The sequence below is a fragment of the Arenimonas metalli CF5-1 genome (assembly GCF_000747155.1).
Taxonomy (GTDB): Bacteria; Pseudomonadota; Gammaproteobacteria; order Xanthomonadales; family Xanthomonadaceae; genus Arenimonas; species Arenimonas metalli.
This window is the reverse complement of record NZ_AVCK01000003.1, coordinates 1-54,407: the sequence shown is the minus strand read 5'-3', so window position 1 is coordinate 54,407 and position 54,407 is coordinate 1. Positions and strand designations below refer to the sequence as shown.

Sequence of the window (54,407 nt, the reverse complement as noted above, 5' to 3'; positions counted from 1 at the left end):
CACCGAGGGCGCGCCGAGGCCGTCGCGGGCGGCGGTGAAATCAATGATCTGTTTTTCCAGCACCGCGGCCTCGGCGCCGTCGGGGCGCACGCGCTGGCCCGGGCGCAGCTGGCGATAGCCGTCGATGGCGCGGTCATAGCCGGACAGGCCTTCGCGATACTGCGCGTCGGTGAGCGTGCCGATCTTGCGCTGGTGCAGCAGCACGCGGCGCTGCAGCTCGGCGTCGGCGCGGGCGGCTTCGAGGGCGATGCGCTGCGCTTCGATCGCGGCGGCGCCGTCGGCCTCGGCGACGCGGATATTGACCGGACGCGGCAGCGTGTCGCGCACGACCACGCGCGAGGCGGCGGGCTGGGCGAGCGCGGGCGCGGCGGCCAGGCAAGCCAGGGCGGCGAGGGGCAGGAAGGGGCGCATGCGGGGGCCTCCATCGGGAACCACTCCTGCCAACGCGATCACTGCTTGAAACAGGCCTTCCGGGCCGGCCGCCGCGGTGGCGGCAGTTAGCAATGCTTACCCGGTCAGCCGGCAACCGACTGATTCGGAAAGAACTTCGATTCTGGCGCCGCGTCCCGGCTTTTCCCGCATGGCCTGTGCAGGGCCCGCGACTCGTAACTCCGGGTACGACGGCGCGGGGGATGGGCATGCGGTTCGAGGTTTTCGGCGCGGCGCTGGCCGGTATCGATGCGGTGCAACAGGCGCGGTTCGTGCTGGTGGCCGGTGCGGCGCCGCGCGCGCTGCAGGCGCTGCTCGAGGGCAGTGCCGACGAGGCCGCGCTCGCAAAGGCGCTGGAGCGGGCCGCCTCGGCGCCCGCGCTGTCGGTCTCGCTGCCGGGCGTGCGGCGCATCGGCGCGATGCTGGACCTGCCGCCGGTGCGCGCGCGCGTGCTGGCCGGACTTGCGGCCTGGTGCCGGCGGCTCTCCGCGGCGGGCCCGCGCTCGGTGGCGCTGTCCGGCGCGGCGCGCGGCGTTTCGCCGGCGGCGCTGGTGCAAGCCCTGTGCGCGCTGCCCGAAGTCTCCGACGCCTGGTTCGAGTTCGCCGCGCCGGGCGCCAGCCTCTGGGAGTGGCCGCTCCGGATCGGCGTACCGCGCGACGACGCGGCGCTGTGGCAGCGCTTTGCCGGCGCGCGGTACGGCGAACTTTTCAAGGTCGAGCCCGTCGGCCACGACGATCGCATCGTCGACCTCCTGCTCTGTCGCGGCGACCTGCGGGTCGCGCTGGGCGCGGTGCCCGGCGCCCGCACCGTCGCCGACGCGGTGCTGCTGCTCGGCGGGGCCGACGTCGACGAGGCGCGTCTGAAGGACGGCATCGCCGCCCTGGCGTCGCGCTACCACGCCGGCGCGATCGGCCTGTGCGCGGTGGCGGCGGGCGAGGAGCAGGCCTGGTTCCAGGCGCTGGTGCGCGAGCTTTCCCACAATCGTGGCCTGCCGGCCTCCCTGTTCACGGCCCGGCGCGCGGACGCCCGGCGACAGGAGCAGGGCGATCCCGCGATCGGCGATTTCCCGGCGCCGCTGCTGCACGCCGATCCAGGCTTCATCGCCGGCACCTTCATTGCCGACGCGGCCGGCCGCCTGGCGGCGCGGCTGCAGGACGCGCCGAAGGAGGCGACGGTGGTGCTGGCGCAGGACGTGCTCGGCAACCTTGGCCTCGATACCCGCCTGGCACGCGTGCGGCAGATCGGCCGCGCGCTGAAGTCGCAGCTGCCTTCCCTGGGCTGGACCAACGAAGGCGGCGATGCCCGCAGCCTCGTGCGCGTGCGCCGTGCCCTCGAGGGCGCGCTCGGGCGGATCGACACCGCGGCCCCGGTGGCGCCGCCGGCGATGCGCGCGCCCGCGCCGATGCCGGCCGACGACGGCTTCGCGATGTCGCCCCCGCCGGACGACCTGGCGCCGCCACCGCCCCGTTCGGGCGACGCGCCGCCGGTGATGCCGCCACCGAACGACCTGCCGATGGCGGCGCCGCCGCCCGACGACGGCCCGCCGATGTCGCCGCCCCCCGCCGCCGCCGATCCCCACGGCGCGGCTCCCGACGCACCGCCGGGCGATCCGCGCTACGTGCAGGCGCTGGTCCTGCGCGAGGACGCGCCCGAGGCGCCCGATGCCGCGCCGGTGCGGCTGGTGCCCGACACCGACTACCGCGTGCGCGTGCACATCGGCGCCGACCGCGGCGGCCCGCAGGTGCGCGCCAACGTCGCGCTGGATGAAACCCGGCTGCCCGACCAACCCGAGGGCCACGACCTCACGCTAGCCTGGGTGCCGCTCTCGCCTGCGCGCGATGGTGCCGGCCGGCGCACGCTGCCGCCGCCGGCATCGGCCGGGATCCACCTGCCGCGCGCGGGCGACAGCAGCGCCGCGGAGTTCGACCTGCGCTGCGGCGCGCAACCCGCCGACTTCCGCGCCCGCCTGCTGGTGCTGCACGAGAACCGCGTGCTGCAGACCTTGCTGATGACCGCCGATGCGGCCGGCGCCTGCGCGCTGCGCGAGGAAAACCGCTACGTGCCCGGCTTCGCCAGCGCCAGCGCGGGCACGCCGGCCGACATCGCCTTCGTCATCAACGACAGCCCGGCCGGCGTGTCGGGCATCACCACCGTTGCCGGCGGCGCGGTCAGCTTCGACGAGCCCGAAGGCATGAAGGCCTCGCTGCAGTCGCTGCGCAAGGCGGTGGCCGCCAACGTGGTGGTCTCGGTGGGCGACGAGGACGCGGCGCTCGGCAGTGAAGCCAATCTGAAGCTGATGCGCCTGCTGGCCAAGCACGGCGCGAGCATCCTCGGCCTGCTCCAGGCGCACTATCCGCTGGGCGAGATGGCCACGGCCGCCCGCGTGCAGGTGGTCGAAGCCATCGCCGAGGCCTTCTTCCCCGTCGAATTCCTGTACTCCGGGCGCTCGCCGCTGCCCGAGGCCACGCTGTGCCCGAATGCGGCGGCCGCGCTGGCGCCGGGCGGCGAAGCGGTACACGCCGGCTGCCCGCACCGCGACAGCCGCGACCATGTTTGCCCGGCGGCGTTCTGGGGCATGAGCAAATGCATCGAGCGGCACGCCCACGGCGACAGCCGGCACCGGCTCTCGGTCCCGACGCCAGGCGAGGAGCGCATCGGGCCCTTCACCTCCGCGCTGCTGGCCGCCAGCCAGATCGCCCAGGCCGAAATGGACGGGCCCACGGGCGTGCCGGCCACGCTCGGCAAGCTGGTGCCCAAGCTCACGCGCGTGGAGTCGTGGCGGGCTTGGGAGGAACGCATCGCCGACACCCTGCCAGACCTGCTGGTGCTGCTCCCGCACACCGGCAAGTCGACCATCGATCCCGCCATCCCGTCGCTGGAGATTTCCAATCTCTACCTGGACGCCGACAACATCGAGCCGCTGCACGTGCGCGCGCCCGCGCTGGCCCGGCCGGGCCCGCTGGTGCTGCTGCTGGGCTGCGGCACGTCCGTCGCCGAGATCGATTTCATGGGCACCGTGGGCCGCTTCGTGCGCAGCGGTGCGCCGATCGTGGTCGGCACGCTGTCGGTGATCCACTCGACCCAAGCGGCGCTGCTGGCGACGCGGCTGCTGCAGGCCACCGGCGCGCCGGCGCACGCCGCGCAGCGCTTCGACGAGGCCATGCTCGCCGTGAAGCGCTCGCTGCTGGCGGACGGGCACGGCATGGCCTTCACCCTCGTCGCCTACGGCCACAGCGCCTGGCGCCTCTGACCCCCGACGGAGCCCCACCGATGTTCACCATCGACATGCTCGACGCCGCCCACGGCGACTGCCTCTGGATCGAGTACGGCGATCCGGCGCGGCCCAAGCGCATCCTGATCGACACCGGGCCAGCCGCCACCTACGAAAAGCACCTGCTTCCGCGCATCCAGGCCGTGGTGGACGCCGAGGGGGAATGCGTGTTCGAGCTGTTCGTGGTTACCCACGTCGACGACGACCACATCGGCGCCTCGCTGCGCTTCCTCGACGAGCTCGAGCCCTCGGTCGTGCGCATCAAGGAGATCTGGTTCAACGGCTACTTCCATCTTTCCGACGAGATCGATGGCCTGATGGGGCCCGACCAGGGCGAACAGCTCAGCGAGCTGATCCGTCGCGGCGGCTGGCCCTGGAACCGAAAATTCGGCCACCGTGCGGTGATGGTGCCGCGCCAGGGCAAGCTGCGGACCTTCCGCTTCGCCGGCATGGCGCTGACGGTGCTGTCGCCGACGTGGGAGAAGATGCAGGCCTTGAAGAAGGAGTGGGAGAAGGTGATCGTCGAGGAGGGGCTGGTGCCCGGCAAGGCTTACGCGCGCGAGGAAACCGTCCTCGGCGGTGGCTTCCTCGGCGACGACGTCGAGCTGCTGGCGCAGGTGCCGTTCAAGGAGGACAAGACGCCGGCCAACGGCTCCAGCATCGCCTTCCTGGCCGAGTACGACGGCAAGCGCGTGCTGTTCGGCGCCGACGCGCATCCCTCGGTGCTGCTCGAAAGCCTCGAGCGCGAGCCCTTCAAGGGCGAGCCGCAGCCGGTCGAGGCTTTCAAGCTGCCGCACCATGGCAGCGCCAAGAACCTGTCGGTGCCGATGCTCGAGGCCTTCCCCGCGCAGCGCTACCTGGTGTCCACCACCGGCGCCCGCTTCGGCCACCCGGACCCCGAGGCCCTGGCCCGCCTGGTCGTGCATCGCGCCGGCGACGACGTGGTGATCTGCTTCAACTGCGAATCCGACCACAACCGCGACTGGGCCGGCGCGGACCGCCGCCGGCAGTTCGGCTACCGCACCGAATACGGCGCGCCGGGCGAAGGCCTGCGCGTGGTGATCGACTGACCCGGCCCGGAGGCCTTCGATGAAACGACTCGTGATCTGCGCCGACGGCACCTGGAACCTGCGCGACCAGGTGGACGAGAAGACCGGCAAGCGCCGCCCCACCAACGTCACCAAGCTGGCCCGCGCCGTGCGCTCGCGCGACGACCGCGGCGTCGACCAGGTGGTGGGTTACTTCGACGGCGTCGGCACCGAAGGCGGCATGGACAAGTTCACCGGCGGTGCCTTCGGCAAGGGCATCGAGGACACCATCCGCAACATCTACCGGTTCATCGTCTACAACTACGTGCCGGGCGACGAGATCTACCTGTTCGGCTTCAGCCGCGGCGCCTTCACCGTGCGCACGCTGGCTGGCTTCATGAACCAGGTGGGATTGCTTCGCAAGGACGACGATTATTACGTGCCCGAAATCTACGGCTGCTACGAAAGCCAGCACGGCAAGGACAGCGCCGAGTGGGCGCACGCCTTCCGCAAGGTGAAGGACGCGCTGCCGGCGCCGCCGATCCGCATGGTCGGCGTCTGGGACACGGTGGGCGCGCTGGGTGCGCCCGGCCTGCTCGGCCAGGTCTTCAACGGCAAGAAGTACCAGTACCACGACATCTCGCTGGTGCCGCAGATCCAGAACGCCTACCACGCCATGGCCATCGACGAGCGCCGCAAGCCCTTCAAGGTCAACCCGTGGGAAAAACCGGCGGGCTGGAACGGCGTGCTCGAGCAGGCCTGGTTCGCGGGCGTGCACAGCAACGTCGGCGGCAGCTACAACCCGGACGGCCTGGCCAACGAAGCCCTGCACTGGATCGTCGAGAAGGCTGAAGGGCTCGGCCTGCAGTTCGACGACGACTACCTGGCCTGGTTCCGACCCTGTTTCAACGCCAACCTCAACGACTCGATGACCATCGCGTACAAGGCCATGGGCGCGGTCCAGCGGCCGGTGGGCCAGTTCCGCGCGCACGGCGAATGCCTGCACCGCTCGGTGCTCGACCGCCTCGCCCACGCCCCGTCGAACTACCGGCCGACCAACGTGCCCGCGCCCGACGGGCTGCAGGCGCTGCCGGTGGTGGAGACCCGCCGCATCGCCCGCGGCACGCCCTGCTGATCAGCCGCTGCCGGGCATCACCAGGTGCAGGCGGCGCTCGCCCGGCGAGGGGCGCGGGTCGTCGAAGCGCACCTGGTCGCGGCCGCTGCGCTTGGCCAGGTACAGCGCCTGGTCGGCGCGCGCCAGCCAGGCCGGCCAGTCATCGCCCGGCGCGAGCAGCGCGGCGCCGATCGATACGGTGACCGGGCCGTCCGGGCCCATGAGGTTCTCGCGCAGCTCGCGCTGCACCTTCTCCAGCGCCGCGCGGGCGCCCTCGCGGTCGGTGGCGGGGAACAGCAGCACGAACTCCTCGCCGCCGAACCGGAACAACCGGTCGCGCTTGCGGATGCAGTGCTCCACCAGCTGCGCGAACGCCTGCAGCACCCGGTCGCCGGCATCGTGGCCGTGCAGGTCGTTGATGCGCTTGAAGTGGTCCAGGTCCACCACCGCCAGCGCCGCCGGCTGGGCCTGTTCCTGGTGCGAGCGCAGCACGTCGGCCAGCTCCACCTCCATGCTGCGGCGGTTGGCGACGCCGGTCAGCGGGTCGCGCGTGGCCAGGCCGACCAGGCGCTGGCGCTGGTACTCGGTCAGCGAGGCGAAGATGAAGGCGTAGAGCATCACCAGCGCCGTGCTGACCACGAAGGCGGTCGCCGCCATCGCATTGGGGAAGGGCGCGGTCATCAGGGCGCCGACCAGGATCAGCAGGCCGCAGGACACCGCCAGCCAGCGCGGCGCCAGCATGAAGTTCGCCAGCAGCACCGTGTAGATCCAGAACAGCCCGGCCATGCCCAGCACGCCCGGCAGCACCGCGCAGGTGGCCGACACCACCACGGCGTTGATCGAGCCCGCCAGCACGGTGCGCCCGGTCATCCAGGCGAAGCTGGCGTTGCCGACCATGGTCAGCACCATCAGCGTGTCCACCGCGGCCGCCACCCAGTCGCCCTGCAGGGCGCGGAAGATGGCGAAGGGAATGACCGACACCACCGTCAGCGCGCCGAACAGCAGGATCATGGCGAGTCGGATGTCACCGCCGAGGCGGACGATGAGTTGGGGAACCAGGCGCATGCGGGCCTCCGTTCCGGGGCACGCATCGTGCTCGTCGCGGCAAGGGCCGCGTCGGAGGGGCGCGTGGCCCCGGTGTCCCGTGGGGAGACTTTGCGCCTCGTGGATCGCGGATTCCGCGACGGGCTGCCGGATTCCGCGGATCCCGCGCCGGCGTTCAGCCGCCGATGCGCAGGATCGTGCGGCGGATCACTTTTCCTGGTCGAGGAACCAGACTTCCACTTCGCCGCTGGTCTTGAGGGTCATGGCGTTGCCGTGGCGGTCGAGCGACTTGCCCACCGGCAGCCGAACCCAGCCCTCGCTGATGCAGTACTCCTCGACGTTGGTGCGCTCGATGCCCTTGAAGCGCACGCCGATGCCCCGCTCGAGGACGGCCTCGTCGAAGAAGGGGCTGCGCGGGTTGATGCTGAGGCGGTCGGGAGGCGTGTTGCTCATGGCGGGGTCCGGACGAAGGCGTGGGCCGTGGGGGCGCCATGATAACGGGTCGGCCCGAGGCCGGGCACGGCTTGCAAGTTGCATGGCCAGCCCGGAAGGCGTATTGCAGAATGCAAGGGTCCCGGGGCGGCGCACGGCTGGAAACCGCGTTGCCACGCGCCCCGGACGGCTTGGCACAGCCCTTGCTGAAGTTTTTACACTCAACCGGAGCTTCCCGTGCCCGATACCCCGGCCGCCCCGAAAGGCCGCATCCTGGCGATCGACGACGATCCCACCCTGCTGGAGAACTTCAGGCTGTGCCTGGAGGGCGCCGGCTATCGCGTCAGCACCAGCACCCGCCTGCAGGAGGGCCTGGCGCTGGCCGCCACCCAGCCTTTCCACGTCTGCCTGCTCGACCGCAACCTGGGTGCCGATTCCGGCATGGATGCGCTGCCGCGACTGCGCGAGCTGGCGCCGCGCATGCGCGTGATCATGGTCACGGCGCACTCGCAGGTGGACGACGCCATGCGCGCGATCAGCGACGGTGCCGCCGACTACCTGGTCAAGCCCTGCTCGCCGGCGCAGCTGCGGGTGGCGGTGGCGCGCCAGCTCGACACCCTCGACCTGCTCAACCGCATCGACCGCCTGCAGCAGGGCCCGGCCACCCCGGGCAACGCGCTGTCCAGCAAGAGCCCGGCCATGGCCCAGGTGCTGGCGATGGCGCGCCAGGTCGCGCGCACCGATGCCAACGTGCTGCTGCTGGGCGAAAGCGGCACCGGCAAGGGCGTGCTCGCCAATGCCATCCACGACTGGAGCGATCGCGCCAGCGCCGCGATGTCGACCGTGAACTGCCCCTCGCTGTCGGCCGAGCTGCTCGAAAGCGAGCTGTTCGGCCACGCCAAGGGGTCCTTCACCGGTGCCACCCAGAGCACCCAGGGCCGCGTCAGCCTGGCCGATGGCGGCACGCTGTTCCTGGACGAGGTCGGCGACTTCCCGCTGGCGCTTCAGCCCAAGCTGCTGCGCTTCGTGCAGGACAAGCAATACGAGCGCATCGGCGACCCGACCACGCGCCACGCCGACGTGCGCCTGGTCTCGGCCACCAACCGCGACCTCGACGCGATGGTGCGCGACAACACCTTCCGCCTCGACCTGCTGTACCGCCTGAACGTGATCAGCCTGGTGCTGCCGCCGCTGCGCGACCGCCGCGAGGACCTGCCCGAGCTCGCCCAGGGTTTCCTGCGACGCTACGCCGGTGCCTACCACCTGCCGGCGGCGCGCATCTCGCCGGCCGCGATGGCGGCGATGCAGGCCTACGCCTGGCCCGGCAACGTGCGCGAACTGCAGAACGTGATCGAGCGCGCCGTGATCCTGTGCAATGGCGAGGAGATCGGGCCGCAGCACCTCTCGCTGGGCCATGGCCCGGCCGACGCTTCGCCGCAGGCGCCCGCGGTGGGTGCCCCGGTGACGCTCGAGGCGCTGGAGCGATCCCACATCGAGGCGGTGATCGCCGCCAGCGAAACCCTGGACGCCGCCGCCCGCACCCTGGGCATCGACGGCTCCACCCTTTACCGCAAGCGCAAGGCCTACGGCCTCTGACGCCGCCGAACCGACGGAGAATGCTCGTGCGAAACCCGGCTTCCATCCCACGCCACGCCGCCCCCGGCCTGCCGCCGGCGCGTCCCCCGGTGCGCCTGCGCGACGGCATCGCCTGGCTGTGCTGGGTCGTGGTAGTGGTGGCGGCGGGGGCCAGCGTCGGCGTGCTGTTCAGCCCGGGCGCCTGGTACGACGCCCTGGCCAAGCCCACCTGGCACCCGCCCGCGTGGCTGTTCGGTCCGGTGTGGACGCTGCTGTACGCGCTGCTGGGCACCGGGGTCTGGCTGGTGTCGCGCGAACCCGGCCCGGCCGCGGAGGCCGCGCGTCCGCAGGCCTGGCTGGCCTTCGGCGTGCAGGCGGTGCTCAACCTGGCCTGGACGCCGCTGTTCTTCGGGCTGCGTTCGCCGGCCTCGGCCTTCGTGGACATCGTGCTGCTGTGGGGCGCCGTGCTGTGGATGACGCTGGCCTTCGGCCGCGTGCGCCCGCTGGCCGGTACGCTGCAGGTGCCGCTGGTGGCCTGGGTGAGCTTCGCGCTGGTGCTCAACGGCACGCTGTGGCTGATGAACTGACGACTGCAATCTCTTCGCCCGCTGCCGCGGGCCCCGGGGGACTCCATGCCGAACCGTCCGGCCACGTTTCGCTACCGCGTGTTCAACGGCCTGCTGCTGGCCTCGGTGCTGGTGCTCGCCGGCACGTCCTACCTGTCGCTGCGCGCCACGGACGCGATGCAGGCCTCGGTGGAGGCCGCCAGCCATTCCCAGCAGGTGATCAACGACATCGGCCGGGTCTGGGGCCTGCTCGGCGACAGTGAATCGCACCACCTGCGCTACGTGCTGACCGGCAAGCCGGATTTCCAGCTCGAGTACCGGCTGGTGCTGCAGTCCCTGAACGAGTCGTTCGCCGGCCTGTCCGGCCACGTCAGCGACAACCCGCGGCAGGTGGAACTGCTGACCCGGCTGAAGGCGATGCATCTCGCCCGCAGCGAATACAGCGCCACCACCCAGCAGCTGCGCAGCGATGCCAACCGCGGCATGACCGGCGCCCTCGCCGCGATGGAAGAGCGGGTGCGCAGCGGGCAGGGCGCGCGCCTGCTGGCCGAGATGCGCCAGGTGATCGTGGAAATGAACGCCGAAGAGGCCGCGCTGCTCGCGGCGCGCAACCAGCAGCGCAACCAGATGCTGCAGCAGAACTGGGCCACGGTGGTGACCGCCAGCCTGCTGGCCCTGTTCGCCGGCCTGGTGGGTTACGCCGCCACCCGCCGCATGCAGCGCAAGGCCGCCGAGGCGTTCCGCGCCGAGATGCAGGCCGAGCAGGCGCGGCGCTCGAGCCAGGACAAATCCATCTTCCTGGCCAGCATGAGCCACGAGATCCGCACGCCGATGAACGCCATCTTCGGCTTCACCAACCTGCTGGCCGAGGACATCAGCGACCCGAAGCAGGTGGCCTGGGTGGACTCGATCCGCAAGAGCGGACAGGCCCTGCTGTCGCTGATCAACGACGTGCTCGACCTCTCGAAGATGGAGGCCGGCAAGATGGACCTGCGCGACGAGCCGACCGACCTGCGCGAGATCGTCGACCAGACCCTGACCATGTTCCGCCAGGCCGCTGCCGACAAGGGCATCCGCCTCACCGCGGAGTACGACGGCCAGGCCGACCTGCCGCTGGTGGTGGACCCGGTTCGGGTCCGGCAGGTGCTGATCAACCTGGTGTCGAACGCGGTGAAGTACACCGAGCACGGTGGCGTGATCGTCCGCCTGGCCTGCCACCCCTGCCCGAAGGATGGCCACTGCGACCTGCGCATCGAGGTGGCCGACACCGGCACCGGCATCCCCGCGCACCAGTTGGGCCAGATCTTCGAGCCGTTCGAGCAGGGCGACAGCGTGGACGGCCGCAGTCGGGAGGGCACCGGCCTGGGCCTGAGCATCGCGCGTCGCCTGGTGGACCTGATGGGCGGCACGCTGCGCGTGGACAGCACGGTGGGCGAGGGCTCGCTGTTCGTGTTCGAGATCCCCGAGCGGGCGATCAGCCACGAGAGCGTCAGCCAGCAGCCCGTGGCCGGGTTGCGCGTCGATTTCGACCGCCTGCCGCCGCTCGAGGTGCTGGTGGTGGACGACGTGGCGTGGAACCGCGAGCTGGTGGCGGCCTACCTCGGCGGCAGCCACCACCGCGTGCGCCAGGCGGTGGACGGCCTGGCCGCCGTCGAACAGGTGCGCACCGCGGCGCCGGACGTGGTGCTGATGGACCTGCGCATGCCGCGGCTGTCCGGCGACCAGGCGCTGCAGCGCATCCGCGCCTCGCAGCAGCACGACGACATCCCGGTGATCGCGGTCACGGCCTCGAGCATGAACGAGGACGAGGAGTGGGTGCGCGCGCGCTTCGATGGCTACGTGCGCAAGCCGTACACCAAGGCCGAGCTGTTCGAGGCGCTGGCGCGGCATTTCCCGGCGGCACCGGATCCCGATGCGCCGGCGGGCGTTGCGTCCGCCCCGGAAGCCGTCGTTGAACCCGCCGACGACAGCACGCCGCGCGCGCCCGATGCGGCCGCGCTGCAGGCGCTGGAAGCCCTGCACGCCGACCTTCCCCAGGTCCGCCGCCACCTGCGCATGCGCGAGGTCGAGGCGGCCGCGGCGCGCATGTCCGAGCTCGCGACGACGCTGGACTGGCCGCGCCTGGCCCGCCACGGCGCCGCGCTGACCGAGGCCGCCGCCACCTTCGACCTGCCGGCGGTCAAGCGCCTGCTGGAAACCTGCCCCCGCGCCGCGGAGCCGCGCCATGACTGATGCCGAACGCAGCCCGCTGGTGATGGTGGTCGACGACCAGGAGCCCAACGTGCGCGCCGTCGGCAGCCTGCTGGCCCGCGAAGGCTTCGACGTGGCGCCCTGCCTGGGCGGGGCGGAGGCCATCGACCGCCTGGCGGACCTGCGGCCCGACCTGGTGCTGCTCGACATGCGCATGCCCGGCATGGACGGCTTCGACGTCCTGGCCCGGCTGCAGGCGGACGAGGCCACGCGCACCATCCCGGTGATCCTGCTCACCGCCGACCACGAGCGCGAGTCGCTGGTGCGCGCCTTCTCCGCCGGCGCGGTGGACTACATCACCAAGCCCTTCGTGCCCGAGGAGCTGCTGGCGCGGGTGCGCACCCACGCCTCGCTCAAGCTGGCGCGCGACCGGCTGGCGGCGCTGGCGGTGGAGCGGCAGGAGAGCCTGGAGCTGATCGCCCACGACCTGCGCAACCACTTCACCAACATCCTGTTCTCCGCCGACATGCTGGTGTCGCCGGACGACCCGCCGGCGCGCGCCCGGCCCCTCGCGACGCTGCGCGAGGCCTCGCAGTCGGGCCTGATGTTCCTGCAGGCGGTGCTGGACCAGGCCGCCGACGAGGCCCGCGGCATCGCCGTCGAGCCGCTGCCCGCGGGCCCGCTGCTGCAGCAGGCCGCGGACGCGCTGGCCGACTCGGCGCGCGCCAAGGGCATGCGCTTCGAGTTCGACGCCGACCGCACGCTGTTCGCCCGCGGCCAGCGCCTGGCGCTGCTGCACGTGCTGCAGAACCTGGTGTCGAACGCGGTGAAGTACGCGCCGCCCGGCAGCGTGGTGACGCTGGCCGCCGCCGGGCGCGAGCATCGTGCGCGCTTCCGGGTGATGGACCGCGGGCCCGGCATCGGCGCCGATGAGCAGGCCTCGCTGTTCCGGCGCTATGCCACGCTGTCGAGCCAGCCGACCGGCGGCGAGTCGTCCACCGGCCTCGGCCTGGCGTTGGCGAAGCAGAAGGCGCGCGCGATGGGCGGCGACCTCTGGTACGACGATCGCGAAGGCGGTGGCGCCTGCTTCACCCTCGAGTTGCCGCGGGTGGAATGACACGCGCGGCCGCGCGCACGGCGCGGCGGATCGCGAAGCGCGCGACGTGCAGCTTGCAGGATCCCGTCGCGACGATCGTGCAGATTGCGCGGATGCAGGGCGCGCCACCCGCGCCAAAGCCCATCCCCGCGCGCTTCGCACCGTTGGCACGGTGCTTGCTTCCTTCTTCCATGACGGCGCCACGGCCCCCCGGTGGCTGCGCCGGATTCCCCCCCACATGGAGCAAGCACATGAACAAGTTCACCCGAGTCGCCCTGCCGTTCGCCATCGCCCTGGCGCTGTCGGCCTGCCAGGAAAACCCGGCCGAGACCCAGGAGGACGTCGCCGAGGCCCGTGCCGAAGCGGCCGAGGACCTGGGCGAGGCGCGCAGCGACGCCGCCGACGTCACGGCGGAAGCCAACCAGGACGTCAACGAGGCCTGGGCCGAGGGCGACGACGTCGCCGGCGCGCAGGCCGAAGCCACCGAGGACACCGCGGAGGCGCGCCACGAGGTGGCGGTCACGCGCGCCAAGGGCGCGCTGGACGTCGCCCAGCAGCGCTGCGATGCGCTGAGTGGCCAGGACCGCGACGCCTGCGACGCCGCCGCCAAGGCCGAGTACGAGGCCGCCATCGCCGTGGCCGATGCCGAACTGAAGGCCGCCGAGCGCACCGCCGACGCCATCGACGGCTGATCCGTGTTCCACCCCCGGGCGGCCTCGTGCCGCCCACCCTGGCCGGCGTCGTTGCGGCGCCAGCCATCCCCCCAAGGAGAATTCGCAATGAACAAGACTGCCAAGACGCTCAACCACCTGGTCGAAGCCCTCAACGACGGCATCGACTTCCACCAGCATGCCGCCAAGGAGACGTCCCACCCCGGCTATCGCGAGCTGTTCCAGCGCATGGCCGCGCTCAAGGGCCGCATCGCCGTCGACCTGAAGTCCGAGATCGCCCACCAGGGCGTGGAGCCGGACCAGGACGGCACCTGGCTGGGCAGCATCCGCAAGGGCTATGCCGACCTCAAGGCGAGCCTGAAGAAGGATTCCGACGCCGCCTACATCGCCACGCTCGAAGAGCAGGAGGACCGCGTCCTCGAGGCCTTCCGCGACGCCCTCGACGCCGGACAGCCGGTGCGCGTGCGCGAGCTCGCCGCCCGCCACCTGCCCGAGGTGCAGCAGATGCACGACCAGATGCGTGCGCTGAAGAAGGCCAAGGCGGCCTGAGTCCCGTGGTGGCCCCGGGTGCTGCCGGGGCCATGACTTGAGGAAGCCGCCCCCCCCCTGGGCTTCCCGCGGCGAACCCTGCTCTCCGGGTTCGCCGCTTTTTTTTGCCGGCCGCGAAAAAAGCCGTTTTTTTGCGGTTTTGCACTTGGCGGCGCGCCGGACTTGCCCTACATTCGCGGTGCCGGAGGGATTTCCAGGCACCCCAACCACCCAAGAACCACGGGAACAAACAAAAATGGCTACCAAGAAAGCTGCAAAGAAGAAGGCTGCCCCGAAGGCCGCTGCCAAGCCGTCCGCCCCGAAGCCGATCAAGGAAGCCCTGACCAAGTCGGGCCTGGTCTCGCACATCGCCGAGTCCACCGGCGTCGCCGCGAAGGACGTTCGCGCCGTGATGGGCGCGCTGGAAGGCGCGGTGCACGGTTCGGTCAGCAAGAAGGGCGCGGGTTCGTTCACCCTGCCGGGCCTGCTGAAGATCTCGGTCGTCAACGTGCCGGCCAAGCCGAAGCGCAAGGGCATCAACCCGTTCACCAAGGAAGAGCAGTGGTTCGCCGCCAAGCCGGCCACCGTCAAGGTGAAGGTGCGCCCGCTGAAGAAGCTCAAGGACGCCGCGGCCTGATCGCCGCGCCGTCGCGGCGCCGCAAGGCTGCCGCGGGGCGAGAAAACACGGGGCGGGTCGCGCAAGCGGCCCGCCCCGTTCTCATTCCGGCGCCGGCCCGGCCTCGCGGGTGAACACCCGCAGCGTTTCGCCCTCGAAGTCGCGCAGGCCCCATTCGCGCATTCCCAGCTTTGCCAGCACGCGCACGGACGCCTCGTTGCCCGGGCTGACGATCGCCAGCACCTGCGGGAGCCGCAGCGTGCCGAAGGCGTGCGCCAGCACCGCCGCGCCGGCCTCGCTGGCCAGGCCCTGCCCGGTGTAGTCGGGCAGGAAGGCATAGCCGAGATCGGGTCGCGGCAGGCTGTCGCGCCGGACCAGCCCACTCATGCCGACCGCGACGCCGTCGGCCTTGCGGGTCACTTTCCACAGGCCGAAGCCGTGTTCGGCGTAGCTCGCCAGCGGGCCTTCGCGCAGGTAGCGCCGGGCCTCGTCCAGGCGGCGCACGCCGCGGTCGCCGATGTGGCGCAGGAAGCCCTCGGTGTTGAGCAGCGCCAGCGCGAAGCCGGCGTCGTCTTCGGCCAGTTCGGTGAGGCGCAGCCGCGGGGTTTCGAGCAGGAAGGAGGCCATGGCGGGGACCGCGTGGTGACGGTCCATTCAAGCCGCTGGCGGGGGCGGGCCGCAAGCGCGGCCGCGCCGGGACTCAGGGGCGGGCGAGCGTCACCACTTCGCGGCCGTTCTCGAAGCTCACCGACTGGATCATCGGCGGCGCGTCCGGGCGGGACTTTTGCTGCTGGCCGCCGAGGCTGATTGACTCGCGGATGACGATGCGGAAGTTGACCGCGGCGCTGGCGCGGGTGGGCGAAGAGGAGGCGTGGCCGCCGGCCGGCTGGGCCGAGAACTGCGAGCTGGCCTCGACGTTGCCGGCGGCGGCGACGAGGGCGAGGAGCAGGAGACCGAGGTGCTTGCGCATGTGCCTTCTTCCCGACTTTAGGACCACGCGCCGAGGGGTGCGGTGGTTCCTTGGAACGCAGTCTAGGAAAGTGAAAACCGCGTGGATGCGCAGCGGCTCACACTTGCAAGCTGTGGGATTTCGCGCACGTTTTCGGGGGTTTCCAGCGCTTGCTCACATTCCGTTCCGCGACTGCTTCACAGTTCTCGTTCGTTCCGTGCGGTGGGTCACGCCGCCGGGATGAACGCGGGCTGCATGGAATCCAACGCCGCGCACGGATTCGCCCGGCCATCGCGGCCGGCGGCTGCGGGAAAGGATTTCCCCAGGGCGCGTGCCGTCAGCGGCTGGCGGGGGATGGCGCGTCGGCGTGGCTGCCCGGCATGTGCACGCAGACGCGGTCGCGTCCTTCGCGCTTGGCGCGGTACAGCGCATCGTCGGCCCGCGCCAGCAGTCCATCGAAGTCGTGCCCGCCACTGCGGCTGCCGGCCACGCCGAAGCTGGCGGTGAGGGCGAAGGCATGGCCCGCGCCGCGCGCATCGATGGACGCGATGCGCTTGCGGCACTCGCGCGCCAGGCCGACCACGCTGGCGAGATCCTGGTTCACCACCAGCAGCGCGAATTCCTCGCCGCCCAGCCGGCCCACCCGCCCGTCGGGCGGGCAGGCGGCCTGGCAGGCTTCGGCCACCTGGCGCAGGGCCCAGTCGCCGGCGGCGTGGCCGTACTGGTCGTTGATCGCCTTGAAGTGGTCCAGGTCGAGCATCACGAGCCCGGCGTCCGCGCCGCCGCGCCGGCAGGCCTCGAGCAGCGCCTCGGCCGTCTGCGTGAAGTGGTGCCGGTTGCTGACGCCGGTGAGGGCATCGGTCTGCGCCATCGTCCGCAGCGAGACCTGCATCCGCTTGACCTTGTAGGCCCAGTAGAAGACCGACGCGGCCAGCAGCGCCAGCAGGCCGATCAGCAGGCGGTTGGCCTCCGCGGTCTTCGCCGCCACCTGCTGCTCGAGCCGCAGCACGTCGTTCTGGCGGTTGAGCAGTTCGATGGTCTGCGACTTCTGCAGCGATTCGTGCCGGGCCATCTGGTAGGCCAGCTCGCGCGCCTTGACCTGGTCGAGCCAGGCGCGCTCGGCTTCGGCGTACTGGCGGTAGTGCTGCAGGGTCGCGGCCGCATCGCCGCGCGCCAGCGCGTTTTCGTACAGCACCTCATGCGCCTGCACCAGCACCTGCGTGTTGGCGATGCCGCTGGAGTTGGCGACCGCGCGCAGGGCGTGCGCGTCGGCGGCTTCGCGCCAGCCCAGCGAGAGCTTGAGCCGCGCCAGCCGCGCGTGCACCTCGCCGAGCAGGCGCGGATAGCCGGTGGCCTCGATCTCGCCGAGCCGCGACTCCAGCAGCGAGACCGCCACCGGCACCTGGCCATCGGCCGCCAGCTTGGCCGCCAGGTGCACGCGGCCGAAATTGGCCAGCATGGTTTCGCCCTGCGACAGGCAGTAGTCGATGACCGACTGGAATTCGGCCGGATCTTCCGGCGCGGCGTCGAGGAAGCCCAGCGATTCCAGCCGCAGCACGCCGGTGAAGCAGCGCGTGCGACCCTGGACGCCATCGGCCTGCAGCAGCTCCACGTAGTGCACCGCCTGCGCGTACTGCCCGACCTGGTTATGGATCACGCCCGCGGCGGCCCAGGCGTGGTGGCGCACTTCGGCGTCGTCGACCTGCTCCACCAGGGCCAGCACCTTGTCCAGGAACACCAGGCCCTCGACGAACTCGCGCGTCACCGCGCGGCTGCTGACCACCAGGCCGCCGGCGCGGACCTTGATGGCGGGATCGGACGAGGTCTCGAACAGGCGGGTGCCGGCTTCGATGGCCAGGTCGAAGCGGCCCGTGTAGCCGAGCCGGTAGGCCTTGAGGTAGTCGAGCAGCTCCCGCTGGGCGGGCGTGGCTTCGTGCACGCGCTCGGTGAGGCGGGCGAGCAGGACTTCGAACCGGGCGGGGTCGGCGCTGCGCAGCGCATCCGCCTGCGACAGCAGGTCGCCGAAGGCCGCGGGCGTCGAGGCGGACACCGGCGGGGCCAGCGCGAGCGCGAGCCAGAGCAACGCGAGCGCCCACCCGGCCATGATGGCGCGGGGTCCGGGTGACCGGAGGTGCCCGCCAACGGCAGGCCTTGCGCGCGTCTGCATGTTCCCGCTCGCCCACGAAGTGGAAGGCGGTTCGAGCGTAGCCGATGCATTCGCGCTTGTCCGGTCGCGTCGGCGCAGGTGAGAAAAAAAGGCGGGCGCCCCGCGGCGCCCGCCTCCCGTTACCGCGGACCGGCGATCAGCGGCGAACGCCGGCCTCGCCGCGCGCCGAGGCCGACGCGTCCACCGAGGCGCCGCGGCGCGAGGCCGAGGCATTGGCCGAGGCATCGGCCTGGCCGCGGGCTTCGGCGCGCGGCGCCGGAGCCGGCGTCGCACCGTCGTTGCCGTCGCCGCCCTCGGTCGGACCGGGCCCGACGGCGGGCGGCGCCTGGCGGGTCAGCGACACCGCGCCGTTGGCCGCGCCTTCGACCGCCGCGGTGGCTTCGGCGCCGGTAGGAAGGGCCGGCGCGCCCGGCGTCGCCGGCAGGTCGGAAGCCGACGGCAGGTCCGGCGTGGACGGCAGGTCCGACGAAGACGGCATCTCCGGCAGCTCCGCGCGCGGCAGTTCACCCGAGGCGGCGCCGGTCAGTTCGCCCGCGCCCGACAGCGAGGCCATGGCCTCGTTCGCACGCACCTGGCCGGCGGTATCGCCCGCCAGCGAACCGGTCAGCGCCCCCGCGCTGCCGAGTGCACCGGCATTGGCGTCGGCGCGGCCGGTGGCTTCGCCGGCCAGTTCGGCGGCGGCCGCGGCGGCACGCTGCTGCTCGCGCAGTTCGCGCGCGGCGGCGCGGCGCTCGGCCAGGGTGCCGCGCAGTTCACCGCGGGCGCCGTTGAGGGTTTCGCGGGCACCGAGGTTGCCCAGCGAGCCCGGGCCGGCGCCGACGGTGCCGCGCAGGCTGCCGGCGGCGCCACCCACCAGGGACTGCGCCTGCAGCATCGGGCTGGCGGAGAGCAGGGCGGCGAGGACGGCGGAAGCGAGCAGTTTGTGGTTCATGGCGGTCTCCTTGGGAACGCCGCAGCTCATCTGCGGCTTCAAGGTGTCCTACGCGCCGGGGTACCGCTTTCTTCCCGCGGCGAGGGCCGCATTCAATCTTCGTTCATCGGCGCGGCCCAGGCCGCGCGGGCGTCCCCGGACAGCAGGCCGCGCCCGAAGCGCGCATCGTGCCCGCGGGGGCCGAGGTCGCGCGCCTGTCCCTCGAGGCGGCGCACCACGCGATCCGCCGCACCGGGCGTGGGGAGTACCAGCTCGCGCGCGGCCAGCCGCGCCACCAGCGGCGCGGCGAACGAGGTGCCGCGCACGCGCGCCTGCCCACCGCCGCTGCGCGCCGCCCAGAGTTCGCTGCCGGGCGCGGCGAAATCCACGGCGTCGCCGCGCATCGCCTCGGGCAGCAGCCGGTCGCGCGGATCCACCGCGGTCACGCCGATCACCCCGGGGTAGGCCGCGGGGAACAGGGGCGGCGCCGAGGGACCATCATTGCCCACCGCGGCCACCAGCACGTGGCCGCGCCGCTGCATGCCGTCCACCAGCTGCGCCAGCAGCTGGTTCGGCGGGCCGACCAGACTGACGTTGACCACGGCCACCTTCTCGCGCGCCAGCCAGGCCATGGCCTCGGCGAGGGTCGTGACCGCGCCGCCGGTCGGCTCGCCGCAGTAGATGTCGGCGGCGAACAGTTGGCCGCCGCGCGCGCGGCCCCGCGCATCGCCGGCCAGCAGCGACGCCACCGCCGTGCCGTGTGCGTCGGGAAGCGCGCGGTCGCCGCAGCCCCAGCGCCTTACGTCCACGCCGGCGAGCGTGGGGTGCGAGGCGTCGACGCCGCTGTCCACCAGTCCGACGCGCGGCGGCGCCCCGTCCCCGGCGGGCGCGAGGGACGTCGACGCCGCCGAGTCCGCCCCGGTCGCGCCCGATCCCAGGTACACGTGGTTGTAGTCGTAGCGGCCGTCGGGATCGAGCTTCGCCAGCCGCCGGAGCGCGCTGCGCACGCGCAGGCCCTCCGGTGCGCGCAGCACCACGATGCGCAGGTCCAGCGGCGCCAGCACCGACTCGCGCACGATCCGGAACCCGGCGTCGCGGGCGCGCCCAAGCGCGGCCTCCGTCGGCGCGATCGCCACGACTTCGCTGCGGATCGCGGGGGCGCCGCGCGGGTCGGCTTCGAGCCAGCGCCGGTGCTCGCGCAGTAGGGCGCGCTCACGCACGGCGCGCAGTTCGCTGCCGGCCAGGTCGAGGGTTCCCTGCACCGGGGGCGGCAGATCCACCGGCAGCCGCGGCAGCGGCACGGGCAGGCCGAGCGCACTCGCGACCGGCGCGGCCGCAAGCAACAGCATCAGGGAAAGTGATCGCCTCATGCCTACAGCCTACGCCGGGACGGGCCGGAATCATCCGGGGCGGTGCTAGCATCCCGTCGCATCCCGTTCAGCCGGGGCGGGAATAAATACGCCCTCCGGCGCGTAGGCAAGAGGGACGGTCACCGTAACCGCCATGGATTTCAACCAGGAACTGTGTGCCCTGCTGCCGCGCCTGAGGCGCTTCGCCCGGACCCTGGCGCGGGATCCGGCCGACGCCGACGACCTGGTGCAGGTGGCGCTGGAGCGTGCGCTGGCCCGCTCCGCGCAATGGCGGCCGGATGCGCGGCTCGACGCGTGGGTGTTCGGCATCGTCCGCAACGCCTGGATCGACGAAGTGCGGTCGCGACAGCGCGGGCAGCGCGTGTTCGCGCCCGAGGAACAGGGGGCCCTGGTCGGCGAGTCGCCGTTCGAGGGCCAGGACCTGGCGATGTCGGTGCAGTCCGCACTGGCCCGCCTGCCGGAGGAACAACGCATGGCCATTGCACTGGTACTGATCGAAGGCTTGTCCTACCGCGAGGCCGCGGAGGCGATGGACGTGCCGATCGGCACGCTGACCAGCCGCCTCGCGCGCGGCCGCGAAGCGCTGCAGCAGCTGCTGGGCGGTGCCGCCGGGGTGGGCGCATGAGGCCGGGCGACGAGCGCATCTTCGCCTACGTCGACGGCGAGCTGGATCCCGCCGGGACGGCCCTCGTCGAGGCCGCGATCGCCGCCGACCCCGCCGTGGCGGAGGCCGTGGCGCAGGCGCGCCGGCTGCGGGCGCAGCTGCGCGACGCCTTCGACCCGATGCTCGACGAGCCGGTGCCGGCGCACCTGCTGGCGCTGGCGCGCGGTGCCGGTTCGACCGCCACCGCCGCGGCGGCCGCGACCGTGCCCGCGCCTGTTACCGCGCCCGGGGGCGGGGCCACGGTGCATCCGCTGCCGCGCCCCGCGCGCCGGCGCTGGGCGCTGCCGGAATGGACCGCGATGGCGGCGGCACTGGTGCTGGGCATCGCGGTTTCGCGGCTGGTGATGGCGCCGCCTGCCGGTCCGCTGGCGTCCGAATCGGGCCGCCTGGTCGCGGACGGCGTGCTGGCGGAGTCGCTGCAGTCGCGGCTGGGCGCCGAGACCGGCGACGGCCTGCGCATCGGCCTGAGTTTCCGCGATCGCGACGGCGCGTTCTGCCGCGCGTTCCGCGTTGGCGGCGAGCGCGACCTGGCCGGCCTGGCCTGCCGCGCGCCCGACGGCCGATGGCAGGTGCCGGTGGTGGTGTCGGTGCCGCCGGTCGGGGGCGAAGGCCTGCGCCAGGCCTCGACCGCGTTGCCGGAGATCGTGCTGGCGGAGCTGGACGCGCGCATCGACGGCGAGCCGCTCGACGCCGCCCAGGAGCGCGAGGCGCGCGACGCCGGCTGGCGCTGAGCGGTCCCGCCGGCAACGGCGCGGGACGACCGCCTGCAACGGCGGCCCGGCGTTCCGGCCGCGGCGGCATGGGCGCGGGTCGCCGGGCGCGGATTGCGCGCCCCCGCGTTTGGCGTCATGTTGGCGGCGGGCCCACCGCCGCCGCCGCCATGACCCGCGAAGCCGACATCCTCAGCCGCCTCGAGACGCTCAACGCCATCGGCGTGGCGCTGTCGCACGAGCGCGACCTGCCGACCCTGCTCGAGCGCATCCTCGAGACCGCGCGCGAGTTCGCCCACGCCGACGGCGGCACGCTCTACCGCGTCAGCGGCGACACCCTGGTGTTCGAAGTGCTGCGCAACGGCACGCTCGGCTACTTCATGGGCGGCCGCCACGGCGCGCCGATCGATTTCCCGCCGATCGCCATGCACGACGCCACCGGCGCGGGCCGCCACGACATGGTGGCGGTGCACGCGGCGCTCACCGGCACCACCGTCAACGTCCCGGACGCCTACGCGGCCGAGGGCTACGACTTCAGCGGCACCCGCGCCTTCGATGCCCGCACCGGCTATCGCTCGAAGTCCTTCCTCACCGTGCCGATGAAGGACCACGACGGCAAGGTGATCGGCGTGCTGCAGCTGATCAACTCGCGCAACGCCACCGGCGAGGTGGATGCCTTCAGCCAGGCCGAGCAGCAGCTGGTGGAATCGCTGGCCTCGCAGGCCGCGATCGCGCTCAACAACCGGATCCTGGTCGACCAGCTCGAGACGCTGTTCGAGGCGCTGATCAACCTGGTCAACACCGCCATCGACGAGAAGTCGCCCTACACCGGCGGCCACTGCGAGCGCGTGCCGGTGTTGACCAACCTGCTGGCCGAGGCCGTGGCGCGCACGAAGGCCGGGCCGCTGGCCGACTTCGACATGAGCGAGGCCGACCGCTACGAGCTCAAGATCGCCGGCCTGCTGCATGACTGCGGCAAGATCACCACGCCGGTGCACGTGGTGGACAAGGCCACCAAGCTGCAGACGCTGTTCGACCGCATCGCGCTGATCGACACGCGCTTCGAGGTGCTCAAGCGCGACGCCCAGATCGCCCACCTCAACGGCGAGCTCGACACGGCCACCTACACCGAGCGGCTGGCCCAGCTCGACGCCGACCGCGAGATCGTGCGCGCCGCCAACACCGGCGGCGAGTTCATGGACGACGCGCGGGTGGCGGCCATCCAGCGCATCGCCGGGCACCGCTGGCGCGGTCCCGATGGCGCCGAGCAGCCCTTCCTGAGCGAGGACGAAGTCGAGAACCTCACCATCCGCCGCGGCACCCTCACCGCCGCCGAGCGCGAGATCATCAACCACCACATCGTGATGACCATCCGCCTGCTGGAGGCGCTGCCGTGGCCGGCGCACCTGCGCAACGTGCCCGAGTACGCCGGCGGCCACCACGAACGGATGGACGGCAAGGGCTACCCGCGCGGCCTGACGCGCGAGCAGATGAGCGTGCAGGCGAGGGTGATGGGCATCGCCGACATCTTCGAGGCGCTGACCGCCAGCGACCGGCCGTACAAGCCCGGCAAGACGCTGTCGGAGTCGCTGGCGATCCTGGGGCGGATGAAGCTCGACCACCACGTGGATCCGGACCTGTTCGAGGTCTTCCTGCGCGAGCGCGTGTACCTCGACTACGCGCGCCGCTTCCTGGCGCCGGAGCAGGTGGACGCCATCGACTGGACGCGCATCCCGGGCGTGTCGCCGGAGCTCGCGGCCGAGCTTTCGGTGGACGCGCGCGGCTAGCCGCCGGCGTACGTCGGAGCGCGGCCGCGCCGCGAACGCTCGAACCACCACAGGCCGCCGGCCAGCAGCAGCCACGCCAGCGCCCACGGCCAGCGCGGTCCGGGCACCGGTGCGGGCGTGGTTCCCCCGGCGGCGGCGCGGCCGGCCAGCGCCGCGGTTTCCTGCTGGCGCTGCGCGGCATGCAGGCCCGGGGCCTCGGCCGGCGCGCGCACCAGGAAGGCCTGCTCGCGCTCGCCGTCGCGGCGCAGGTGCCAGCCGGCACGCGTCGGCCAGAACGCGGCGCAGGCCGCGGCGCCGGTGGCGGGGTCGGGCGCCAGCGCGATGGTTTCGCCCGCGGGGTCGGTCAAGCGCGTGTCGTCGGTGACGCCGCAGAGCGCGCTGCGCTCCTCCGTCCAGGCCTGCGCCGGTACGGCCATCGCGGGCTCGCCGCGCGCGCGGGCGAGCGTGCCGAAGGCCTGCGACCAGAGGCTGCCGTAAGCCGCCTGCCGTCCCGCCAGCGCCAGGCGGAAGGTGTCGGACAGCGTCCACAGCGCGATCCGGCCGCGGCCCTCGGGACGCCACAGCCCCACGACTTCGCCCTGGTCGCCGGTGGCCAGCGGCGCGCCGTCGGCAGCGGCCAGCTGCAGCGGGCGGCGCGACAGCAGCGGGGCGGCGTCGGTGGCGCGCGCTTCGGCATCGTCGGTGCCGGGCGTCGCGGCGTCGGCCTGCGCGGTGCCGGGCAGGCGCAGGCCGCGCGGCACGTCCGCGGGCGTCACGGTGAAACCCCAGTCGGCCAGCACGCGTCGTTCGGCGGCGTTGGGATCGTCGCCGAGCCGCAGCATCAGGCCGAGCCCGTCGCGCACCGCGTCGCGCAGCGTGGCCTGGCCGCCGGCGCCGAGCGCGCGCCAGGCGCGTTCGTCGATCACCACCAGGTCGAGTTCGGCCAGGCGCGCGGCCGTCAGCGCGGCGCGGTCGTCACCCAGCACGATGCCGGCGCCGAGCCGGAGCTGGCTGCCGAGCGCGAGGCCGCCATCGAGCGCCCAGCGGCGCAGGTACTTGAGCTCCGGGCTGGCGCCGCCCGCCAGCACGAGCACGCGCAGCGGAGCGCCCTCGGCCGCGCGCAGTGGCAGCGCGATGCCGCCGGCGTCGTCATCGTCGCCCTCGCGGCGCCACTGCAGGCGGTAGTCGGCCGCGCCTGCCGGTCCGGCCACGCCGGTGAGCCGGAAACCGCCGGCCTCGTCGAGCGCGGCGCGATCGATGCGTTCGCCCGCGGGATCGAGCAGCTCGACTTCGCCGCCGGCATGCCCGGTGATCCGGCCCGCGAGTTCGAAGCGGCGTCCGCGCACGATCGTGTCCGGCAGCGACAGCGCGACCAGTGTTTCCGGCAGCGGCGCCGGCACGAACCCGAAGCCGAGGCCGCGGGCGGCATCGCGGTCGCGCGCGGCCAGGCCGTGGCCGAGCACGCGCACGGGCCGCGCGTCGGGATGGCGGCGCAGCGCGGTGCCGAGGTCGGGCACGGGCTCGGCGCCTTCGAACGCGGGCGCGCCCGGCAGCGACAGCACGCGGTCCCCGTGCGCGGATTCCAGCGCATCCGTGTCGGCGCCTTCGGTGAGCAGCACCAGCGCGCCCGACCGGCCCGGCTGCGAAGGCGGTACCAGCACGCACCAAAGCAGCGCGGCCAGCGCGATTTGGCCGGCCCCCAGCAGCGCGCGGCGCCACGTGCGTTCGCCGCGGCTGGAAATCGCGACGCGCAGCATCGCCACCGCGGTGATCGCGGCCAGCGCCCACGCCATCAGCGCGAGCTCGTTCATGGCGAGGCCTCGGTGCGCAGCGCGTCGAGATACGCCTGGCCGCGTTCGCCGGGCCGCGGCCGGGCCGGGGTCATCGCGGCGTCGCGCGGCAGCAGCGGCCACAGCCGGGCGCGCAGCGCGGCGCGGCAGTCCGTGCAGGCGGGATCGCGGCGCAGCGCATCGATCGCCGCCACCAGCGACAGCGGGTCGTCCACGCGCGCTTCGTTCGCGCGCAGCCAGTCGGCGAAGGCCTCCAGCGCCGGTTCGCCGCCGTCGGGCCCCGCCAGCGCCTGCCACAGCGGAAGCGCCGGGTTCTCGCCGGCGTCCCGCGGCGCCAGGCCGGTGGTGCGGGACGCGATGCCCTTGCGGTCGCCGGTCATGCGTCGCGCCTCGTCGATCGGCGGCAGCTCCAGGCCCGTGCGCGCCAGGTAGATGCGCGAGGCCTGCTGCACCTGCTTGATGAAGCCCAGCGCGCGGTACGCATGCGGCAGCGCCGCGGCGGGGTCGCCCTGGCGCAGGCCGCCTTCGGAGAGCCACATCGCGTCGAGCGCCTGCTTGAGCAGGGCGCGGGTCTCGGGGTCGAGCAGGGTCGCGGCCTCGGCTTCGTCGTGGGTGTGGCCGTAGAGTTCGAGCATGCTGTCGCCGCCGGGCGGCGTGGGCGCGGCCGGGGGCTCGGACGCGTGGTCGTGGCCGTCGCCTTCCGCGTGTTCGCCGTCCTCGTAGCCGGGCGGCGGTTCGGGCTCGCCTTCGCTCTCTTCGCCCAGGAACTGGCCGTAGCGCAGGCGCAGCAGGCGCTGGTCCACGCCGAGGTTGTTCGAGCGCAGCATGAACTCGTCCGCCGTCAGCCGCGGGCGATCGGCCAGCAGCGCCTCGGCGTCGATGATGATCTGGCGCTGGCTGCGGAAGTAGGCCGGCAACGCTTTCTTCACCAGGCCCTCCATGCCGGTCGATTCGGCGCTGGGCGGCAGCGGCCAGCGCAGGATGAAGCTGGCGCTGCGGCTTTGCTGCGGCGACGGCGCGCGATTGTCGGCCACCACCAGGCGCACGATCAGGTCGTCGCCTTCGGCCAGGCCGAGGCGGGCGAGGTCGAGCGTGTGGGCGTAGCGGCGCAGGCGGGCGTCGCCTTCGCCGCGCAGCACGCGGGTCTGTTCCGTCACCGTGACCTGTTCGCCGCTGCCTTGCGCCAGCGTGATCTCGAGGCGCGCGGGGCCGAGGCCGTGGTCGTCGCTGGCCTCGAAGTCCAGCGCCCACTGGCGCTGGCCCGGCGTGGCCAGCGTGAGGCTGCGCTCGGGCGCCACCGCGCGGATCTGCGGCGGCTGGTCGGGAATCGCATCGAGCCGGTGCAGCGCGTCGTCGCGCAGCGGCAGCGGGCCGGCGGGGACGATGCGGTAGAGCGTGGACTTCGACAGCGTGCGGGTGGCGGTCCAGTCCTCGCCCTCGCGGGTGAGCGGCAGGCGCTGGCCGTCGTGGAACACGAGCTCGACCGCCTCGGGCTGCGGTGCGAAGCGCAGTGTCCAGCGCAGGCGCGAGTCTTGCGCGAACTTGCCCGACAGCTCCGGCTGCGTGCCCGCAGCGAGCCCGGTGTAGGCGGGCGGCTCGGCGTGCAGCCGGGCGGTCTCGACCACCAGGTCGGTGGCCGCCGCCGCCGTCGGGGCCGGCGTCGGCGAAGGGCGCTGTGGCAGCGTGATCGTGATGCCCTGCGGGAACAGCCAGATGGTGGCTGCGGTCAGCGTGCCGAAGACGATCCAGATCGCCAGCAGCGAGCGCAGCGGCCAGGCCGCGCGCAGGTCGGCCGGTCTGCAGGCCAGCCGGTCGAGCAGGCGCTGGCGCTGGAGCTGCTGCAGCGGACCCAGCGACCCAGGCGCCGCGAACAGCAGGTCTGCGCTGTCCTCGAGGTCCGGGCGCGCGTCGAGGCGTCGGACCAGGCCGCGCAGGTCGCGACCCGGTCGCTTCAACCAAGCCACCAGGGCCGTGATCGCGATCACCACGCCCGCCTGCAGCAGCGCAGCGGGCGAGCGGTCAGTCGCGAGCGATGCCGCCACGTAGCCCAGCACCGGCAGGGCGAACGCCGCGACGATCGCGGCGTGCCGTCGGCGCGCGACGGCGAGGGCGCGCTGGATCGGAAGGGCGGGCGTCATGCCGGCACCCCGCGCCGGCCGGTGGCCAGCCAGCGTTCGAGAGCGAACAGCGCGAGCAGCAGCCACAGCAGCGGCGTCGTCAGTTCGCGCGGGGTTTCGGGGAAGCCCGGGCCGCCGGGCCGCGGCGCGTAGGCCGCGGCCACCGCGCGCTGCGGGGCGGGCGGCGGCGCCTGCAGTAGGTTGCGCACGGTGTCGGGGAATCCGGGCTCGAGCAATTCGGGCAGCGACGCGGGCGACAGCGGCACCGCCAGCTGCAGCACCAGGCCCTGGCCGAGCGCGGCGCGGCGGGCGCGCGGCTCGCCGCTGGCGTCGTGCCACGCGGGTTGGCCATCCTCCGGCAGCGGCCATTCGGCGTCGGCGCTTATCAGTGCGCGTCCGCCGCCTTCGATCCAGGTGCGGATAGCCGGCGGCAGCGGGCCGGGTGCCAGCCAGGCCAGGTGGCGCGTGTCGTCCGCCAGCGCGGCGTCGGCGGGTGCGATGTCCGGCGCGATGTCGGGCGCGGTCGCGGCGTCCGGCGACCACGCGAGCGCGGCGGCGCCCAGGTAGCGCAGGCCGGGCGTGTCGTCGCCGGCGTGGCGCACGGCCAGCTTGAACGGCGGATCGGCCGCGCGCTTGGCTTCCGCCGGCGCGCCTGCCACCACGCGCCAGTCGACGCGGCGCGAGAGGCGCACGGGTTCGCCGTCGGCGCCGTCGAAGCGTTCGGTGGCCAGCACCGTGATCGCGGTGCCGGCGGGCAGCGTGGCATCCAGTTCGCGCAGCAGGCTGGCGCTGGCCACCGGCGGCGACGGCGGCGCGTCGGTGAGCGGCGGGAACCCGGGGGCGAGCCAGCGCCGTTCGGCGTCATCCGGCAGCGTGGGCATCTGCGCGGTGTCGGCGCCGGGCATCACCACCAGCCACGGCACGCCGGCGCCGTGCAGCACGGGCCGGGCCAGCAGCAGCGCCAGCCCGGCGACCAGCAGCAGGCGCAGCGCCAGCAACAGCCACTCTTCGAACCGCAGCTTCTGCCGCGGCTTCAGGCGCGCGGCCAGCCAGCGCAGGGCGGCGAAGGCGGTGGGCTTCTGCTCATCGCGGCGGGCCAGGTGCACCAGCAGCGGCAGCGCCAGCGCCGCCAGCGCCCAGAGTCCGACCGGTGCCAGGAGGCCGAGGCTCATGCGCGCTCCGAGGCGAGCGGCGCGAACAGGCGGCGCAGCGGCTGGTCCAGCGGTTCGTCCAGGAAGTACTCGACCCGGCGCACACCCGCGCCGGCCAGCCTCGCGCCGAGGGCCGCGCGCGCGGCGGCGAAGCGGCGCAGGAAATCGTCGCGCGCCGCGGCGCCGTCGCTCAGTACTTCGTCGCCGGTCTCGGGGTCGCGGAAGCGATGGCCGCCGCGGAAGGGGAAGTCGCGCTCTTCGGCGGTCAGCAGCTGCACGTTGAGGACCTCGCGCCGCGCGGCCGCCAGCTTCTCCGACAGCGCGACCACGGCTTCGTCGAAGTCATCGCTGAGCACGACCACCAGCTGGCCGGCGAGCGCGCGCTCCCACAGCGGCCGCAGCCTCATCGCGTCCGGCCACGCGCCAGTGGCCCGCGCGGCCTGCAGCTCCATCAGGCAGCGGTCGCGCTGCCGCGGCCCGGCGCCGGCCGGCACCAGCCGCAGTCCGTCGCCGCCGATGATCGCGAGGCCGAAGGCATCGCCCTGCCGCAACGCCAGCTCGAACACGCAGGCGGCCAGCGCGCGCGCGGCGTCGAGCCGCGTCCAGCCCGGGCGCGCGGCGTCGCCCTGGCCCATCGAGGCGCTGGCGTCGACCACCACCCACGCGGTCAGCGGGCTGTCGCGCTCGGCCTCGCGCACGAAGAACTTGTCCGAGCGCGCGTACAGCTTCCAGTCGATCTGCCGCAGCTCGTCGCCGGGCTCGTAGGCGCGGTACTGCGCGAACTCCAGCCCGGCGCCGCGGCTGCGGCTGGGGTGCTGCCCGAAGCCATGCCCGCCCACGGCCCGGCGCCCCGCGAGGCGCAGGTCCTTGAGCCGCGCGCGCACCGCGGCGGGAATGAAATCGGGGCCGGCCACGCCGTGGCTCAGCCGCCCAGCGGCACGCTGCGCAGCAGCGAGGCGACGACGTCGTCCGCCGACTTCTGTTCGGCCTCGGCGGCGAAGGACAGCAGCAGCCGGTGGCGCAGCACGGGTGCGGCCAGCGCGACGACGTCCTCGCGGGTGGCGGCGAAGCGGCCGTGCAGCAGCGCCCGCGCCTTCGCGGCCAGCACCAGCGACTGCCCGGCGCGCGGGCCCGCGCCCCACTTCACCCAGTTCATCACGTCGGCCGAGGCACCCGGCAGCGGCCGGCTGGCGCGCACCAGGCGCGTGATCCAGTCCAGCAGGTCGGCGCCCAGGTGCACCTCGCGCACGCGCGCCTGCAGCGCCAGCACGTCGTCGCCGTGCATCACCTGCGGCACCTTCGCGGTCTTGCTGCCGGTGGTCTGCTCGATGATGTCGCGCTCCTCGGCCTCGCTCGGGTAGTCCACCCGCACGTGCAGCAGGAAGCGGTCGAGCTGGGCTTCCGGCAGCGGATAGGTGCCGGCCTGCTCGAGCGGGTTCTGCGTAGCCAGCACGAAGAACGGCGCCGGCAGCACGTGGGTGACGCCCGCGTAGCTGACGGTCTTCTCCTGCATCGCCTCGAGCAGCGCGGCCTGGGTCTTGGGCGGCGTGCGGTTGAGCTCGTCGGCCAGCAGCAGGTTGGTGAACACCGGGCCGGGCTGGAACTTGAAGTGGCGGTGGCCGGTGCCGTGGTCCTCCTCGAGGATCTCGGTGCCCAGGATGTCGCTGGGCATCAGGTCGGGCGTGAACTGCACGCGTCGGAACTGCAGGTCCAGCGCCTGGCCCAGCGTGCGCACCAGCAGCGTCTTGCCCAGGCCCGGCACGCCCTCGAGCAGGCAATGGCCGCCGGCGAGCAGGCCGATCAGCAGCTGCTCGACGACGTCCTCCTGGCCGACGATGGCCTGGGCGATGGCGGCGCGGAGCGGGGCGATGCGGGCCAGCTGGCTTTGGAGATCGGCTTCGGGGGAGGGCGTGGTCATCTGGAGTCCGTGGATCCTTGGAATGAGGAGTTAGTGATTAGGAGGTAGGAGATAGTTAAAGCCGGAGCAGGATCCCGCTCTCACTATCTCCTACCTCCTAATCACTACCTCCTAGTTGGTAAGCGCATACATAACGATGTTCACCGCAAACTTCGTGTTGTCTTCCGCCAGCCAGCGCTTGTTCCGCCAGTCATAGTCCCACTCGCAGCCGTAATCCTTGTTGCTGTAGAGCACGCCCAGCCGGCCATCGATGCTGATGCCCTTGAGGTAGTCGTGCACGATGTCGTCGCCCCAGCCGTTGAGCTCGAAGCTGGTGGTGGGCGGTCCGTCGAAGGTGAAGAAGCTGGAGTACACCGGGTGCCGCGGGGGCAGCTTCCGAAGCGCCTGCGGGCCGAAGATCGACGCCATCTCGTCCTCGAAGGACTTGGCGAACAGCCCGTCGATGTCGTGGTTGCAGTCGTCCACGAACACGAAGCCGCCGCTGCGCACGTAGCGCTCGAAGTTGCGGCGCTCGTCCGGGTTGAACTCCACCAGCTTGTGCCCCGACAGGTAGCAGAAGGGCGCGGTGAGCATGCGCGGGTCCGACAGCGCCAGCACGTGCTCCTTCGGGTCCACCCGCAGCGGGGTGTACTCGATCAGCGAGGTGATGAGGTTGGCGGGCATGCGCTGGTCGACGTCCCAGTCGCCCGAGTCGTACATCAGTCGCGTGAACCAGAAGTCGTAGTCGGCGCCGGACTGCGCCATCAGACTGCGCGGGAGCAGGGCCTGGGCGGCGAGGGTGGTGACGAGGGTGGCGAGGAAGTGGCGGCGGTTCATGGGGACGGGGCGTCCCCCTCTCCCCAACCCTTCTCCCCCAAGGGGAGAGGGGCTTCAGGCTCCCTCTCCCCTTGGGGGAGAGGGCTGGGGAGAGGGAGCTTTTCGTTCAACTCAAACCGCGTCGGACAGCGACGTGAACGTAAAGTCCCGCAGCTTCATCGGCGGGATCATCATCACGAACGGCGACTCGTCCGCACCCAGGCGCACCGGCTTGCCGAGCTCCTCGATGTTGTTGAGCATGATCACCGGCGACTCGTTGAAGCGGAAGTTCTTCACCGGGTGCTTGATCTCGCCGTTCTCGATGTAGAAGGTGCCGTCGCGGGTCAGGCCGGTCAGCAGCACCGTCTGCGGGTCCACCATGCGGATGTACCAGGTGCGGGTGACCAGGATGCCCTTCTGGGTGCCCTTCACCAGCTCGGCGGTGGACTTGTCGCCGCCCGACATCAGCAGGTTGCCCGGGGTCGCCACGGCCTTCTTGCCCTGCTTCTGCGCCCAGTAGCGCGAATACTGCAGGTTGGCGATCTTGCCGTCCTTGATGATGTCCATCGCTTCGCGCGGCAGGCCCAGCTCGTCCCAGGGCAGCACCGGCGCATCGGCGTCCCAGGGGTCGGCGCGCAGGTTCACGCGCGGGTCGTAGACCTGCTCGCCAAGCTTGGTGCCGCCGCCCTTCTTGGACAGGAAGCTGCGGCCTTCGTCGGCCTGGCGGGCGTCGAAGAAGAACATCATGAAGCTGATCAGGCCCGCGGCCGCGGCCGGCTCCAGGATCACGGTGTACTTGCCCGGCTCGAGCGCCTTGGCGTCGGCCGAATCACGCGCCTTCTGGATCGCGACCTGGATGTCGTCGCTGGCCTTGAACTGGCTGACGTCGCCGAGGTTGCGCGAGACCCAGCCGGAACCGCGGCCGTCTTCGGTGCGCACCGTGCAGGTGTAGTTGAGGTTGGTGGCCTTCTGGTAGCCGAAGTTGCCCTTGTTGTTGGCGAAGGCGAAGAAGCTCTGGCCATCGCTGAGGAAGCCGGCGGCGATGAGCTTGTTCTCCTTGCAGGGCGTGATCGAGTCGGCGGCGACCTGGGCGCGCAGCTCCGGCGTGATGGCGGCGGTGGCGGCGTCGAAGGTCGGGCTGGGCCGGTAGACCTGCTTCTCCAGCGCCGGCATGTACTCCTCGTTCTCCGGGGCCAGGCGCGCCAGGTCCTCGGCCCGGCGCACCACGCGCTCGAGCGCGGCGTCGTCGAACTCGTTGATGGTGGCGATGCCCTCGCGCTTGCCGAAGGCGCACTGCACGGCCAGCTGGATGTCGCTGACGATGCCGCTGGTGGAGACGTTGTTCAGGGCGAAGCGGATGTTGCCGTTGATCGAACCGGTCAGGGTCGCGGTGCAGTCGTCGGCGACCGACAGCTTGATGACCTTGTCCAGGATGGCCTTGGCCTGTTCTTCGGTGAAGATGCTCATGTCTTGGGCTCCTGGCCGGTCAGCCGATGTTGCGGGCGGTGTTGATGACGTTCATGCCGTCGAAGCGGGCCGTGCTGGAACCATGCGACACCGCCGAGACCTGGCCGGGCTGGCCCTTGCCGTCGAAGAAGCTGCCGCCGAGGCGGTAGTCGGACTCGTCGCAGATGGCCGAGCAGGCGTTCCAGAATTCCGGCGTGCGGATCTGGTAGGCCACGTCCTCGATCATGCCGGCGATGGCGCCGTCCTTGATCTCGTAGAACAGCTGGCCGCCGAACTGGGCGTTGTAGCGCTGCTGGTCGATCGAGAACGAGCCGTCGCCGATGATGTAGATGCCCTTCTCGACGTCCTTGATCATGTCGGCGACCGAGAGCTTTTCCTTGCCCGGCGCCAGCGACACGTTGGCCATGCGCTGGAACTGCACGCTGGACCAGGAGTCGGCGTAGCAGCAGCCGTGCGATTCCTTCTCGCCGATGATGTGGGCCTGGTCGCGGATGGCCTGGTAGTTGACCAGGATGCCGTCCTTCACCAGGTCCCACTGCTTGGTCTTGACGCCCTCGTCGTCGTAGGCGACGCCGCCCAGGCTGCCCTCCTGGATCTTGTCGGCGAACAGGTTCACGCGCTCGTTGCCGTAGCGGAAGCCCTGCTCGCGCTTGTCGAGCGTGGCGAAGCTGGTGCCGGCGTAGTTGGCCTCGTAGCCCAGCACGCGGTCGAGCTCGAGCGGGTGGCCGACGTTCTCGTGGATGGTCAGCCACAGGTGCGAGGGGTCGAGCACGAGGTCGTACTTGCCCGGCTTCACCGACGGGGCGGTAAGCTTCTCGCGCGCCTGCTTGGCGGCGGCGACGGCGTCCTCGACCATGTCGTAGGACTTGCCGTAGTTCACCACGCCGTTGGGCGAGACGTACTTCTGCGAGGCGTCGCCGTCGAGGTATTCATAGCCCATGCCCATCGGCGCCGACAGGCCGTCGCGGGTGCGGAACTTGCCGCTGGCCTTGTCGATGGCGGTGACGGTGAACGGCGCCCAGATGCGGTGCACGTCCTGGTCGATGTAGCTGCCGTCGGTGGAGGCGAAGTACTTCTGTTCGTTCACCAGGAACAGCGTGGAGTTGACGAAGTCGGCGCCGGCCTTGATCGCGGCGGCGTTCACGCTCAGCAGCAGGTCGACCTTGTCCTTGAGCGGCACGGCCATGGCGTTCTTCTTCACCGGGGCCTTCCAGCTGACCTCGCCGACGCCGGTGACCTTGGCCAGCTGCACCGGCGCAGTCTGGAAGCGCGAATTGGCCTTGGCGATGGCGGTGGCCTGGCGGGCGGCGTCGGCGACCGCGGCGACGCCGAGGTCGCGGGTGGCGGCGAAGCCCCAGGCGCCGTTGGCGATGACGCGGATGCCGACGCCGGTGGATTCGGTGTTCACCACGTTCTGGACCTTGTCCTCGCGGGTGATCACGAACTGCTGCAGGTAGCGGCCCACGCGCACGTCGCAGTAGCTGGCGCCGGCGGCGGTGGCGGCATTGAGCGCGGCGTCGGCGATCGCCTTCTTGAGCGCGACGTCGAGGCCGGACACCAGCTCCTGGGCGGCGATGGAGCGGCTGTAGGGAAGCATCAGGCCGGCAAGGCCGACGCCCGAGATGGTCAGGAAGTCGCGTCTGTGCATCGTGTCACTCCAGCGAAGGGACCGGGCCGCGTGCCGGCGTGACCGGGGCGGCTGCGAGTGGAATTGCCTTCCGACTGTGGCGAATGCGCTCCGGGGCGGTCAAGTGACCAATGGCCTAGTCCTGGTTGCGGCCGGGCAAGGTTTTCCGGGGCGCCTTGGGCGCGTGAAGATAGCGGTCGGACATCGGTGCCGCCGCTTCGCTGCAGGCGCTGGTGCCGGCGCTGCAGACGCGCCACGGCGTGCCCCGCGGACGCGGCTTGGCGGTGAAGGCGCCGGTGTTGTCGACCATGGCCACCAGTTCGGTGCCGGCGTGGATGTCCACGCGTTCGGCGCCGCCCTGCCAGGCCAATGACGTGAGTTCGCGCCGGCCGGACCCGACGCGCAGGGTGCGCGCGACCAGGCCGTAGGGATCGACCAGCTCGGGATTGCGCACGCAGTCGTAGGTCTCGACGATGCGCGGCCCGGTGTCGAGCACCGCGAAGTCCTGCGCCCGCACCGGCGCCGCCGGCACCGCCTGGTCGAACACGCGCGAGGTGATGCCCAGCGACGCCCAGGTGTGTTCGGTGTAACGGTCGCTCTCGGCGGTCAGCGCGATGTTGCCGCCGTCCGAGAGCACGATGCCGTAGCGCTGCATCGTCCGCAGGATCACCTGCGCCGCCGGCGGATACAGCCCGACCGGGAAATCGGCGCGCAGCCGCAGCCTCGCGCCGTAGGGAATCGTGCCCTCCGGCCCGCTCGGCCCGCCGGCGTGGCTGGCCGGCCGCACGTACACCGGGCGGCGCACGCCGCCGACCAGCGTGGTCGCCATGCGTGCGTTGGGCAGGATGAAGCGGATCGCATGGCCGAGGTCGCCGTCGGCCTGCTGCATCGCGGCGTGGACTTCGTCGGCGTTGAACAGCAGCGGCGCGATCGGGAAACCGGCGGCGTCGGCGCTGGTGCAGTGTTCGCCGCGGTTGCTGGCCGGGTAGGTGCGGTCGAGCCGCCACACCGCCAGGCACTGCGCCTGCAGCCCGCCGGTGCCGCTGGCGTTGGCGCGGTAAGCCTCGTACAGGCGCGAGCCCTGGACGACCAGCAAATGGCAGTCGCCGTTGGCGTTGTCGCAGGCCAGGCCGGCCTGGCCCTCGATCGCGGCGTCCGCTGGCACCGGCATCGCGGTGCCGGGCGCCTCGCAGTCGGGCGAGTAGTAGCTGCCCGCCGAGGGGTAGGCGAGGATCGTGCGCAGCGGCGCGTCGTCGCCGGCGCGCACCACGTGGAAACTGAAGTCGATCTGCATGCGGCCGTAGCCGAAGCCGCCGAGCCCGACCCAGGTCGCCACCATCGCCGCCGAATCCGGGTGCAGCGGGGCGTCGCGGATGTCCTGGTGCCAGACCGCGCCCGGCGGGAAACGCGGCGGCGGCTCGGCCTGCGCCGCGGCGGCGAGCAGCAGGACCAACGCGGCGAACAGGCGACGGCAGCAGGCCATGGCGGACATTCCCGGCGACGAGGGCGCCAGCATACGCCTCCGTTCCGGGGAACTTCAGGCCGGGGCGGCCACTCTCAGGCCGGTCTGAACCGCGCGGAGTCCCGGCATGTCCCAGCGTTTCCACTACGGCCCCTGGCTGGCCGCCGCCTTCGTGGCCGCCACCGGCCTGGTCGCCTGGAAGTACTACCCGCGTGACGCCGCGCCTGCGCCGGCCACCGCCACCGCCCCGGCCGCCGCCGTCGCGCCCGTGCTCGACCCTGCGCCCACCGCGGTGCCCGACGCTTACCCGATCGATGCCGTGCCGGTGCTGCCCGACGCCCCGGCCACGCCGCTGCCGCCGCTGGACCAGAGCGACGCGGAGGCCATGGCCGCGCTTGCCGCCGCGGCCGGCGGCGCCGACCTGGGCCCCTTCCTGCGCCTGCAGTTCCTGCTGCCGCGCCTGGTCGCGACCATCGACGCGCTGCCGCGAAGCACCGTCACCCAGAACGTCTACGCGGCCCGGCCCGTCGCCGGCACGCTGGGCGTCGCCACGCGCGACGGCGGCACCTGGCTCGACCCGGCCAACGAAGCCCGCTACCGCGCCGCGGTGGCGCTGTTCGAAGCCGTGGATTCGCGCCAGCTGGTTTCCGCCTACGTCCGCTTCTATCCGCTGCTGCAGCAGGCCTATCGCGACCTGGGCGTGCCGGACCGGCAGTTCAACGACCGGCTGGTCGAGGTGATCGACCACCTGCTCGCCGCGCCGACGCCGCCCGGGCCGCTGGCCCTGGTGCCGGTGCCGGACAAGCCGCGCTGGGCCTTCGCCGACCCGACCCTCGAGGCCGCGTCGGTGGGTCACAAGGCCATGATCCGGCTTGGCCCGGAGCAGGCCGCGCGGGTGAAGGCCAAGCTGCGCGAACTGCGCACGCTGCTGGCGGGCCAGCGTCCCGCCGCCTGACCGGGCCGCGCGCCCGGCGCTTGCGCTAGGCTGGGCGCCGGATCCTCCGGTCGGAGCCGGCATGTCGCCCCTGCAATACCTCGGTCGTCGCCTCGCGGCCTTCCTGGCCCGGCCGCGCGAGCGCAACAGCCACATACCGACCAGCCCGACCGGCCTGCTCGCCGCGACGCTCCGCAAGGGCGACGTGGTGCTGGTGGAGGGCAGCAGCCGCTTCGCCAGCGCCATCAAGTACCTCACCCAGTCGACCTGGTCGCACGCCGCGCTCTACATCGGCGACACCCTCGGCCCGCCGGCCGAGGGCGAGGAGCCGCGGGTGCTGGTGGACGTGGACGTAGTGGACGGCGTACGCACGATCCCGCTGAGCGCCTTTTCGGGTCTTCATACCCGCATCTGCCGGCCGGTCGGCCTGGGCGAGGCCGAGGTGGCGGCGCTGGCCGAGTTCATGCTGTCCCGGAAGGGCATCACCTACGACCTCAAGAACATCCTCGACCTGGCCCGCTATTTCATCCGCACCCCGCCGGTGCCGGGTTCGATGAAGCGCCGGATGCTGTCGTTGGGCAGCGGCGAGCCGACCAAGGCGATCTGCTCGACCCTGCTGGCCCAGGCCTTCGAATCGATCCACTACCCGATCCTGCCGGAAGTGGAGCTGGTGGACGTCGATTCGGCCGGGGCCCGGCGCGCCCGGCGGGAGATCCTTCACATCCGGCACCACAGCCTGTACGCCCCGCGCGATTTCGACGTCTCGCCCTTCTTCCAGGTGGTGAAGCCGCGCATCGCCCACGGCTTCGACTACCGCAGCCTGGACCTGCGCCGCCCGCCCGTCGCCGGGCCGCCGGCCGCTTGATTTCGCGCGCCCGGTGGTGGAATTTGCTACGGTGTTGGCGTCGTGCGTTTCGGTGGTTTCCAGTGCTTCCGGCCAGTCCAGGCGCCCCCGGGCGCCATCAACCAAAAGGGTGAAGGAAATGATGGGAATGATGCGTTTCGCGGTCGTGGTCGCCCTGGCCACGATCTTCGCGGGCCTGCCGGCCCTGGCGCAGGAACCGGCGCCGGCCCCGGACATGCAGGCCGCGCTGTGCGCCGACTTCAACGGCGCCGCGGACCCGTCCCCGTACGTCTCGTACATCGAGGGTTTCGCCAGCGCCCGCGGCAGCGAGGACACCGCCGCCGCCCACGTGGCCTCGGTCCGCCAGGCCTGCCAGGCCCAGCCCGATGTCGGCTTCCTGTCGATGGTCGCCGCCACTGCGCCGGCGCCGCTGGCGTCCTCCGGCCCGGGCATGGGCCCGACCTCCTGCTCGGCCCCGCCCACCACCACCTGCAGCGGTTGCTCGGTGGGCTGCGATGCGGGCCAGCAGGCGGTGTGCCGCGCCGGCCGCGATTTCGGCGCCGTCCGTTGCGCGACGCGCGCCCGCTGCGCCTGCGAATGACCCCCTGATGGCCGCGCCGCAGCCCTTGGCCGGGTGGCGGCTGCGGCAGGTCGTCGCCGACACCCACCAGCTCTCGAAGGTCGGCGGCTTCCTCTACGTCTTCGGCTGGGCCGTGATCGGCTGGCTGGGCGACGTTCTCGACTTCGCCCCGGTCACCGCGCTCGTGGTGGCCGCGGGTTTCCTCGTGCTGGCCGCGCTGCGCGTGGCGATGCGCCCGCCCGACACCGGCAACGAAGACGACGCGCGCCGCTGGCTGCTGCGCTACGCCCTCGTGCTGCCGCTGGCGTCGGTGCTGTGGGCCGGCGTGCAGGCCTGGGTGCTGCTGGATCCGCACTTTGGCGAAGACACCCAGATGGTGTCGCTGATCGCCACCATCGGCTACGCCACCGTGTTCGCCAACGTCTACTCGACCGTGCGGCACCTCGCGGCGGTGGGCGTGTGCGTGCTGTTCGTGCCGATGCTGGTGGTGCTCTGGAGCCTGCCCGACGCGCGCGCGCTGGCGGTGGCGATGTCGTTCTACGCGCTCTACCTCGCCGGCGCCGTGGTGCGCAGCCACGCCGAGTACCGGCGCCGGCTGCGGCTGGACGAGGCGCTGCGCGAACAGCGCGACCTCTACGAACACCTCAGCCGCACCGATTCGCTGACCGGCCTCGCCAACCGCCGGCATTTCACCGCCTGCCTGGCCCATGCGGCCGAGCGCGCGCTGCGCGGCGGCGCCGGGTTCACGCTGCTGATCCTGGACATCGACCACTTCAAGCGCGTCAACGACCGCCATGGCCACGCGGTCGGCGACGCCTGCCTGCAGGCGCTGGCCGACCGCCTGCACCGGGCCTTCCCGCCGCCGGCCTGCCTGCTGGCCCGGCTGGGCGGCGAGGAGTTCGGGGTGTTGATCGAAGGGACGCATGCCGACGGCCGCGCGCTGGCCGAGTCGCTGCGCAACGATCTGGCGCAGCATCCGCTGGACTGCGGCCCCGGCGCACGGCTGCCGGTGACGGTGAGCATCGGCGTCGGCCGCTTCGAGCCGGCCCGGCACGGGGATGCGGACGGCCTGTACCGCGCGGTCGACCTCGCGCTGTACTCGGCCAAGGACCAGGGCCGCAACCGCGTGCACGCGCTCGCCGACGAAAGCGCCTGAGCCGCGGCACCGGCTAGAATCGCGGCGTTCCCACGGCGGAGACCGCCCTTGGCCCTGGCCGCCGATCCTGCACTCGACACCTTGTTCCTGCCGATGTCCTCGGGCGCCCTCGACTGGCCGGCGCCGGGCGGCACGCTGTTCCTGCGCGCGCGCGCCGGGGTCGCGCTGAACGCCGCACGCCGGCACAAGCCGGTGTGCGAGCAGAGCTTCCGCCCCTGGGCCGATGCGCTCGAGCGCGACGGGCTGGCGGTGTCGGAGGCCAACAGTGGCCGCTTCGAGCGCGTGCTGGTGCTGGCGCCGCGCCAGCGCGACGAATCGCGCGCGCTGCTGGCGCGTGCGCTGGCGCAGCTGGCCCCGGGGGGTGTGGTGGTGGCCTGCGCCGCCAACAAGGAGGGCGCGCGCTCGATGCAAGACGACCTCGCGCGGCTGGCCGGCCCGGTGCACGCGCTGACGAAGAACCACTGCCGGGTCTGCTGGACCGCGCCGATGGACGCCGACCAGGTGGATGCGGCGCTGCAGGCCGAGTGGCGCGCACTCGATGGGCCGCGCCGCATCGCCGAGGGTCGCTTCCTGAGCCGGCCGGGGCTGTTCGCCTGGGACCGCATCGATGCCGCGTCCGCGCTGCTCGCCGACAGCCTGCCGGCTGATCTCGCGGGGCGGGGCGCCGACCTGGGCGCCGGCTTCGGCTACCTCGCCAGCGAAGTGCTGGCGCGCTGCCCGGCCGTCACCGGCCTCGATCTGTACGAAGCCGAGGCGCGGGCGCTGGCGCTGGCGCGTGAGAACCTGGCCGGCGCGCGCGTGCCGCTCGGCTTCCATTGGCACGACGTGACCCGCGGCCTGGCCGAGCGCTTCGACTTCATCGTCAGCAACCCGCCCTTCCACCAGGGCCGCGCCGACGAGCCGGGGCTGGGCCAGGCCTTCATCGCCGCCGCCGCGGGCGCGCTGCGCGCTGGCGGGCGGCTGTGGCTGGTGGCCAACCGGCATCTTCCCTACGAGGCGGCGCTGGCCCGCGGCTTCACCGGCGTGCGCACGGTGCGCGAAGACGCGGGCTTCAAGGTGATCGAAGCGACCAAGGCGGGCGCCGCATGAAGCTGGTGAAGCTGATCGCGAACCTGGGCTACGGTAGCCGCAAGCAGGTGCAGCTGATGTTCCGCGAAGGCCGCGTCACCGACCCGGCCGGCGAGGTGCTGTATGCCGACGACGCCGTCGGCCACGATGAAATCCGCATCGACGGGGAACCCCTGGACCCGCCGCAGGGCCTGCTGCTCCTGCTGCACAAGCCGACCGGCTACACCTGCTCGACCAAGGACCCGGGCCGCGTGGTCTACGACCTGCTGCCGCCGCGCTACCGCCTGCGCGACCCGCTGCTGTCCACGGTCGGCCGCCTGGACCGCGACACCTCGGGCCTGCTGCTCATGACCGACGACGGCGCGCTGCTGCACCGGATCACCTCGCCCAAGGCCAGGCTGGAAAAGGTCTACGAGGCCACGCTGGCCGCCGACCTGCGCGGCGACGAGGCCGCGGTCTTCGGCAGCGGCACGCTGATGCTGGAATCGGAAAAGACGCCGCTGGCGCCCGCCGGTTTCGAGGCACTCGGCCCGCGGCGCGCGCGCATCACGCTGGTCGAGGGCCGCTACCACCAGATCCGGCGCATGTTCGCCGCCGTCGGCAACCACGTCGAAACCCTGCACCGCCATAGCCTGGGCGGCCTAGCGCTGGGCGCGACGGCGTCGGGGGAGTGGAGGGTGCTGGGGGAGGAGGATCGGAGGGTGATCTTTGGGGGGCCAGGAACTTGGAACTAGTGAGGAGGAACTAGGAAATAGTGGAGCAGGTCCGGGCTAGCCGTAAGCACTTCACTAGTTCCTATTTCCTCTTCACTATTTCCTGTTAAACAGTTCCACTCGGGCAACGACGCGCCAACCCGCGGCTCAGTCGCGGAAGTTGTCGAACTGCAGCGGCAGCTCGATGTCGGACTTGCGCAGCAGGGCCATGGCGTCCTGCAGGTCGTCGCGCTTCTTGCCGCTGACCCGCAGCTTGTCGCCGTTGATCTGGGCCTCGACCTTGAGCTTGGCTTCCTTGAGCGTGGCCACGATCTTCTTGGCCAGCTTCTGCTCGATGCCCTGCTTGATGGTGACCTTCTGGCGCGCGCCGGCCAGGTTGACCTCGGGCTCGGCCACGTCCAGGCAGCGGATGTCGATGCCGCGGGCGACCAGGCGGCCGCGCAGGATGTCGAGCATCTGCTTGAGCTGGAAGTCGCTCGGGGCGTGCTGGGTGACCACGAATTCGTTCAGCTCGAACTTGGCGTCCGAGCCTTTGAAGTCGAAACGGGTGGACAGCTCGCGGTTGGCGGTGTCCACGGCGTTGGTGAGCTCGTGCTTGTCGACTTCCGAGACGACGTCGAAGGAGGGCATGGCGGCCTCGGGGGCGGGGTGGTGGGGATGCGGGATTCTAGCCCAGCCCGCCCGGCGCGGTCAGTCGTCACGCCGCTGACTGGAAGTGAAACGGGGCCGCCGGTATTCAACACGAATTCAGACGCCCGGGAGCGATGATTCGCGCCGTGGATCCTTCCCGTCCACGTACCTTTCGAGGCTGACCATGTCCCATCTCAAGCTTGCCACCCTGGCCCTCCTGCTCGCCGGCTCCTCGGCGCTGCCGGCCGGTGCGCAGAACAGCGGCCTGCCGGGTGCCGTCCGCGACGCCCAGTACCGCGCCGAGGCGCGCGAGCGCGTCGAGGACCGCGAGGAGTTCCGCGATTACCGCAACGACCGCCGCGGTGATCAGCCGGGCGGGGCCAGCGGCATCGTCAGCGACGGCCGCCGCGATGACCGTCGCGACTGGCGCGAAGACCGCCGCGACGACCGCCAGGATCGCCGCTACGACCGCCGGGACGACCGCCGCGACTGGCGTGCCGACCACCGCGAGGACCGTCGCGAGTGGCGGGACGACCGCCGTGAATGGCGCGACGACCGCCGCGACTGGCGCGACGACCGCCGCGCGTGGCGCCAGGACCGCCGCGACGACCGCTACTACGACCGCCGCGACCACTACGCGCGCCACAACGACGGGCGCTGGAACGGATACTACTGGCAGCCGCAGTACCGCTACCGGGCGCCGGTGCGCTACGTGTACCCGCGCGGCTACGCGCCGTACCAGTGGCGCGTGGGCCATCGCCTGCCGCGCCACTACTACGACCGCCACTACTACGTGGACTACCGCGCCTACCGCCTGCCGCCGCCGCCCTACGGCTACCACTGGGTCCGGGTCGACCGCGACGTGGTCCTGGTGGCGCTGGCCACCGGCCTGATCCGCGACGTGCTGTACGGCCTGTACTACTGACGTTTCGCGTAAACGCGTCCCAAGGGGCCGGCCATGCCGGCCCCTTTTCTTTTGGGGACGGCGCGCCGGGGTAACGAAAGCTTCACCACCCGGGGACTAGGCTCGCGCCATGTCGCCCCGGCCCCTGCCTGTCGCCCGCTCCTTCCTGCCCCGCTTCGGCATGGCCGCGGCGGCGCTGGCCGGGCTCGCGGGCTGCGCCGAGAACTCCCCGCACCCGCTGCCCGAAGGCGCCTTCCTGGTGCAGGACCAGGCATTGAGCGAGATGAGCGGCCTGGAGGCGTCGGTGCGTGACCCGGGCGTGCTCTGGAGCATCAACGACAGCGGCAGCCGGCCCCGGCTGTTCCGGCTGGGGCGGCGCGGCGAAGACCTCGGGCGCGTGGCCGTGCGCGGCACGTCATGGCTGAGCGATGATTGGGAAACCCTGGCCATGTGGCGCGAGGGCAGCACCGACTGGCTGCTTCTGGGCGACGTCGGCGACAACAAGCAGCGCCGGCCGTACGTCAACGTGTATGCCGTGCGTGAGCCCGCGCCCGGCGCCACCGAGGCCACCGTCGAATGGACGCTGCGCTTCCGCTATCCGGACGGCCCGCGCGATGCCGAGGGCATCACCGTCGATCCCACGTCGGGCAGCCTGCTGGTGCTGAGCAAGCGCGAGTCGCCGCAGCGTCTTTACCGCGTGCCCCTGTCGGCACGCGGCAACGAGGTCCCGGTGCTCGCCGAAGCGATTGCCGAGCTGCCGCCGCTGTCGGCGCAGGCCACCGGCCTGGACATCACGCACGATGGCCGGGCGCTGGTGGTGTTGACCTATGCCGCGGTCTACGTGTGGCCGCGCATCGATGGCCAGCCCTGGGCGTCGGTACTGTCCGCGCCGGTGCAGCGGCGCGCGCTGCCGCCGATGTCGAAGGCTGAGGCCATGGCGACCGGCCCCGAGCCGGGCGTCGTGTACGTCGGCTCCGAGCGGCTGCCCACGCCGCTGCTGCCCATCCGCGTCGGGCCTTAACGAAACGCTGAGGTTTTTTTCAGCGAAGGTTCGTGTGCGCGGGTGCAGGGTGTCGTTGAAGCCAATGGCTTCATCCCCCCGCAGATAAGGAGCACGACATGAACAAGAATCCCTGTTCCGCCGCCCTCGCCGCGATCACCCTGGCGCTGTCCGGCGCCGCTTTCGCCGCCACGCCGCCGCCGGTGGACGGCACGATGGCCAACGCCCCCGTGCAGGACCACGCCAGCATCGGCTTCGACGAGATCGACAAGGATGCCGACGGCTTCGTCGTCCAGTCCGACCTGCCGCCCGAGCACGAGCTGGCGCTGCAGTTCGCCGCCGCCGACCTCGACCGCGACCAGCGCCTGAGCCGCGATGAGTTCGACGCCTTCGAGGAGTCGCCGGAGGAAGAGGAGGCCGAGGAGTAAGGCGCGACGTTCCGCGGCACTTCCCCCCACGCGGAACACGGGCGGCCCTCGGGCCGCCCGTGTTCGTTCAAGGCGCGAACAATTCCGGCTGCGGCGGCAGCTCGTCGTGCCGGCGGAAGTTGGCCAGGCCCACGCCCACCAGCCGGTAGCGAGTGCGCGCCGGCAGCTCCACGCGCGTGCGCAGCTCCAGCGCGATCGCCACCACCTGCGCCAGCGAAGTCGGCGGCGAGGTCGGCGTCAGGCTGCGGGTGAGGATGCGGAAATCGGCGGTCTTGAGCTTGAGCACCACGGTGCGCCCGCTGCGGTCGCCCTCGCGCGAGGCCGCGGCCCAGGCCTTGGCCGCCAGGCGTTCGATCGCGTCGGTGGTCTGCTCCAGCGGCAGGTCGCGCTCGAAGGTGTCCTCGGCCGAGACCTGCGTGGTTGGCCGCTCGGATTCCACCGGGTGTTCGTCAATGCCGCGCGAAAGCTCGTGCAGTCGGCGGCCCCAGCGCCCGAAGCGCCGTTCCAGTTCGTGCAGCCCGTGCTCGCGCAGCTGGCCCACGGTGCGGATGCCGAGCGTGGCGAGCTTCGCCTCCATCACCTTGCCCACGCCGGGGAGCTTGCCCACCGGCAGCGGCGCGAGGAAGGCCAGCACCTGCGCCGGCTTCACAACGAACTGGCCGTCGGGCTTGCGCCAGTCGCTGGCGATCTTGGCCAGGAACTTGTTGGGCGCGATGCCGGCCGAGGCGGTCAGCGCGGTTTCCTCGCGGATGGCGGCCCGGATCGCTTCGGCAACCGCGGTGGCGCTGGCCAGGCCGGTCTTGTTCTCGGTCACGTCGAGGTAGGCCTCGTCCAGCGACAGCGGTTCGATCAGGTCGGTGTGGCGGGCGAAGATCGCGCGCACCTGGCGCGACACCGCCTTGTAGCGGGCGAAATCGGGCGGCACGAAGATCGCCTGCGGGCACAGCTTTTCGGCCCGCAGCGCCGGCATCGCCGAACGCACGCCGAATTTCCGCGCCTCGTAGCTGGCCGCGCACACCACCGAGCGCGCCCCGCGCCAGGCCACCACCACCGGCTTGCCGCGCAGGGACGGATCGTCGCGCTGCTCCACCGACGCGTAGAACGCGTCCATGTCAACGTGCACGATCTTGCGGGGCGGGGCCATGCCGCATTGTCGCCCAGCGGCGCGGCCGCCGCAGCGGGCCTCAGTCGGTCCGTTCGCGCAGCGCGGCGCGGTAGCGGCGGCTGCAGGGCAGGGTGCTGCCGTCCTTGAGGTGCAGGCGGGCGTCGCCGGTCTCCAGTGGCTCGATCATGGCCACGTGGTCGAGGTTGACGATGTGGCTGCGGTGCACGCGCTGGAAGCGCGCCGGATCGAGCCGGGACTCGATCGCGGCGATGGTGCTGCGCAGCGGGTACTCGCGGCCGCGCACCCGCAGGTTCACGTAGTTGCCCGCCGCCTGCAGCGACTCGATGTCGGCCGCGGGCACCAGGAACTCCCGCCCGAGCTTGCGCACCAGGAAGCGCTCCGGGCGATCCACCGGCTCGACCGGCGGCGCGTCGTCGTCCGGGGCGTCGAGCAGGCTGGCCTCGCCCTGCAGGCGCCGCAGCACGAACCGGTAGCCAATGATCATCAGCACGGCGCCCAGGAAAGTCCGGGCGTCCTTCACGTACTCGTAGAACAGCTGCCGCGGCCAGTCGCCGAAATCGTAGCTGTCGCCGCCCAGCGCGTAGATGGCCTGCCGCAGCGCCACCATGCCCACCACGTGCAGCAGGCTGAAGGCGACGCTGGCCAGCAGGTACCACGGCAGCTGCCGGCGCCAGGTATCGAAGTGCACTGGGAAGCGCCGGGTGAACCAGGCGATGGCCGGCACCAGCGCCAGGATCACCAGGTTGCTGGTCCACTCCCAGATCGCCGGCTCGGCCGGATGGTGGGGCAGGCCGGCGCGGCGAAGCTCCATGCCGACGGTGATGGTGTTGCCGATCGCCGACAGGGAAATCGACGCCAGCCAGTAGCCGGCCTCGGCCCACCGGCGCCAGGGCAGGTATCGCTCGTACAGGGTGGGCGCGCGTTCGGCCGCGGGGGAGGGGGCAGGCATGCCGCCATTCTAGGCCGCGGCCTGCGGGTCGACGCCGCGGTTCGTCCCCCGGTTCCGCCGTTCGTCCCTCGCGGCCCGCGGGTCGTCACCCGGCGGTGGCCCGCGGTGCGACGACCGCGCCAGCCTGTGCTCCCGATCCCGGAGACGACCCATGGAACGCCGCCACGACCTCGACGCGCTGCGCGTCCTCGCCCTGCTGTCGCTGATCGCCTACCACTGCGGGATGCTCTACGTGGCGGAGTGGGACTGGCACATCAAGAGCAGCTACCTGCAGGACTGGCTGCAGTGGCCGATGCTGGCCATGAACCGGTGGCGCATGGCGCTCCTGTTCCTGCTGTCCGGGCTGGCGATCGGGCTGTACCGGCCGTCCCGGCACCCGGGGCGCTTCGCCTGGGAGCGCACGGCGCGGCTGTTCGTGCCGCTGGTGTTCGGCATGTTCGTCATCTGCTCGGTGCAGGCTTATGTGCAAGGCGTGGCCGCGGGCGCTTTAGAGCCTGGATTCGGCACGTTCCTGGCGCGCTACTGGTTCCTGGCGCCGTGGCCGCCGGGCGATTTCAGCGACTACGACCTGACCTGGAACCATCTCTGGTACCTGGCCTACCTGTGGATCTACACCCTCGTGCTGGCGGCCTTGCTGCCCCTGCTCGAGTCCGGCCCGGGCCGGCGCCTCCAGTCTGCGCTCGCCGGGCTGCGCGGCTGGAAGCTCGTGCTGCTTCCGGCGTTCCCGCTGGTGCTGTACCTGAACCTGCTGCTCGTTCGCTTCGAGGCGACCAACGGGCTGTTCGACGACTGGTTCCAGCACGCGCAGTTCTTCACCGTGTTCCTTTATGGCTACGCGCTGTCGCGCTCGGCCGGGTTCTGGGACGAACTGCGCCGCCTCCGCCGCCCGCTGGGCTGGGCGGCGCTGGCGATGACCGCGGTGTACGTGCCCCTGCTCAAGTCCGACATCGTGTTCGGCGAGCCGGCGCTGGTGGCGATCCGCAGCCTGCGCGGCCTGCTGGTGTGGACCGTGCTGCTGGCGATCCTGGCCTGGGGCAGGCACGCGCTCGACCGCCCCTTCCGCTGGCTGCCCTATGCGAGCGAGGCGGTGTTCCCGTGGTACGTGATCCACCAGAGCGCGACCGTGCTGCTCGCCTACTGGCTGGTCCCGCTGCGGCTGGGCGGCGCGCTTGAGGCGTTCCTGGTCGTGCTGGGTACGCTGGCGACCTGCGGGCTTGGCCACGAGATGGTCAAGCGCGTGGCCGTGCTGCGCCCGCTGTTCGGCTTGAAGCCGCGGCCGGCCTCAGGCCGCGCGCAGCCGGAAACGGTCGCGGTACTCGGCCGGGGTCAGTGAGGTGGCGCGCTTGAACAGCTTGCGGAAGCTCGAGGCGTCGCTGTAGCCGCAGCGCTCGACGATTTCCTCGAAGCTGAGCAAGGTGGTCTCGAGCAGCGCCTTGGCGCGCTCGACCCGCAGGTGCTGCACGTGGCCCAGCGGCGTGCTGCCGTAGTGCTGGCGGAAATGCCGCAGCAGGCTGCGCTCGCTGGTGCCGCAGGCCTCGGCCAGCTCGCTGATGCTCAGCTCGCGGTGCAGCTCCTTGTGCAGGAAGTGCTCGGCCTTCTCCGACAGCGAATGCCGCGGCCGTTCGGTCAGCGCGAGGCTGATGTAGGGCGCCTGGCTCTGCCGGTCGGGGTCGATCAGCATCATGCGCGCGGTGTGCTGGGCCAGCGCCGGGTCCACGCGCTGCGCCAGCAGCTGCAGGATGTAGCTCAGCACCGCGGTGCTGGCGCCGGTGGTGGTGACGCCGCCGTCCTCGACCACCATGCGCTCGATGTCGAGCTTCACCCGCGGGAAGCGCTGCCGGAACGCGGCGTCCAGCCACCAGCTGGTGGTGGCGTGGCGGCCGTCGAGCAGGCCCGCCTCCGCCAGCAGGAAGGTGCCGCAGCAGTTGGCGGCGATCGGCACGCCGCGCAGGTGCATCGCCCGCAGCAGCGCGATCTCAGGGCCGAAGCCCGCCAGCTGGTCGACCATGTCGCCGGCGCTGGAGTGCATGTAGCCCGGCACCAGCAGCAGGTCGAGCGCGACCTCGGGCGGCTGCACCGGGCCGATCGACAGGCCGCCGCTGCCGGTCACCGTGGCCTGGCCCCGCGCGCCGACCAGCACGGTCTCCAGGCGCAGGCGGGTGCCCGGATCGCGCACCTCGGCCAGCTTCTGGGCGATGCGCAGGATGTCCATCGGGCCGGTGAGGCTCGAGAGCACGGCGCCCTCGAGCGCCAGCAGGCCGACGGTGAAGCGCTGCTCATCGCGTGACATAGATCGCTCCGGAATGCTGCCGCAGCCAGTCCGACAGCGCGTCGGGCACGGCCAGCGCGCCGGTGTCGGCATCGCCGCAGCCCACCAGCGGGATGCGGCCGGGATGGCCGGCCGGCAGCGGCGTCGCCGAGGGCGCGACCAGCTGCGGGCGGCCGGCGGCGTCCTGGCTCAGCAGCCACAGCCCGGGCGGCGGGGTCGGGCCGGCGCGGCAGGCCTCGGCCAGGCGCAGGCGCACTTCGGCGCCGGTCAGCGGCAGCAGGCGCCAGTCGCCGCGGCTGGCACTGAGGACGGCGTCGTAGCGGCTGCCCTCGACGAAGATGGCTTCGTCGGCGGGCGGGGCGGCGCTGGCGGGGGCCAGGCCGGCGAGGGAGAGCAGAGCGGCCAGCAGCAGGCGATTCATGGGTGGCTCCGTGCGAATCGGGCGAGGCCCGGGGTAGGCACAGCGTCCGCCCCGCGGGCCGCCCCCGGCAGTGGCGAAAACGACACCTTGCGGGTGAAAACGGACTTTACGCCCTCCGGGGGCGAAATCCGACGGGCCCGCCGGCCGCGGGCGTGGCTGATCCGGCGCGGGGCCGGAAAAGGAACGGGCCGCTTTCGCGGCCCGTCCGGGGATTCCGCCTGGCGCGGCGGTCAGTCGTCGATCTCCTCCGAGATCACGCGGCCGGAATGGGCGTTGATGCGCAGTTCGACCCGGCGGCCGTCGCTGCCGCGGGCGTCCGCTTCCCACACGGCATCGTCGAGGTCGAGGTCGCGCACCTCGGTGAAGCCCGCGGCCTGGAGGCGGGCGATCACGTCGCCGGCGGTCATCAGGCCGCGGTCGCCGCGGTCGTCCATCAGCTCGCCGGTGGCCGGGTCGAGGGCCACGTCGTGCCAGCGGCCGTCGGCGTGGCGCACTTCGGCTTCCCAGAGGCCGTCGTCGTACTCGAGGTCGCGGACGTCGGCGTAGCCGGCTGCCTGCAGGCGGGCGGTGGCGTCGGCGGCGCTGCCGACCGGCTGGGCGGAGGCCGCGCTGGCGGCGAAGGCGAGCGAGAGGGCGATCAGCAGGGTGGGGGTCTTCATGGGGTGTCTCCTTCGGTGGGTGGGTCCGGTCGTTGCCGGTGGACGCCACTATCCGCACCGCGCCTAACAGGCCCATGATCGGGTCGTTAACGGAGCCGTTAATGATTCCCGGCACACTGCGCGCATGCCCAAGCTTCCCATCCTGCTGGTGATCGCCGGCGCCGTCGCCGCGCTGCACGTGCCCGTGCAGGCGGACGACGATTCGCGGCGCGCGCGCGAAGGCGTGCGCCGCGGCGAGTTCGTGCCGCTCGAGCGCCTGCTCGCCCGGGCCGAACGCGAGCACCCGGGCGAGGTGCTGGAGGTCGAGCTCGACGACGGCGAGTACGAGATCGAGATCCTGCGCGAGGACGGCCGCGTGGTCGAACTCACCTACGATGCCCGCAGCGGCCGCCTGCTCGAACTCGAGGTGGACGATGACGATGACGACGACTGATGCGCATCCTGCTGGCGGAAGATGACCCGACGCTGCGCGCACGCATCGCCGAGGCCCTGGCCGGGGCCGGCTTCGCGGTCGACGCGGTCGCGGATGGCAACGAGGCCGAATTCCTGGGCCAGACCGAGGCGTTCGACGCCGCGGTGCTCGACCTGGGCCTGCCGGGCATGGACGGGCTGGCCGCGCTGGGCCGCTGGCGCGACGCCGGGCGCGGCTTCCCGGTGCTGGTGCTGACCGCGCGCAGCCGCTGGCACGACAAGCTGGCCGGCTTCAACGCCGGCGCCGACGATTACCTCACCAAGCCCTTCCAGCTGGAGGAATTGATCGTGCGCCTGCGCGCGCTGATCCGCCGCAGCGCCGGGCATGCGCATCCGCGACTCGCCTGCGGGCCGCTGGTGCTGGACGTGAACACGTCGCGCTTCAGCCTCGACGGTGCGCCGCTGGCGCTGACCGCGCAGGAATTCCGCATCCTGTCCTACTTCATCCACCACCCGGGCAAGGTGATCACGCGCGGCTTGCTGGGCGAGCATGTGTACGAAGGCGGCTTCGACCCGGATTCGAACGCGCTCGACGTGCTGATCAGCCGCATCCGGCGAAAGCTCGGGCCGGGCCTGCTGCGCACGCTGCGTGGCCAGGGCTTCGTGCTGGGCGACCCGCCATGAGGACGCTGCGCTCGCTGCGCGGGCGCCTGCTGCTGGCCAGCCTCGCCGGCATCGCCGCCGCCTCGCTGCTGGCGGCGTGGCTGCTGGGCGCGGCCTTCGAACGCGCGGTGCTGGGTGCCTTCGACCGACGCCTGGCCGATGACCTGGTGACGGTGGCCGGCGTGCTGGCGCGCGACGGCAACGGCCAGGTGCGGATGCGCCGCGAGCCCGCCGACGGCCGCTACGCGCGCGTGTTCTCCGGCCACTACTGGCAGGTGGGCGAAGGGCCGGGGGCGTTCCGCTCGCGCTCGATGTGGGACTTCGCGCCGGTGCTCCCGGTCGCCGCCACCGACGGCGCGCTGCGGCTCCGGGAAGTGGCGGGCCCGCGCGGGCAGGTGCTGCGCAGCGCCGAGCGCACGATTCAGCTGCCGGGCGTCGACGCGCCGGTGCGGGTATGGGTGGCGAGCGACCAGGCCATCCTGCGCCGCGAGGTCGAGGAATTCCGCTGGCTGGCCGGCCTGTCCTTCGCGCTGCTGGCGGCCGGGCTGGCGCTGGCCGCGGCCGGGCAGGTGCGCTATGGCCTGAAGCCGCTGCGCGGGCTCGGCAACGGGCTGGCGAAAGTACGCAGCGGCGAGGCCCGGCGCCTGGATCCGGCACCGCTGCCCACCGAGGTCATGCCACTGGCCGAGCATCTCAACCAGTTGCTCGAGCACCACGAGCGCATGGTCGCGCGTGCGCGCCGCTCTTCGCAGGACCTGGCACACGCGCTGAAAACGCCGCTGGCCGTGCTGGACGCCGGCACCCAGCGCCCGGGCCACGACCTGCCCGAGTTGGTGGCCGAACAAACCGCACGCATGCGCACCGTGGTCGAACGGCACCTGGCCGCCGGCACGCCGGTGGACCTGCGCGGCGCCGCCGGCGTCGCCGCGGCCGTGGCGCGGCTGCAGCCCCTGCTGCAGGCCGCGCATGCCGCCAAGGCGCTGTCATGGGACGTGCAGGTGCCCGGGGCGCTGCGCTTCCGCGGCGCCGAGGACGACCTGGAGGAAATGCTCGGCAACCTGCTCGACAACGCCTGCAAATGGGCGCGCGGACAGGTGCGCGTGGTGGCGGGCCTTGCCGCCGCCGGCCTGTGGATCGAGGTGCGCGACGATGGCCCGGGCCTGCCGCCGGGCCAGCGCGAGGCGGCGTTGCAGCGCGGCGTGCGCCTCGATGAGCGCACGCCCGGCACCGGCCTGGGCCTCGCGATCACGGCCGACCTGGCCGCCGGATACGGCGGCCAGCTCGTGCTGGACGCCGGGCCGGAGGGCGGCCTTTGCGCCCGGCTGGGGCTGCCCGCGGCCTGACGCCGCGGCCTCAGCCGCAGCCGTCGGTGTAGTGCAGGTAGCCCACCACGGCGTCGCCGCCCAGCATCACCCGCTCGACCCGGCCGCAGCCGAGGATCGGCGGGCCGTTGCCGGCCGGCAGCCAGAGCGGATGGCCTTCGTTGGGCACCCGGTCGTCGGCGGCGACGGCCGTGACGTTGTCGATCTTGCCGCTGCCCAGGTCGACGATGCAGTCGAAGCGGGCATCGCCCGGGTCACGCAGGCGCACGCCGGCCTTGCCGCGGTTCATCGGCCAGGCGCTGGTGACGGCCACCGTGACCACGCCCGCGTCCTGGACGCAGCGGCCGATCGCCTCGTCGAGCTCGGCGAGGCGGCGCGTCCAGTCGGTGTCGGGCTTGCCGGCGGCCTCGAACACCGGCGCGGCGTCGAGGTCCAGGCCCATCTCGGCGCTGCAGCAGCCGTTCACCGGCGCGCCGCCGCCGAAGCTGGCCTGGGCACTGAAGGGAAACGCAGGGCCGTCGGCCATGGTGTCGAAGCACTGGCCCGGCGCGATGAGCGTGGCCACCGATTCCTCGGGGCTGCCTTCCGGCGCGCCGGTGAAGCGGAAGCTGCCGCCGTCGGCGGCCGCCAGTTCGCCCTGCAGTTCGGTTTCGGCGTCGGGTGTCTTGAGCAGGGCGCGGTCGGCCGTGATGTCCAGCGACCAGAAGGGTTCGTTGCCCCGGCAAAGGAAGGCGCGCGGCACGGTGGGCACGGCGGTGTCTTCCGGGGGCGCCGGTTCCGGCGCGGTGGCCATCGGCGGCGGCGGCGGGGCCTCGGCGGCGGGCGCGGGCGCCTCCTGCCGGCAGGCAGCCAGCGGGATCACCAGGGCGAGGGCGAGCAGTCGCGTCTTCATCGGCGTTTCTCCAGGGGGCGCCGGGGGAACGATGCCGCAGCGCCCGGACGGCGGCAAGCGGCGCCATGGCGAGGCTGAACGGATGCCCCGCGGCCTCGCGCGCCCCGTCAACGCGTGCCGGGTTGCCACGTTTTCGGTGGCATGGGCGGAATGGGCCGCCACGAGGGAGATCCACATGTTCAAGCCACTGATCTGCACCGCCCTGGTCCTGGCCAGCGGCTTCGCCTTTGCGCAGGACGCCGGCGCCGACCGCGAGGCGCGCCGCGCCGAGTGGCAGGCCAAGGCCGAGGCGCGCTTCGCCGAGGCCGACAAGGACCGCGACGGCCGCCTGGACCGCATCGAGGCCCAGGCCTTCGGTGATCGCATGGTGCGCAACTTCGACCGCATCGACGCCAACCGCGACGGCGAGCTTGAGCGCACTGAAATCGCCGACGCGCGCCGCCACGCCATGCAGGGCAAGCGCCATCACCGCATGCGGACGATGCACGCCTACCAGCGCGGCCTCTTCAAGGGCATGGATGACGACGGCAACGGCGCGATCAGCCGCGCCGAGCTGGGGAGCAAGATGCCGCGCTGGGCGGAGCACTTCGCGGTGATCGATGCCGACAAGAACGGCGAGATCAGCGCGGACGAACTGAAGGCGCACCGCCAGCAGATGCGCGCGGAACATCGCGCGCAGCGCGCCCAGCGCAAAGGCTGAAGCGCGGGGTCCCCGGGGGCGGGCGGTGGGGCCGCCCCGGGGGTTTTCAGCGGTGGATCAGAAGCGGAAGCCGGCGCTGATGCCGTAGACCAGCGGGTCGACCTCGGCGGTGCCGACGTTGCCCAGGGTCTCGACGGTCACTTCGGTGTCGAAGTCGAGCTTGCGCACGTCGGCGCGCACGAAGAAGTTGTCGTTGAAGTACACGTCCGCGCCCAGCGTCAGGCTCAGGCCGTTGGCGTTGTCGCCGTCGATGCCCAGGCCCGCCAGCGCGCCGCGGCTCTGCTCGCCCGAGACGTTGACCACGCCGTAGCCGGCGCCGATGAACGGGCGGAACTGGCCGTCGGTGTTGAAGTGGTAGTTCAGGCTCAGCGTGGTCGGGCGGTGCTCGACGGTGGCGACGGTGCCGAGGCCGGCCAGCGAGACTTCGTGCTCGAACGCGGTCAGGCCGCTCCACAGCTCGACCGAGAAGTTGTCGTTGAAGCCGTAGGCGAAGCTGCCGGTCAGGCTCCAGTCATCGTTGACGCTGGCGCGGGCGCCGGCGAGCGTGCCGTTGTCGGACTTCGGGTCGGTGTTCTGGTAGCCGAGGGTGGCGGTGAAGGACTGGGCGTTGGCGCCGGTGGCGGCGAGCGCGCCGCCAAGCGCGAGGGCGATCAGGGCAATGCGGGGCATGGGGTGGCTCCTTGCGGGGTTATCGGGGGGACCGGTCTTTCCGGCCCGCCGATCCTCGCGAGCGCCGCTTCAAGCCCCGGTGAGGCCGGCGTCCAAGTCGCGTGAACGATTCAGGCTCGCCGGGAACTTCCGGCGCCGGGGGCAGTCCATGACTGCAGTCACTGTCACCATCCGCACGCGCATCGTCGCCGCGGTGGCGGCCAGACTGGCCCTGCTCTCCAAGGGTGACATTGCGCTCGGGCCGTTACCGGCCTCGCCTGGCGGCGAACAGCACGCGTCGCCAGGGTGTTTGCGCCAATCCAAGGCCCCCGTTACCCCGGGGGTTCTTTTTGTCCGGCGCTTGGCCGTCGTCGGCGAACGGGGGACAATGGGCGCGGACTCATTTCGCGGAACCCAGGTGGACCATGGCCGAGCTTAAGGAAGCGCGGGTGCCGGATATCGGCGACGACAAGGACGTGCCCGTGATCGAGCTGCTGGTGCAGCCCGGCGACGTGGTGAAGAAGGACCAGGGCCTGGTGACGCTGGAATCGGACAAGGCGACGATGGAAGTGCCGGCGCCGTTCGACGGCATCGTGCGCGAGCTGAAGGTCAAGGTCGGCGACGAGCTGTCCGAGGGCTCGGTGGTGGCGCTGATCGAGCCGGCCG

At 72.3% G+C, this 54,407-nt stretch carries 53 protein-coding genes (1 of these 53 running past the window's edge); 28 read left to right on the top strand and 25 right to left on the bottom strand.

Translation table 11 applies throughout. The features are described from left to right. On the bottom strand, window positions 1–411 hold the beginning of the coding sequence (locus N787_RS00945; protein ID WP_034210083.1) for a hypothetical protein. 537 nt of this gene lie to the left of the window's left edge; the window shows 411 of its 948 coding nt (coding positions 1–411); the start codon lies at window positions 409–411; its stop codon lies beyond the left edge, outside the window. A gap of 227 nt (window positions 412–638) precedes the next feature. Here N787_RS00945 and N787_RS00940 point away from each other — a divergent pair, with 227 nt between their 5' ends. From N787_RS00940 to N787_RS00930, 3 genes are read left to right on the top strand one after another with little or no spacing between them, the layout of a single operon-like run. Next, window positions 639–3,680 carry a hypothetical protein gene (locus N787_RS00940; protein ID WP_156968850.1) on the top strand — a complete coding sequence of 1,014 codons (3,042 nt, stop codon included), beginning with the start codon at window positions 639–641 and terminating at the stop codon, window positions 3,678–3,680. Between the two features lie 20 nt (window positions 3,681–3,700). Further along, on the top strand, window positions 3,701–4,771 hold the full coding sequence (locus tag N787_RS00935) for a ComEC/Rec2 family competence protein (protein ID WP_034210080.1): 1,071 nt from the start codon (window positions 3,701–3,703) through the stop codon (window positions 4,769–4,771). A gap of 19 nt (window positions 4,772–4,790) precedes the next feature. After that, on the top strand, window positions 4,791–5,864 hold the full coding sequence (locus tag N787_RS00930) for a DUF2235 domain-containing protein (RefSeq protein WP_084590555.1): 1,074 nt from the start codon (window positions 4,791–4,793) through the stop codon (window positions 5,862–5,864). Here N787_RS00930 and N787_RS00925 read toward each other — a convergent pair whose 3' ends face one another. Then, window positions 5,865–6,908 (bottom strand): GGDEF domain-containing protein, encoded by a 1,044-nt coding sequence (locus tag N787_RS00925; protein WP_052575001.1) that lies wholly within the window; start codon window positions 6,906–6,908, stop codon window positions 5,865–5,867. Window positions 6,909–7,094: 186 nt separating this feature from the next. Beyond that, window positions 7,095–7,340, bottom strand: coding sequence for a DUF3297 family protein (locus N787_RS00920; RefSeq protein WP_034210079.1), 246 nt, complete (start codon window positions 7,338–7,340; stop codon window positions 7,095–7,097). Window positions 7,341–7,556: 216 nt separating this feature from the next. On the opposite strand from N787_RS00920, the gene N787_RS00915 reads away from it, so the two are divergent. The 7 genes from N787_RS00915 to N787_RS00885 all read left to right on the top strand — a co-directional run bounded on the left by N787_RS00915 (window position 7,557) and on the right by N787_RS00885 (window position 14,582). Continuing rightward, complete coding sequence (locus N787_RS00915) at window positions 7,557–8,915, top strand: sigma-54-dependent transcriptional regulator (protein WP_034210078.1); 1,359 nt, start codon at window positions 7,557–7,559, stop codon at window positions 8,913–8,915. Between the two features lie 26 nt (window positions 8,916–8,941). Then, on the top strand, window positions 8,942–9,481 hold the full coding sequence (locus tag N787_RS00910) for a TspO/MBR family protein (RefSeq protein ID WP_211252115.1): 540 nt from the start codon (window positions 8,942–8,944) through the stop codon (window positions 9,479–9,481). Between the two features lie 45 nt (window positions 9,482–9,526). Continuing rightward, on the top strand, window positions 9,527–11,692 hold the full coding sequence (locus tag N787_RS14135) for an ATP-binding protein (protein WP_052575000.1): 2,166 nt from the start codon (window positions 9,527–9,529) through the stop codon (window positions 11,690–11,692). Continuing rightward, entirely contained in the window at window positions 11,685–12,767 is a 1,083-nt protein-coding gene (locus N787_RS00900; protein WP_034210076.1) for a hybrid sensor histidine kinase/response regulator, read from the top strand. Before N787_RS14135 ends, N787_RS00900 begins: the two co-directional genes overlap by 8 nt. Before the next feature lie 230 nt (window positions 12,768–12,997). Further along, window positions 12,998–13,438, top strand: coding sequence for a hypothetical protein (locus N787_RS14130; RefSeq protein ID WP_052574999.1), 441 nt, complete (start codon window positions 12,998–13,000; stop codon window positions 13,436–13,438). A gap of 87 nt (window positions 13,439–13,525) precedes the next feature. Then, the gene (locus tag N787_RS00890) at window positions 13,526–13,966 is read left to right on the top strand and encodes a ferritin-like domain-containing protein (RefSeq protein WP_034210075.1); all 441 of its coding nucleotides are present in this window, start codon (window positions 13,526–13,528) and stop codon (window positions 13,964–13,966) included. 235 nt (window positions 13,967–14,201) lie between these two features. Next, window positions 14,202–14,582 (top strand): HU family DNA-binding protein, encoded by a 381-nt coding sequence (locus N787_RS00885; protein ID WP_034210074.1) that lies wholly within the window; start codon window positions 14,202–14,204, stop codon window positions 14,580–14,582. Between the two features lie 81 nt (window positions 14,583–14,663). Here the strand turns inward: N787_RS00885 and N787_RS00880 are convergent, their stop codons facing one another. The 5 genes from N787_RS00880 to N787_RS00860 all read right to left on the bottom strand — a co-directional run bounded on the left by N787_RS00880 (window position 14,664) and on the right by N787_RS00860 (window position 19,957). After that, entirely contained in the window at window positions 14,664–15,188 is a 525-nt protein-coding gene (locus tag N787_RS00880; protein ID WP_034210073.1) for a GNAT family N-acetyltransferase, read from the bottom strand. 73 nt (window positions 15,189–15,261) lie between these two features. Continuing rightward, window positions 15,262–15,531, bottom strand: coding sequence for a hypothetical protein (locus N787_RS00875; protein WP_034210072.1), 270 nt, complete (start codon window positions 15,529–15,531; stop codon window positions 15,262–15,264). 316 nt (window positions 15,532–15,847) lie between these two features. Then, window positions 15,848–17,614, bottom strand: coding sequence for a GGDEF domain-containing protein (locus N787_RS00870; protein WP_156968849.1), 1,767 nt, complete (start codon window positions 17,612–17,614; stop codon window positions 15,848–15,850). Between the two features lie 199 nt (window positions 17,615–17,813). After that, the gene (locus N787_RS00865) at window positions 17,814–18,608 is read right to left on the bottom strand and encodes a hypothetical protein (protein WP_156968848.1); all 795 of its coding nucleotides are present in this window, start codon (window positions 18,606–18,608) and stop codon (window positions 17,814–17,816) included. A gap of 92 nt (window positions 18,609–18,700) precedes the next feature. Beyond that, on the bottom strand, window positions 18,701–19,957 hold the full coding sequence (locus N787_RS00860) for a S8 family serine peptidase (protein ID WP_245593929.1): 1,257 nt from the start codon (window positions 19,955–19,957) through the stop codon (window positions 18,701–18,703). A 133-nt stretch (window positions 19,958–20,090) separates the two neighbouring features. Here N787_RS00860 and N787_RS00855 point away from each other — a divergent pair, with 133 nt between their 5' ends. From N787_RS00855 to N787_RS00845, 3 genes are all read left to right on the top strand, one after another. After that, the gene (locus tag N787_RS00855; protein ID WP_034210068.1) at window positions 20,091–20,582 is read left to right on the top strand and encodes a sigma-70 family RNA polymerase sigma factor; all 492 of its coding nucleotides are present in this window, start codon (window positions 20,091–20,093) and stop codon (window positions 20,580–20,582) included. Next, window positions 20,579–21,352: an anti-sigma factor gene (locus tag N787_RS00850; protein ID WP_034210066.1), complete on the top strand. Its 774-nt coding sequence runs from the start codon at window positions 20,579–20,581 to the stop codon at window positions 21,350–21,352. Before N787_RS00855 ends, N787_RS00850 begins: the two co-directional genes overlap by 4 nt. Before the next feature lie 149 nt (window positions 21,353–21,501). After that, window positions 21,502–23,118, top strand: a complete 1,617-nt coding sequence (locus N787_RS00845; protein ID WP_034210065.1) for an HD family phosphohydrolase — start codon at window positions 21,502–21,504, stop codon at window positions 23,116–23,118. Here the strand turns inward: N787_RS00845 and N787_RS14845 are convergent. From N787_RS14845 to N787_RS00800, 9 genes are all read right to left on the bottom strand, one after another. Further along, window positions 23,115–24,908: a hypothetical protein gene (locus N787_RS14845; protein WP_052574998.1), complete on the bottom strand. Its 1,794-nt coding sequence runs from the start codon at window positions 24,906–24,908 to the stop codon at window positions 23,115–23,117. The genes N787_RS00845 and N787_RS14845 overlap by 4 nt on opposite strands. Then, complete coding sequence (locus N787_RS00835) at window positions 24,905–27,025, bottom strand: hypothetical protein (protein WP_034210064.1); 2,121 nt, start codon at window positions 27,023–27,025, stop codon at window positions 24,905–24,907. The genes N787_RS14845 and N787_RS00835 overlap by 4 nt, the downstream gene beginning before the upstream one ends. After that, window positions 27,022–28,176, bottom strand: coding sequence for a BatA domain-containing protein (locus N787_RS00830; RefSeq protein ID WP_034210062.1), 1,155 nt, complete (start codon window positions 28,174–28,176; stop codon window positions 27,022–27,024). Before N787_RS00830 ends, N787_RS00835 begins: the two co-directional genes overlap by 4 nt. Continuing rightward, window positions 28,173–29,069 carry a DUF58 domain-containing protein gene (locus N787_RS00825; protein ID WP_034210060.1) on the bottom strand — a complete coding sequence of 299 codons (897 nt, stop codon included), beginning with the start codon at window positions 29,067–29,069 and terminating at the stop codon, window positions 28,173–28,175. Before N787_RS00825 ends, N787_RS00830 begins: the two co-directional genes overlap by 4 nt. Window positions 29,070–29,077: 8 nt before the next feature. Beyond that, window positions 29,078–30,073: an AAA family ATPase gene (locus tag N787_RS00820; RefSeq protein ID WP_034210059.1), complete on the bottom strand. Its 996-nt coding sequence runs from the start codon at window positions 30,071–30,073 to the stop codon at window positions 29,078–29,080. A 111-nt stretch (window positions 30,074–30,184) separates the two neighbouring features. Then, entirely contained in the window at window positions 30,185–30,889 is a 705-nt protein-coding gene (locus N787_RS00815; protein ID WP_034210057.1) for a DUF4159 domain-containing protein, read from the bottom strand. 111 nt (window positions 30,890–31,000) lie between these two features. Further along, window positions 31,001–32,335, bottom strand: a complete 1,335-nt coding sequence (locus tag N787_RS00810; RefSeq protein ID WP_034210055.1) for a TldD/PmbA family protein — start codon at window positions 32,333–32,335, stop codon at window positions 31,001–31,003. A 19-nt stretch (window positions 32,336–32,354) separates the two neighbouring features. Beyond that, a complete protein-coding gene (locus tag N787_RS00805) occupies window positions 32,355–33,983 on the bottom strand; it encodes a TldD/PmbA family protein (RefSeq protein ID WP_034210054.1) in 1,629 nt (542 codons plus the stop codon). Between the two features lie 115 nt (window positions 33,984–34,098). Beyond that, the gene (locus tag N787_RS00800; protein WP_052574997.1) at window positions 34,099–35,445 is read right to left on the bottom strand and encodes a hypothetical protein; all 1,347 of its coding nucleotides are present in this window, start codon (window positions 35,443–35,445) and stop codon (window positions 34,099–34,101) included. Window positions 35,446–35,551: 106 nt separating this feature from the next. On the opposite strand from N787_RS00800, the gene N787_RS00795 reads away from it, so the two are divergent. The 6 genes from N787_RS00795 to N787_RS00770 all read left to right on the top strand — a co-directional run bounded on the left by N787_RS00795 (window position 35,552) and on the right by N787_RS00770 (window position 40,740). Then, the gene (locus N787_RS00795) at window positions 35,552–36,379 is read left to right on the top strand and encodes a DUF3014 domain-containing protein (protein ID WP_034210053.1); all 828 of its coding nucleotides are present in this window, start codon (window positions 35,552–35,554) and stop codon (window positions 36,377–36,379) included. 61 nt (window positions 36,380–36,440) lie between these two features. Further along, window positions 36,441–37,223, top strand: a complete 783-nt coding sequence (locus tag N787_RS00790; protein ID WP_034210052.1) for a YiiX/YebB-like N1pC/P60 family cysteine hydrolase — start codon at window positions 36,441–36,443, stop codon at window positions 37,221–37,223. Window positions 37,224–37,350: 127 nt separating this feature from the next. Further along, on the top strand, window positions 37,351–37,803 hold the full coding sequence (locus tag N787_RS15095; RefSeq protein WP_034210051.1) for a hypothetical protein: 453 nt from the start codon (window positions 37,351–37,353) through the stop codon (window positions 37,801–37,803). Window positions 37,804–37,810: 7 nt separating this feature from the next. Next, window positions 37,811–38,938 carry a GGDEF domain-containing protein gene (locus tag N787_RS00780; protein WP_034210050.1) on the top strand — a complete coding sequence of 376 codons (1,128 nt, stop codon included), beginning with the start codon at window positions 37,811–37,813 and terminating at the stop codon, window positions 38,936–38,938. 48 nt (window positions 38,939–38,986) lie between these two features. Next, entirely contained in the window at window positions 38,987–40,027 is a 1,041-nt protein-coding gene (locus tag N787_RS00775; RefSeq protein ID WP_034210049.1) for a class I SAM-dependent methyltransferase, read from the top strand. Then, a complete protein-coding gene (locus tag N787_RS00770; RefSeq protein WP_034210048.1) occupies window positions 40,024–40,740 on the top strand; it encodes a pseudouridine synthase in 717 nt (238 codons plus the stop codon). The genes N787_RS00775 and N787_RS00770 overlap by 4 nt, the downstream gene beginning before the upstream one ends. Window positions 40,741–40,866: 126 nt before the next feature. Here the strand turns inward: N787_RS00770 and N787_RS00765 are convergent, their stop codons facing one another. Continuing rightward, complete coding sequence (locus N787_RS00765; protein WP_034210047.1) at window positions 40,867–41,349, bottom strand: YajQ family cyclic di-GMP-binding protein; 483 nt, start codon at window positions 41,347–41,349, stop codon at window positions 40,867–40,869. A gap of 184 nt (window positions 41,350–41,533) precedes the next feature. Between N787_RS00765 and N787_RS14125 the strand changes: the two genes are divergently transcribed. The 3 genes from N787_RS14125 (at window position 41,534) to N787_RS00750 (ending at window position 43,681) form a co-directional block, all read left to right on the top strand. After that, the gene (locus N787_RS14125; protein WP_052574996.1) at window positions 41,534–42,274 is read left to right on the top strand and encodes an RcnB family protein; all 741 of its coding nucleotides are present in this window, start codon (window positions 41,534–41,536) and stop codon (window positions 42,272–42,274) included. 109 nt (window positions 42,275–42,383) lie between these two features. Beyond that, window positions 42,384–43,274 (top strand): SdiA-regulated/phytase-like domain-containing protein, encoded by an 891-nt coding sequence (locus tag N787_RS00755; protein ID WP_034210046.1) that lies wholly within the window; start codon window positions 42,384–42,386, stop codon window positions 43,272–43,274. A gap of 98 nt (window positions 43,275–43,372) precedes the next feature. Further along, window positions 43,373–43,681, top strand: a complete 309-nt coding sequence (locus N787_RS00750; protein ID WP_034210045.1) for an EF-hand domain-containing protein — start codon at window positions 43,373–43,375, stop codon at window positions 43,679–43,681. Between the two features lie 67 nt (window positions 43,682–43,748). On the opposite strand, the gene dinB is transcribed toward N787_RS00750, so the two are convergent. Next, the gene (gene dinB, locus N787_RS00745) at window positions 43,749–44,825 is read right to left on the bottom strand and encodes a DNA polymerase IV (RefSeq protein ID WP_034210044.1); all 1,077 of its coding nucleotides are present in this window, start codon (window positions 44,823–44,825) and stop codon (window positions 43,749–43,751) included. A gap of 40 nt (window positions 44,826–44,865) precedes the next feature. After that, window positions 44,866–45,756, bottom strand: coding sequence for a LytTR family DNA-binding domain-containing protein (locus N787_RS00740; protein WP_052574995.1), 891 nt, complete (start codon window positions 45,754–45,756; stop codon window positions 44,866–44,868). Between the two features lie 151 nt (window positions 45,757–45,907). On the opposite strand from N787_RS00740, the gene N787_RS00735 reads away from it, so the two are divergent. Further along, on the top strand, window positions 45,908–47,089 hold the full coding sequence (locus N787_RS00735) for an acyltransferase family protein (protein WP_034210043.1): 1,182 nt from the start codon (window positions 45,908–45,910) through the stop codon (window positions 47,087–47,089). Here N787_RS00735 and N787_RS14120 read toward each other — a convergent pair. The 3 genes from N787_RS14120 to N787_RS00720 all read right to left on the bottom strand — a co-directional run bounded on the left by N787_RS14120 (window position 47,039) and on the right by N787_RS00720 (window position 49,105). Beyond that, a complete protein-coding gene (locus tag N787_RS14120) occupies window positions 47,039–48,046 on the bottom strand; it encodes a GlxA family transcriptional regulator (protein WP_052574994.1) in 1,008 nt (335 codons plus the stop codon). The genes N787_RS00735 and N787_RS14120 overlap by 51 nt on opposite strands. Further along, on the bottom strand, window positions 48,033–48,446 hold the full coding sequence (locus N787_RS00725) for a hypothetical protein (RefSeq protein ID WP_034210042.1): 414 nt from the start codon (window positions 48,444–48,446) through the stop codon (window positions 48,033–48,035). The genes N787_RS14120 and N787_RS00725 overlap by 14 nt, the downstream gene beginning before the upstream one ends. 230 nt (window positions 48,447–48,676) lie before the next feature. Beyond that, window positions 48,677–49,105, bottom strand: a complete 429-nt coding sequence (locus N787_RS00720; protein ID WP_034210041.1) for a PepSY domain-containing protein — start codon at window positions 49,103–49,105, stop codon at window positions 48,677–48,679. Between the two features lie 124 nt (window positions 49,106–49,229). On the opposite strand from N787_RS00720, the gene N787_RS00715 reads away from it, so the two are divergent. From N787_RS00715 to N787_RS00705, 3 genes are read left to right on the top strand one after another with little or no spacing between them, the layout of a single operon-like run. Continuing rightward, window positions 49,230–49,538 carry a PepSY domain-containing protein gene (locus N787_RS00715; protein ID WP_034210040.1) on the top strand — a complete coding sequence of 103 codons (309 nt, stop codon included), beginning with the start codon at window positions 49,230–49,232 and terminating at the stop codon, window positions 49,536–49,538. Beyond that, complete coding sequence (locus N787_RS00710; protein WP_034210039.1) at window positions 49,538–50,200, top strand: response regulator transcription factor; 663 nt, start codon at window positions 49,538–49,540, stop codon at window positions 50,198–50,200. Before N787_RS00715 ends, N787_RS00710 begins: the two co-directional genes overlap by 1 nt. After that, window positions 50,197–51,522, top strand: a complete 1,326-nt coding sequence (locus N787_RS00705) for a sensor histidine kinase (protein WP_034210038.1) — start codon at window positions 50,197–50,199, stop codon at window positions 51,520–51,522. Before N787_RS00710 ends, N787_RS00705 begins: the two co-directional genes overlap by 4 nt. A gap of 10 nt (window positions 51,523–51,532) precedes the next feature. Here N787_RS00705 and N787_RS14840 read toward each other — a convergent pair whose 3' ends face one another. Then, window positions 51,533–52,393 (bottom strand): hypothetical protein, encoded by an 861-nt coding sequence (locus N787_RS14840; RefSeq protein ID WP_034210037.1) that lies wholly within the window; start codon window positions 52,391–52,393, stop codon window positions 51,533–51,535. A gap of 175 nt (window positions 52,394–52,568) precedes the next feature. On the opposite strand from N787_RS14840, the gene N787_RS14835 reads away from it, so the two are divergent. Continuing rightward, window positions 52,569–53,093, top strand: a complete 525-nt coding sequence (locus N787_RS14835) for an EF-hand domain-containing protein (protein ID WP_052574993.1) — start codon at window positions 52,569–52,571, stop codon at window positions 53,091–53,093. Between the two features lie 57 nt (window positions 53,094–53,150). Here N787_RS14835 and N787_RS00690 read toward each other — a convergent pair whose 3' ends face one another. Next, a complete protein-coding gene (locus tag N787_RS00690) occupies window positions 53,151–53,762 on the bottom strand; it encodes an OmpW/AlkL family protein (protein ID WP_034210036.1) in 612 nt (203 codons plus the stop codon). 404 nt (window positions 53,763–54,166) lie between these two features. Between N787_RS00690 and N787_RS00685 the strand changes: the two genes are divergently transcribed. Beyond that, window positions 54,167–54,407: biotin/lipoyl-containing protein (locus N787_RS00685; protein WP_034210035.1), on the top strand; the 241-nt coding region annotated here is incomplete at its 3' end.

Excerpts from the sequence above, each read along its gene's own strand:
- N787_RS00750 (WP_034210045.1), top strand. The coding sequence starts at position 43,373 with ATGAACAAGAATCCCTGTTCCGCCGCCCTCGCCGCGATCACCCTGGCG.
- N787_RS00820 (WP_034210059.1), bottom strand. The coding sequence starts at position 30,073 with ATGACCACGCCCTCCCCCGAAGCCGATCTCCAAAGCCAGCTGGCCCGC.
- N787_RS00715 (WP_034210040.1), top strand. The coding sequence starts at position 49,230 with ATGCCCAAGCTTCCCATCCTGCTGGTGATCGCCGGCGCCGTCGCCGCG.
- N787_RS14845 (WP_052574998.1), bottom strand. The coding sequence starts at position 24,908 with ATGAACGAGCTCGCGCTGATGGCGTGGGCGCTGGCCGCGATCACCGCG.
- N787_RS00845 (WP_034210065.1), top strand. The coding sequence starts at position 21,502 with ATGACCCGCGAAGCCGACATCCTCAGCCGCCTCGAGACGCTCAACGCC.
- N787_RS00740 (WP_052574995.1), bottom strand. The coding sequence starts at position 45,756 with ATGCCTGCCCCCTCCCCCGCGGCCGAACGCGCGCCCACCCTGTACGAG.
- N787_RS00770 (WP_034210048.1), top strand. The coding sequence starts at position 40,024 with ATGAAGCTGGTGAAGCTGATCGCGAACCTGGGCTACGGTAGCCGCAAG.
- N787_RS00690 (WP_034210036.1), bottom strand. The coding sequence starts at position 53,762 with ATGCCCCGCATTGCCCTGATCGCCCTCGCGCTTGGCGGCGCGCTCGCC.
- N787_RS00925 (WP_052575001.1), bottom strand. The coding sequence starts at position 6,908 with ATGCGCCTGGTTCCCCAACTCATCGTCCGCCTCGGCGGTGACATCCGA.
- N787_RS00755 (WP_034210046.1), top strand. The coding sequence starts at position 42,384 with ATGTCGCCCCGGCCCCTGCCTGTCGCCCGCTCCTTCCTGCCCCGCTTC.
- N787_RS00795 (WP_034210053.1), top strand. The coding sequence starts at position 35,552 with ATGTCCCAGCGTTTCCACTACGGCCCCTGGCTGGCCGCCGCCTTCGTG.
- N787_RS00855 (WP_034210068.1), top strand. The coding sequence starts at position 20,091 with ATGGATTTCAACCAGGAACTGTGTGCCCTGCTGCCGCGCCTGAGGCGC.
- N787_RS00885 (WP_034210074.1), top strand. The coding sequence starts at position 14,202 with ATGGCTACCAAGAAAGCTGCAAAGAAGAAGGCTGCCCCGAAGGCCGCT.
- N787_RS00940 (WP_156968850.1), top strand. The coding sequence starts at position 639 with ATGCGGTTCGAGGTTTTCGGCGCGGCGCTGGCCGGTATCGATGCGGTG.
- N787_RS14835 (WP_052574993.1), top strand. The coding sequence starts at position 52,569 with ATGTTCAAGCCACTGATCTGCACCGCCCTGGTCCTGGCCAGCGGCTTC.
- N787_RS00810 (WP_034210055.1), bottom strand. The coding sequence starts at position 32,335 with ATGAGCATCTTCACCGAAGAACAGGCCAAGGCCATCCTGGACAAGGTC.
- N787_RS14135 (WP_052575000.1), top strand. The coding sequence starts at position 9,527 with ATGCCGAACCGTCCGGCCACGTTTCGCTACCGCGTGTTCAACGGCCTG.
- N787_RS00735 (WP_034210043.1), top strand. The coding sequence starts at position 45,908 with ATGGAACGCCGCCACGACCTCGACGCGCTGCGCGTCCTCGCCCTGCTG.
- N787_RS14125 (WP_052574996.1), top strand. The coding sequence starts at position 41,534 with ATGTCCCATCTCAAGCTTGCCACCCTGGCCCTCCTGCTCGCCGGCTCC.
- N787_RS00720 (WP_034210041.1), bottom strand. The coding sequence starts at position 49,105 with ATGAAGACCCCCACCCTGCTGATCGCCCTCTCGCTCGCCTTCGCCGCC.
- N787_RS00780 (WP_034210050.1), top strand. The coding sequence starts at position 37,811 with ATGGCCGCGCCGCAGCCCTTGGCCGGGTGGCGGCTGCGGCAGGTCGTC.
- N787_RS00835 (WP_034210064.1), bottom strand. The coding sequence starts at position 27,025 with ATGACGCCCGCCCTTCCGATCCAGCGCGCCCTCGCCGTCGCGCGCCGA.
- N787_RS14130 (WP_052574999.1), top strand. The coding sequence starts at position 12,998 with ATGAACAAGTTCACCCGAGTCGCCCTGCCGTTCGCCATCGCCCTGGCG.
- dinB (WP_034210044.1), bottom strand. The coding sequence starts at position 44,825 with ATGGCCCCGCCCCGCAAGATCGTGCACGTTGACATGGACGCGTTCTAC.
- N787_RS00860 (WP_245593929.1), bottom strand. The coding sequence starts at position 19,957 with ATGAGGCGATCACTTTCCCTGATGCTGTTGCTTGCGGCCGCGCCGGTC.
- N787_RS00920 (WP_034210079.1), bottom strand. The coding sequence starts at position 7,340 with ATGAGCAACACGCCTCCCGACCGCCTCAGCATCAACCCGCGCAGCCCC.
- N787_RS14840 (WP_034210037.1), bottom strand. The coding sequence starts at position 52,393 with ATGAAGACGCGACTGCTCGCCCTCGCCCTGGTGATCCCGCTGGCTGCC.
- N787_RS00935 (WP_034210080.1), top strand. The coding sequence starts at position 3,701 with ATGTTCACCATCGACATGCTCGACGCCGCCCACGGCGACTGCCTCTGG.
- N787_RS00850 (WP_034210066.1), top strand. The coding sequence starts at position 20,579 with ATGAGGCCGGGCGACGAGCGCATCTTCGCCTACGTCGACGGCGAGCTG.
- N787_RS00890 (WP_034210075.1), top strand. The coding sequence starts at position 13,526 with ATGAACAAGACTGCCAAGACGCTCAACCACCTGGTCGAAGCCCTCAAC.
- N787_RS00790 (WP_034210052.1), top strand. The coding sequence starts at position 36,441 with ATGTCGCCCCTGCAATACCTCGGTCGTCGCCTCGCGGCCTTCCTGGCC.
- N787_RS00815 (WP_034210057.1), bottom strand. The coding sequence starts at position 30,889 with ATGAACCGCCGCCACTTCCTCGCCACCCTCGTCACCACCCTCGCCGCC.
- N787_RS00710 (WP_034210039.1), top strand. The coding sequence starts at position 49,538 with ATGCGCATCCTGCTGGCGGAAGATGACCCGACGCTGCGCGCACGCATC.
- N787_RS00900 (WP_034210076.1), top strand. The coding sequence starts at position 11,685 with ATGACTGATGCCGAACGCAGCCCGCTGGTGATGGTGGTCGACGACCAG.
- N787_RS15095 (WP_034210051.1), top strand. The coding sequence starts at position 37,351 with ATGATGCGTTTCGCGGTCGTGGTCGCCCTGGCCACGATCTTCGCGGGC.
- N787_RS14120 (WP_052574994.1), bottom strand. The coding sequence starts at position 48,046 with ATGTCACGCGATGAGCAGCGCTTCACCGTCGGCCTGCTGGCGCTCGAG.
- N787_RS00865 (WP_156968848.1), bottom strand. The coding sequence starts at position 18,608 with ATGAACCACAAACTGCTCGCTTCCGCCGTCCTCGCCGCCCTGCTCTCC.
- N787_RS00805 (WP_034210054.1), bottom strand. The coding sequence starts at position 33,983 with ATGCACAGACGCGACTTCCTGACCATCTCGGGCGTCGGCCTTGCCGGC.
- N787_RS00880 (WP_034210073.1), bottom strand. The coding sequence starts at position 15,188 with ATGGCCTCCTTCCTGCTCGAAACCCCGCGGCTGCGCCTCACCGAACTG.
- N787_RS00830 (WP_034210062.1), bottom strand. The coding sequence starts at position 28,176 with ATGAGCCTCGGCCTCCTGGCACCGGTCGGACTCTGGGCGCTGGCGGCG.
- N787_RS00765 (WP_034210047.1), bottom strand. The coding sequence starts at position 41,349 with ATGCCCTCCTTCGACGTCGTCTCGGAAGTCGACAAGCACGAGCTCACC.
- N787_RS00870 (WP_156968849.1), bottom strand. The coding sequence starts at position 17,614 with ATGGCCGGGTGGGCGCTCGCGTTGCTCTGGCTCGCGCTCGCGCTGGCC.
- N787_RS00800 (WP_052574997.1), bottom strand. The coding sequence starts at position 35,445 with ATGGCCTGCTGCCGTCGCCTGTTCGCCGCGTTGGTCCTGCTGCTCGCC.
- N787_RS00705 (WP_034210038.1), top strand. The coding sequence starts at position 50,197 with ATGAGGACGCTGCGCTCGCTGCGCGGGCGCCTGCTGCTGGCCAGCCTC.
- N787_RS00930 (WP_084590555.1), top strand. The coding sequence starts at position 4,791 with ATGAAACGACTCGTGATCTGCGCCGACGGCACCTGGAACCTGCGCGAC.
- N787_RS00875 (WP_034210072.1), bottom strand. The coding sequence starts at position 15,531 with ATGCGCAAGCACCTCGGTCTCCTGCTCCTCGCCCTCGTCGCCGCCGCC.
- N787_RS00725 (WP_034210042.1), bottom strand. The coding sequence starts at position 48,446 with ATGAATCGCCTGCTGCTGGCCGCTCTGCTCTCCCTCGCCGGCCTGGCC.